Below are 57,671 nucleotides of genomic sequence, written 5' to 3'. Positions count from 1 at the left end.
TCCGGCTTCCGATTCAGAGCCGGGCGCCGTGATCTCCTCGGGAAGGTCGTAAAGTCCGATGTCGCGGCCGCGCGCCAGGACATGCAACCGCCCGATGAGGTTCTTCAGTTCGCGCACATTGCCCGGCCAACAATAGGCAAGCATGGCATCGAGCGCTTCGTGCGAGAATTCCAGCGGCTCCTCTCCTGCTGCAGCAGCGATCTGCCGGTTGAAATGTTCGGCCAGCAGCAGCACATCTTCGCCGCGCTCGCGCAGCGGTGGAACAGTGATCGAGACCGCGCCAATTCGATAGTAGAGATCTCGGCGAAAGCGGCCTGTTGCAATTTCCTGCTTGAGATCGCGATTGGTTGAGGCGACCAGGCGTACATCCACCGGGCGACCCCGGCTGTCGCCAATGCGGTGCACTACACGCTCTTCCAGCACACGCAGCAGGAACGGCTGGATCTCAAGGGGCAATTCGCCGATCTCGTCGAGACTGAGGACGCCACCATTGGCGAGCTCGAAAACGCCCGGTTTGCCTTCCCGCGAGGCGCCGGTAAAGGCGCCGGCGACATGGCCGAACAATTCGCTGCCGAACAGGTCTCTGGTAATCGCCCCGCAATTCATCGCAATGAACGGATCGTTTGCCGTGCGCCGGCTGCCGGCATGGACAAGCCGCGCAAACAGCTCCTTCCCGACCCCTGTTTCACCTTCGACCAACAGCGATGTTACGCTGCCCGACCGAGCGACGCGGCAGGCGACGTCGATGGCAGCCTGCAGAGCTTCGCTTTCGCCGACGATCATCGCGACAGCATCCTGAAGATGCTTGTTCACTTCCCGGTGGACGACCGTCACGCTGGAGACTGCCGGCACGGAGGGGAACACCAGTGCCGCGCCGCGGAGGTCGCCGTCGAGCTTGAGCGGCGTGATGTGGCAGGATCGCAGATGGGCCGGCAGCGCTATGGCAAGATCGGCTTCGGAGCCGGAGGACGGAAGGTTCATCAGCCAGCGGCCACGGCCTGGCTCCATCGGGCCGTCCATCATCTCGGTGGTCTCGCCGTCAGGCACATTGTTGCAGAAGATAGCGCGGCCGCGATGGTCGACGATTACCAGCCCGTCTTTTCGGCGGTAGCTGGGAGCCGATGAAATGAAAGCTTCGAGCAGGCGCGTGCGCTGTTCCTGCTGCTGTTCGGCCAATGCCTTTTCGATCTGCCGGGCTGTGGCGGCGACGAGCGCGGTGTTGTGCGGCCTGAAGATCGGCGAATAGCCTGACAGGTCGACGACACCGATGATCTTGCCGTCCAGCGGGTCGCGGATCGGCGCGCCGGCGCAGGTCCAGGATTTGATCCCGGCGCAGAAATGCTCGGCCGCATGCACGAAAGTCGGCTCACCGGTCCACAGCGCCGTACCGATGCCGTTCGTCCCGACGGCATCCTCGTTCCATTTGCCGCCGATGGCGAGGTGAATATCCATGCCGTCATGCAGCGTCTTCTTGTCGCCGATGGCGTCGATCAGCACGCCATCGCTGTCGGCCAAAACCAGCATCGCGCCGGTCCCGTCCAATAACTGGCCAAGGGAGGCGAACGACCGCCGCGCCGCCGAAAGTAGTTCTGCATTGGCCCGGGTCAGATATTCGATCTCGTCGCGATCACTGCTCAGTGGCGCTTCAATGCCTTGAGCGTTGATGCCGCCGGTGGCGCTGCGATACCAGGAATCGTGAATGAGGGAGCGGACGTGGCTTGGGTGGACCGGATCGCGGGCACTTTTGGGTTCGTCAGCCAGAAAATTTTCCCAGGCGCGCATGGTGGCACGCTCGTCATAGTCGATGTTGCTCAGAGCCATCTGGCCGGTGGCCAGCGAGGTACGCGCCGGAAGGGCATCGATCTTCATCTGATTGGGGCTATCTCGCGTTTCATTCAGTCATCACAGAACCTTTGAGGTATGCCATTTCTGTATGCGTCGCATTCGTATACTGCACGAGTTGGGCGCGAAGAAGGATGTCCGGGCGTGTGCCTGATCAGTTGATGCCGAGTTTCGCGCCGATGTCGAAGGCAAGCTGTTCTTCGGTATAGGTGGCAGCGAGGCGGGATCCGTCCATGTCGGCAAGCGCCTCGGCAACGATTTCGTCAACCGGCGAGAAGAAGCCATTCTGCTTTGTTGCCAGCACGAAGACCTGGTCGCCGCCGCGGTCGCGGATATCGCCGATGTGATGAAGTTGACGGCCGGTGTTCCGATCCTTCGAAATTACGCGGCCGTTCATGGTGACCTGGATGGACGGCTTGGCCTCGGCCACCGATGCCGCGCCGCCACCGACATGGATGATCAGGCCTTCCGCCTTGGGTTGCTGGCGTGGCTTTCGCGAAGCTGAATAGCCGCCACCGCTGATCTGGTCGGCAAGGCGGACGATGGTCGAGCGGTTCTGCTCGATCAGTCTTTTGACTTGTGCGTCCTCGCGCCGCGGGCCATCCCGCTTGGAGATAATCTCGACCATGAATCCTCCCAGATTCGATCCGCGTCGCCGTCGATACGGCTCATTCTTCTCTTGAAGCGAACCCTACACCGCCTCGGCAAAGTTCGCCATTGATATCACATAGCGCTAAAATTCAGGTCGCTGGTAGCAGGTGGCTGCTACACGGGATTTTCCGGTACTGGGCGCGTTTGAGCAATGCCCGCGGGCCAGGCTACCTTGCTCTTCAATTCCGCGGCTTCGCCGTCGAGTGGTCGCCTGTCGCGCATGTAGTGCGCAGCATGGAGGCAAAGTTCGGGATATGGCCGTTGATCTCCAGCGCTTCGTCGTAAAGCGTCGATAGGAACTTTGGCGCCGTCATCCCCTGTCCATGGGCGATCTCGTCCAACAGCGTCCAAAAAGTGGCCTCGAGCTGGATGCTCGTCGAATGGCCACCTATTCGAACTGAGCGATTGACTAGCCGATACCCCTCCGGATCCTGCCCGGCAAAGACCTTACACATGCGAAGTCCTCCCGTTTGATATGCTCTCGGCGAAAGCGGCTTCTGCGCCCATTCGCCGGGATGGTACCATCTAAAGCGCATTTTCCGAACCATTTGCAGTGACTGCAATCGGGCTTTGGTGCGTAAACCAGCCTTACGCCAATTTCTCGACGTGGTAACCGGCTGCCACCCCTTTTTGCAGCCAATGGGCCACGGTCGCCGGTATTTCGGAGACGACCGCAAACTGGAGGCTCCTTTGGCGAAAGCAATTCATTCGATGATCCGGGTGGTAGAAGAGAACCAGTCGGTGAGTTTCTACAAAAGCGCATTCGGACTCGATGTTGCGGACCGGTTGGATTTCGACACGTTCACATTGGACTATCTGCAATGCGGAAGGCCGATTTCGAGCTTGAATTGACGATCAACAAGGGCAGGGGTGAGCCCTACGCGCTTGGCGACGGCTATGGCCACATGGCTCTTTGCGTTGATGATCTCGAGGCAGAACACGAGCGCTTGGCGGTAGCAGGTTTCAATCCGCGGAAATTGTCGAGTTCAATCACCAAGGCGCGTTGCTTGCGCGTTTAGCGGCAAGCGGCATCGTCAAGAGTTGGCTAATATAGATGAGCCCGCTTCATCCAATCGATGGATGAAGCCCATATGGGCCGGTGCTAATTTGATGCATGGCGCGACTTACCCCTGCGCCACCTATGGCAAGGCCAAGGGCAAGAAGCCCGCTGGCTCTACGGGCTAAATATGAGCAAGACGACTCTCATTGCTATCGCTATCCTCGCGATCAGCGTCGGCTATGCCGAAGCCGCGGACCGTAAGGTCGAAACCGCACCCCTCGGGACGTACGCCAATTCGAAGAACCTGCCGGTTTGCACCGCGTCAAGCTCGCTCTTCGAAGTCCTCGGTGACAAGTGTTTTCTCGTCAAGGGTTCGATGATCTATGGCGACATCGCCGAGCTGTCCCAGATAATCACTTTGGGCTGGTAGCCGGAGCAACAACGGCGCTAGACGCCAATCTCCGCAGCCTTACGCCGACACCACTGCTATCGGCCGTGCCGTTGATCGAACTGCTGGAGACCGACAGCGGCACGATTGAGCTGGCCATGAATAGGATCGTCGCCCGCCAGCGAATTCCCCTCATGAAAAGTCTGATCGCGAGATTGATTTGATTTAAAGCCGCTTCTTTGCGCGTGAATCGCAAGAGCTTTCCCAGGGGCGGTGAGGGACGTGGCGATCTTGTCGTCGACATCTGCGACTTCCCCTGACTCAGCATCTGTAGCCCGGTATGTAGCCCAGCAGCGAGCATACGCCGATTGGCGTACCCTGCATCGATACCTAAGTGTTTGAAAATATTGGCTCCCCGAGCTGAATGGAACTGCGAACTTTGAGTCGCCGATCGCCCTCAAACCTACACCAGGGCCCACCAAGCGGATTCGCAAGCGCGATCGCGATCGTGCGGAGAGGATTAGATTGGCGGGTGGGCCCAGGCCAACGCTGAGGGAACGCGCGGTCGCGCTCGCCCTGGAGAAGGGCGAGGTTCGGGCGAAGGAACTGACCGACATCGGCGTTCCTCGCTGCTACCTAGCCCGCATGTGCGACGAGGGCTTGCTCATCAAAGTCGCTTATGGGCGCTATCGAGCGGCCCTTCCTAAGGCAGCTTGATTCCGGTCTTTCGGAATGAATGACGTAGCAAGGGGAGCGGGCGCGCAGTGGGTCCTGTGCCCGACGCTCTAGATCAGCTCGCACGCCCCATGCCGAAGAGGTGAGAGCCGCCCGCATTTTCAAGCCTCCATCAACCTGGAAGACAGGAATTCGATGAAGCGCTGCGTCTTGGCTGGAATAAGGCGAGTTTCGGTGACGGCGTAAATGCTGACCGACGACCCCTGCCATTAGGGCAGGATGCGTCGGAGCCGGCCAGAGGCCAAGTCTTCGGCGACGATCTTCTCGGCAAGCAGGGCGATGCCCTGGTGGTTGACCGCCAGGGCGCGGATCATCCCGACGCTGTTGAGCGTGAAGCGGCCGCGAACGCCGACATCGACCTTGTTCATCTCCTGGTGCAAAGTCCAGGTCGGGCTCCGCGGCATGCAGATGCATTCATGCTCCGCCAGGTCCGCCGGTGTGGCGGGCTCGCCCGACGCTTCGATATAGCCAGGAGACGCATAGAGGTAGCGCGAATGCCGCCCGATCAGGCGAGTGATCAGACTGGAATCTTCCAGTCTGCCGATGCGGATCGCCACATCGAACGGCTCGGCCACCAAATCGACGCGGCGTGGGGTCAGGTCGAATTCGAACGTGATGCCGGGATAGTGCCGATGATCGGCGTGAGGTAAAGCGTGGCGAGGTCGACCGGGAGCGAAACCCGTAGGACGCCGCGCCGAGCTGTTCGTGCGCCAGTCGCGCCTCGTCGACGATTCGCTTGCTCCGTTCAAAATAAAGCTGACCGGCCTCGGTGAGCTCGATCTTGCGCGTTGTGCGATGCAGGAGCCTCAAGCCGATCGCCTTCTCCAGCTCGCTGATACGTCGCGACAGCGTGGAGTTTGGCATGCCGAGAGCCTCCGCAGCCTTCCGAAAGCTCCTGGCTCTGGCCACCTCCACGAACAGCGCCATGTCGTTCAAATGGCTCAACTGATTGCTCCATAGATGGGAATATGATTTCAATTCTGCCAGGTTTATCCCGAGTTCGGAATGGTGGACAAGGACTCCGATGAATGGAGAACCCAATGAATCCACTGTTCACCCCGGCCCGCTCGCAGGCGACAGCCACCAGACGAACCGCTTCCTCGACGTGAACCTCTACGGCGGCGCGGACTACATTCGCAGCTACGCCGGCGCGGAGGATCTCGAACATCCCCATGTCTCTCCCCTGTTCGGAAACTTCGAGTTGGGCTGGACCCAGACGCTTCTGGCGACGGGAACACGCGACCTGCTTCTGTCCGATACGGTGCGCATGCACCGAGCCCTTCGGAATGCAGGAGCGTTGGCAGTTCACGCTGCGGGAGGTCGCCCGCCGGGCTGGCGTAAGCCACGCGGCACCCTACAAGCACTTCCCCGATAAGGCCGCGCTGCTTGCGGAGATCGCTATGATTGGGTTCGACCGGCTGCGCGAGTCCCTATCGGCAGCGAAGTCTGAAGCGCCGAAATCTCTGCGCGACGAAATTACTCCGATAGCTCGTGCCTACGTCGCGTTCGGAACGGACAACCCGGCTCTCTACCGCCTGATGTTTAGCGCGGAGGAGGGAAAAGCGGTGGGAATGCATCTCAATGAGCGGGCGCTGGCGGTATTCGATGTTCTCCTCGAAATCCTCCGGCGCGGCCAGGCCGCGGGGAGCATTCGCAAGCGGCCGATAGAAGGTCAGGCGGCAGCCGCCTGGGGACTCGTCCACGGCATGACCATGCTTGCGATCGATGGGCTCTTGGTGCCCGAGAAGGTGGGATCGGCGCCCTTGGATGCGGCCTTGAGCACGCTGGTGGAAGGGCTGGGGAACCCAGCAACATGACGTTCCGGACGGCTGTTGTGCAGACTCATGTGAGCGGCCGGGGACTTGTTTCCCGGACGTCGCGCAAAAGTGTGCAGCGGTTTTGCGATAGCGACATGCGTAAAAACAAAACCTAAAGCGCGTCGCATGAGGCCGGTCAAACGCGACGCGCTTTAGTCCCATTGGTACATCCTGGCGAGGGAGAGGACTTGAAATCCAACCTTCTCCACGGATCTGCGATCACCTTCGTAGTTGTCGGCTGATGCTGTTCAGTCGACCTGTTCAATCTGCGGGCCTGGGTCGACCGGCGGAGCCGGCGTGCAATCCTGCCCCTTGCATTCCTCGACAGGGTTATCGGCTGGTGGAAGGCAGTTTTGGCCTTCGCAATGAACTGCCGGCTCCGGCGCTTCTACATGGTTAGGCGGAACAAGCTGATCCTCAGCGCGAACGGCCGGCATTGCTACGCTGATCATGCCCGTGCACAAGAGCGCAATCCCAAGCAATTTCATTTTCGCCTCCCTGTCTGGCAGCGAGCTGTACCCTACACTTTCAAGCTGCGGCCGCATCCTCTAAGCCGCGAACGACGTTAACACCGGGTTTCAGTGCTGGCCGGAAGGGAGCGGGCCGAATGATCAGCCTGTCGCATGTCGGACGCAGGCCGGATAGGCGGCTGCGGTCGATGCGGTGGGTCGGGCGGATCAGCGGCACATCGGCGAGGGACACTTGGATTGGCCGGATCGGCCTACAGACTTTCGCCACGTACGAAAGCGGCTCTGGAGTGGAACCGCGTGTAAGCGGCGTTCGCAATTTTGATCTGAAGTGGCTCCCCGGGCTGAACGAAACTGCGAACTACGAACTGCCGATCCCCCTCGAAACTACGCAACAGCCCACTATCAAGATTCGGAAGCGCGACCGCGAGCGCGCCGAGCGCACCCGATTGGCCGGCGGGCCGAAGCCATCCCTCAGAGCGCGCGCTGTCGCACTCGTACGCGAAAAGGGTGAAGTGCGAACGTGCGATCTAACCGACATTGGAATTCCCCGCTGTTATCTGGCCCGCATGTGCGATGAGGGTCTGCTCGTCAAGGTCGGCTACGGCATTTATCGCGCCGCCGATCAGGAGGCAGCATGACCCGATCTTGGCCAATTCCCGGAGAACGGCAATGTCTGCAGCGGTTCGATCGCGCGAATAGAGGTTATGGCGGGAAATCGGCGACACGGCGCTGAAAATCCATGTCGAATAAAATGATGCGGCGGGTTCTGGGCATCCGTTTCATCCAGCACCGGAGTGTTATTTCACGACCCACACACCCAACAGGGTGCAGCGTATGTGTCGAGAGGCCTCGCCGAGTTCAGTTACGCGGGTTGCCATTGCCCCCAACAGGCGACTGGTGCCTTCGTGGCGCAGATCGTGGAAATTCAAATCATCGATATTCATTCCCGGAAGGCGCGTCGGAATGTGGTTCCAGATGATTTGCCATTATAGGGAAGGATGGACCTTCGTCCGCAGTGGCCAAACGCTGTTCTTCGATTATGTTCCTGCCAAACTTGATGACTTGCTCGCGATTGAGGTCGGCCAGGCAGGTTCTCGCCTACAACATGAAGCTGATGATCAACATCTTCGGCGTCAAACGACTCATGCAGACCATTGCCGCCTAATCAGAACCAGCCACCGGCCCGCATCCAAAACCTGCCTGCGAACCCGTCGTCCCGAACGATGTGCGCGCAGCCGCGTTTTCACACGGTCTCGGTCAAAGCGGTCATTCGCCAACGTCTGTTTCGCGCCCAAAAAATGCCTTCCATCGACGTTTGCATACGAATGGACCGGCCGCGCGGTTCGGGACCAACAAGACCTTTGCCGATAGCACTTCCCCAAAGAGCAATATCGTGACGACGAAACGTGAGGTAGAAATGGTCTGACGGCGGCTATGCTGAATCGGCAGAATCCGGGCACGAACCGGGAAGTCGACGCCGAGGCTATTGGCGCCATACGGGACAATGAATTTTGAGGACACTTACGCGGTTATTCCAGAGATTTCTCATCATCTGTCTGGGAGTAGTCAGCGTTTGGCTCATAGTCTTTATCGTTTTCGATACTGCGGACCGCAGACTTCCATGGGTCCTAGCCGTAGGTCTTACCTACGGGCTTGCTGCCTATGTCATTTTGCCAAACGTAGTCCGAATGGGCCTTAAGGTTCTGCACCGGAGACTCATTCCTAGATACTCAATCACCGGAGACGGCTTGCCCGGCGATCCAGTAAATCTAGTCCTGATCGGGACCCGTCAACAACTCTGCGATGCATTTGCAGCAGCGGGCTGGTCAACGGCTGATCGTTTGGGGGTTGCAAGCTCGTGGCGGATGGTACGAGCGTTCCTGCTCAACTCTTCGTATCCCACTGCCCCATTCAGCACGCTCTATCTCTTTGGACGAAGGCAGGACATGGGTTTTCAACAGCCCATCAACGACAGTCCGCGCAAGCGCCATCATATCCGCTTCTGGGCGCTGAGCCTCTCCCACTCGAGCGACGATATCACGGCAGCAAGCTTCTGGCTAAATACGGATAGACCGCCGAACGATCAGCGTGTCCTGTGGGTCGGGGCGGGCACCAGAGATACCGGATTATCGCTAACCAGGCTGACGCTCCAAGTGACACACGCTACCGATTCAGACACGAATGCTGAACGAGACTACATAGTCACCCAGCTGAAGACGAAGCGGGTGATCGGGGAGGTCGTATTGCACCAGTCCGGTTCACGTCTGCAGACCGGAATGGTCAACCATTACATTACCGATGGTGAGATCGCCTTCGCCAGCTTGATAGAGAATTGACAAAGGAAAAGCTAACCGTCGCCCCTCCATTGGATCCGAGGACACGTGCGCCGAGATCAACAAGTGGCCGACAGTTGAGCTCGAAACGGGATGTGGGGAGAAGGTCGATGAGAATTGCGCAACCAGCTACGTTCTGGATTGGGGTTTCCGCAGTCGCCTTGGTTGCGCTGGTGCTGTTGCGCGAAATTCTGCTGCCATTTGTCGTAGGCACATTGCTCGCCTATCTCCTCGTTCCGGCGGTCGACAGGTTGGAGCGGTTCGGGATCAATCGAACCCTTGCAGCACTAGCCGTCTTCTTGCCGCTGATCGTGGGCATTATCGGGGTAATGTTGGTCATGCTCCCGGTAATTATTGGCGAACTCAGATTTTTTGTTGAGGAGTTTCCCCGCTACATCACGCGTCTGCAGTCCCTTGCGACCAATGCAAGTGGCCCCTGGATGCGTAGTGTCATGGGTGAGAATCTTCACATCGAGCAATCGTCTGTCGATGTCGTGAGGACGGTGGGCAGCAAATGGCTCGACGGCGTCGTTACCTCGCTATGGTCGAGCGGAAGAGCCTTGATTTCTCTTCTTTCCCTGCTCGTCGTCACGCCAATCATCGCCATCTATCTGGCGATTGACTGGCATCGAATGATTGCAACGGTCGATGGCTGGTTTGCTCCGGAGTACCGCGACGATGTTCGGGCGCTGGGGCGCGAAATCCACGATACTGTTGCCGGCTTCGTGCGCGGTCAGGTCGTCATCTGCCTCGTTCTTGCCGTCATTTATGCCGCTGCTTTGAAGCTGACCGGACTCAATCATGCCATTTTGATCGGCATCACTGCAGGCCTCATCAGTTTCGTTCCCTATCTCGGGGCAGCCACCGGGATCTTGGTGTCCGTCTGCGTTGCGGTGGACCAGTTCTGGCCCGATTGGGCACCTGTCGCTGTTGTGGGGGGCATCTTCATCGTTGGTGAAATGCTTGCCGACTATGTGCTGTCGCCGCGCCTCATCGGTCGTCGCGTCAACCTCAATCCAGTCTGGATGATGTTTGCGCTGTTCGCCTTTGGGTGGCTGTTTGGCTTCATCGGTGTCTTGCTAGCGATACCAATCGCGGCTTCGCTAGGTGTTATCCTGCGCTTCGCGAGGCGGAAATCTCTAGCAAGCGCGGGTCACGACGTTTCAGCCGGTTCTAGCACGGATACGTGAGCGCGGTTCTCGCAAAGCTGAAGTCAAGCCGGTCGAGCCGACGTATTCCTTGAGAGCCGAAACTCCAGTTTGGAGGAAATTACCTGTGGCAGGTCAGTAACGTTCAGGATAGAGGTGGGCCCAATGTAATGTGTTGAGGAGCCGGTGACTTCACCCAGCCACCGCGACCCGCCCACAGCCGGGTCGTTGACGGGCGTGCGTATCCTCTTGGTTGAGGATTCCTGGCACCTCGCAAGAGCTATGACGAGGCTGCTTAGCGCGTTGGGGGCTGACTTGGCCGGGCCCGTTGCAACCGCAGCCGACGCCGAGCGCCTCATCTCCGAACGCCGCCCTGATGTAGCGCTCGTCGACTTTAGCCTCCGAGACGGCGAGCCCGCCCATGACCTGATCGACCGTCTGCAAGATCAAGGGATCAGTGTCATCGTCATTACCGGCTACGAGGTCGTTCCGCTAGCACCGGGCAAAGTTGAAGCTATCTTGCATAAACCCGTCAGCGCGGCACATCTTATTGCAACGGTGCGTCAAGTGACGTCGCGCTAGCTGCTGGATGGCCGGAAGTGGCTCCCTTTATGTCTGTCACGGTCACGGCCTTGACAGGAAACTCTATTCTGCAGCAAACGCCGTCGGATGCAAATACGAGGTCGACCGAACCGCCGAGCTCGTGAGGGATAAGATCACGAATGAGGCTGACGCCGTATCCGCATTGCGGCGAAGCCGCAATTGCGGGGCCGCCAATCTCACGCCATACGATCGACAGGTTTGTCGCATTCTCGCTAGGCCCGCGGTTACAGACCACCTCCACCCGCCCGTTTCTGGTCGACAGTGCGCCGTACTTCGCAGCGTTCGTTGCCAGCTCGTTGAGCACCATCGCCAACCCCTGTGTCTCCGCGACCGTGAGTGTGAAGTTGGAGCCACGGATCGTTGTGTTTGCGTCCGTCGCGTAGGGCGCAAGCTGATGGCGGACAAGGTCCATGAGGTCAACGCCGTGCCAACGATTCTGGCTGAGTAGCGAGTGGGCGGCGGCCATGGATTGAATGCGCCTATCGAGTGCTTGAATGTATTCGTCCAGCGAACCACTGCCCGGGCTCGTATCCGTGATGACGACGGAAACGCGTGCCAGCAAGTTCTTGACGCGATGATCCAGTTCGGCGACCAACAGGCGTTGGTGCTCCTCAGACCGCTTGCGTTCGGTGACGTCAACAGTGAGGCCCTTGAGGCATACAAGGCGCCCCATTGCATCGAACTCGGCCTTGGCCACTTCCTCTAGCCAGACTTCCCAACCGTCGCAGCGCTTGAAGCGGAATGTTACGGTATATGTGGGGCTTTCGGGGCGGACACCGCGGACGAGCGCTTTGAAGCGCCCGCGGTCGTCCGGATGGACTCTCGAGAGAAAGTTACCGGCGGTCAGCGTTTGCCGCGGCTCATAACCCAGGATCTGCGCGGCGTTTGCGCTGCGCAGCGACGAGCCCGTCCGGACATCCCAAACGAACGCCGTGGCCGCCCCTGCCGACAGCGCCTCTTGCAAGCGGGCTTCGCTCTCCATGAGCGCGTCCTCGTGCTGACGCCGCTCGGCGAACAGCGCAGCAAGGACGTATGCGCAGAGCGCAACCATCAGTGTGCCGGCTTGAGCGGCAAGGATGCGGTCCGCAACCGGAAGATCCGGGTCGCCGAAATGGCCAATTCCAAACGTCGTCGTCCACACTATTGCAACGGCAACAATGAACGCCGCTGCCGAAGCGAAGATCGGACGGCAACGGGCCGCTATCCACAAGAGTAACGGGAATAGTAGCGCGATCGGCACTACTGTTTTCCAAGGCTCCGCTGGCAGGGAAATGACGACGAGGCTCATCGCGGCTACCGCCGCCAGAGCCAAGAGACCTTCGATTGCCTCGCTTTGCGGCGGCGGCTCGCGTGCTGCTGAGGCGAGGCCGATCACCAGCGGCGCAGTCGTGACGATGCCAAGCGCGTCGGATAAGAACCAGTTTTGCCAAATGGCAAAAATCGATGTCGTCGCGCCATAGAATAAAGTGAACCCCAAGCTCCCGCCGATCCCGGATGCAGCGGCACCGACGATCGCCGCCCCTAACAGTCCCAGCACGTTGCGCAGGCGGTTGAGACTCACTCCGGAACCGAAGTAGCGCTCGATCAGACTAGCTGTAAGCAGGGCTTCCACCCCATTGCATACGGCGAAGACGGTGGCGCTCCCGAGGTCTCGGTCACCCAAGAGATTGGCCGCGATGGTGGCGATCATCGTCCCAACCACAACCCCCAATCGCGCTCTTGGCCCAAGGGCGATCAACGTGCCCGCGGCGATACCAGCGGCGGGCCAGAACACGGCAACGCCATCAGGAGTGAGTAGGGAAAGGCTTAACTGTGCCGCCAGGAAATACGCGATACCGACGACAACAGCGAGCCAAATTGAACTCGTCCACTGCCGCGTCTGGTCGGCGGCTTCGGAACCTTGAGCTTGGACTCGTAGATGCTGCAGCATGTCACCGCCTCAGTCACACTGTCATAAATAGCACAGGATGTGTGATGCGAGTCGATCTCTAGTCTCATGGTCATGGTGCAGCTGGAGGTGGGCTTGATCGCTGCTGTGTAGTTTTGGGATCGGAATGTCCGGATCGGCCAAATCTTCCGGTTCTCGTGTTGGAAGGTTCGCCGGCCGAATCCCTGGGACGGCTCGTTTCGGCGCAATCGCGCCGGGAGCATGTCTTTTCACGATGTCGCCGCCGAACTTACGATGAGGGCTTTGCGGACCTAGGCGAAGGCAAGGCGCCACGCTAACTTACCCTGACTTCGATAGGCATCTCTGCTGTTTACAACCATTTTAGCAGAAGCGAACCAAATTGAAGCGTAAGGAAACATCGCACACTGCGCGCAGGATCGCGCCGTATCGTAGAAAAGGCGGTGGCTCCCCGGGCCGGATTCGAACCAGCGACCAACCGGTTAACAGAGGGTTTCTAACGCGATTTTCTGCGTCGGCGTGCGACAGCACGAAGTTCTAAATGCCTTTTAATACCAATGCTTTAGCGCTTCATCTCGTCGCTAGCTGTCGCAGCCGGTATCGACAAGGCGCATAGTTTTGTGTAGATCATCCTGTAGATCACTCACGGAACCCTAGGCAAACCGGTTGTAGCCGGGTTGGTCGCTGGACAAATGCCGAAACTCGAACTCACCGACAAATTCTGCCAAACCGCGAAGGCCGGTTCCGGCCGAAAAGCCGACTATTTCGATACGACAGCCAAAGGTCTTGTACTGCGCGTCTCGGCGGGTGGGCAAAAGACCTGGTTCGCCGTTTACGGGCCGCCGAATAAGCGGCAATGGTTGAAGCTCGGCACCTATCCCGAAATACCCCTTGGCACCGACAAGGGCGCTCGCCAGAAGGCCAAGGACACGCGTGCCAGCGTACGAGACGGCGGCGACCCCGTGGCCGCCAAGAAGGCGCACGCCGCCTCGATGACCGTCTCTGATCTGGTGGAGAGCTATCTTCTTCGCCGAGCATCATCGCGGCGGTCTGTCGATGAGATCGCGCGCCGGCTGCGCAAGAATGTGTCCGGCTATGACGCTGACGGAAAAAAGATCGAGAAAGCATCGTCAGGCTGTATCGGCGACCTCAAGCTCGCGGAGCTGCATCGTCGCGACATCACCAAGGCGATCGATGCGGTGAAAGACCGGGGCGCGGCTGTCGAGGCAAACCGGGTGTTCGAGGATCTTCGCGCCATGATCCGATGGGGGCGCGGTCGTGGCGATCTGGACAGCAACTTGACCGAAGGCATGGCGAAGCCCACCGAAACGGTCGAGCGCGACCGTGTGCTGACGGCCGAGGAGATCAGGACGATGTGGGCGGCCCTGCCGGATGCCAACATGCGGGAGAGCACCCGCCGCATTCTGCGTCTTTGTCTCGTTACCGGCCAACGTGTTGGCGAGATCGCCGGCATGTTGCGCGGCGAACTGGACCTGACACGCGGCCTATGGACGATACCAGCCGGGCGCGCGAAGAACGGCCGCGACCATGTTGTCCCGCTGTGCAAAATGGCAATCAGGATCATCTGTGATCAAATCGCAGACGTGAACGCGCTGTCGGAGCGCAAGGGCAGGGCGGTTCCGCCTTTCGTCTTTCCTGGACCCGGCGCCAGCGCAGCCGTCACCGGCGCATCTGTTCCGAAGGCGGTGAAGCGAGAAGAAATCACCAAGCGCGGCGTGGCGACGATCCTAGGCATTGCGCCGTGGACGCCGCACGACCTGAGAAGATCGGCTGCGACCGGCATGGAAGAAATCGGCATTTCGCCATTTGTTATCGGGCACGTCCTCAACCACATCTCCGAGACCAAGGCGAGCATCACGTCGCGGGTCTACGCCAGATATTCCTACGACAGGGAGAAGCGCGAAGCGCTCGACCTATGGGCCGATCGACTCGTGGCCATCATCGACGGCGAGGGCAACGTCGAGCGACTGCGAGCGGGGGCGCTGGCATGAGCCGGTCGGCGCATTCTCCATTCGACCCCGAAACCTTCCTGAGCCATGCGAGGAAGGCTGCGCCGATTACCAGGGAAACGGAAGTGGCCATCAGCGGCCTTGTTGCGGAATCCATTGATCGCTACCTCGAAAATTTGGACGAATTCTTTGAGAGAGAGAGCAGCCGGCTCAGGAGAATTATCAAGGGGTTAAACACGGCACTTGCAGGGATCATTGCCAAGGAACTGACTATTGACTCGGACAGCGGCTTGGCGCCTTTCCATGACGAGGCCAGCGCGTTTGCGTGGTTATGCGCCGAGGGAGAGAAACCAATTTACATAGGCGGGCAGGGAGACTTTACCGTAGGCGGTCGCGAAGAGTTTTTCCAGCTTCAGCGCGACTGGGCTGTGCGCAATCTGTGGGACGTTCGAAAAGAGAAAGAAGCGCAATATTGGGACCTGCTCGCATGGCACGATTTTCGAGGAAAGGATCACTGGAACCGACCACCCGAGACACCCGCCAGACTGCCGGCTGATCTCCAGAGCCTCATGTATGACCTATGCCAAATCTGGCATGACCACGTTGACCCGCAACTTGGGCTACCAAGAAGAGATCCCGACCCGGACAATCCCCTACTCCGTTTCATAGACGCGGGTCTGACCACAGCCCTCGGCGACCAGAGGCCAGCGATGAAAACCCTGCTCGACTTCGTCTCGAAACATTGTCGTCCTTTGATCCGTAGAAAGGACGCAAAGAGGAGAGGCGCTGTTTGACGCTCAAACGCGCATAACAGCACCATCCGGATCTCTTGAAAGCCAGATGGGTGGCCTGACCCGGGCGCCAGCCTTACCCAAGGTGGACTTATCTCCAGCGAGAAAAGTCCACGATGACATAAGGCCGCAACGGGACGATCCTTCACGCGTCAACATGAATTCGCGCGAGGAAGGAAGATGCAGCCGACTGATCCCTTCGAAGAGATTGATGATCTGATTGATGAGGATGGCGCCTGCCGCACTATCGGCGGCAGAAACACGCCGATCCACCGCTCCACTCTGTGGCGGGGTATCAATGCCGGGCGTTACTCCAAGCCTTTGAAAGTTGGACCGAACACCAACCGCTGGCGGCGCCATGAGCTTATCGCGTGCCTCCAGAAGGCAGCAGCTGCACGAAACTGAAGTGCCGGATAACAGGAAGCCCCGCGATTCTGGAGAGCCAAACGGCTTTCGAGGGCGTGTATCGGACCTACTTGGTTCGACCCGGTCAAGCGCCGCTCGGCTCTCTCCAACAATGGGAGTAGACGTGATGCAATTGGGTTCTATCCAAACAGGAAACTGGCGTGAAGCACTGGCGGTGCATCCTGCAGCAGATTTGCTTCCACTGCTCGAGCCCGAACAACTCGCCGAACTTGCAAACGACATCCAAACCAACGGCCTTCTTCAGCCGATTGTCTTCTTCAAAGACACCGACGGCAACGAGGTTTTGGCTGACGGTCGAAACCGAATTGACGCGCTGCAACAGCTCGGGTTGGTCAGTATTGGGAATGGCGGCATTACAATCGAAGGCTACCCAGACGGCGCCTGGAAGCGCGAGGATGACCGCGCCGGGCTTGACCCATACGGATATGTGATCGGCGCGAACATCCGGCGCCGGCATTTGACCGCTGATCAGAAGCGCGAACTCATCGAGAAGCTGATCAAGGCCGATCCGGAGAAATCAAATCGCCAGATCGCGGCGATGACCGCCGTTTCGCATCCGACCGTCGCGGTGGTCCGGAGTGAACTCGAGGCGAGGGGAGACGTGGAAAAATCTTCCACGTCAGTTGACACGCGCGGCCGGCGGCAGCCGGCGCACAGGGTTGCGTCGAGGGCGACGCCTTCGCGCCGGCGGGCCAGCAATTCGCCTCGGTCGACGTCGAAGTCGCGCATTCCGAATTCGCATGCAGAGAAAATCCTGGGGATCATGGGCGCCATCCACTCCTTGGCCGGCAACTGCCTAGACGTGAAACCGCATGATCTTCTGTCCGGGTGTAGCAGCGAGGCGAAGCGCTCGACCTTACTTGGGTCGGCACGTCTAGCGCGCGACTGGCTCGATACTTTGCTCGTTGAGTCCAACCCCCCGCCATCATCTTCCTCATCAGAATGAAGAAGGAAACGAACAATGTTTTACGAAATCGGCGCCCGTTGCAGGGTGCAGCTCGCTTACGAGACTAGAAGTGGGACGCGCCGCGCCATTGGCGCCATCGTTGTTCGCAAGCGTTTTCGCAAGGGCCACGGCGACAGCGTCGCCCACTCCATCCACCATTTCGTCCTCCACAAATAGCGCCGGGGGTCTTGCATAGGAGCCCGCCAATGCTCGTTCCTGCTGTTGATCAAACGGCGCGCACAGCGGCGGAGGGCATCGATGGATGCGTATACGGGGTAAGCCCGATGTCAGACGAGCCCGAGCCTACTTCAATCCTCGCAGCCCTGGGGCGTATCCGACGCTCACAACTTGTTGACGAGGACGCCGGCCGGAACGAGCCTCCGCCAGAGACCGACCCTCCGGCGCCCAACACCACCCCAGCCGAACGCATTGAAGATACCGCAGCCTTTTCCGAGGCAGCCGTAGCGTTTCGCACTCAGCGCAGGCGGTCGGAGCAAAAGCTGCCATTGCCCTTACAAGGCGAACCATTGCCACCGCTCGCCTCGTCCAGCGCAGCGATCTATGCCGGTATCGCACCTCCGCCGCGCGCGTTCGTCGACGCGGCAAGCTTGATCCCCTGCCGCAACATTACGTTGCTTTCGGGCGACGGCTCGACCGGCAAAAGCCTACTGGCCATGCAGCTTGCCGTTGCCATCGCCGCTGAAACGACTTGGCTTGGGATCGCTGTCGCCTGCGGTCCGGTCCTATATATGTCAGCCGAGGAAGACCAGACGGAAATCCACAATCGGTTGCACGAGATTGCCGTCGCCGATGACATCGACCTCGCCGGCGCCGCCAACCTCGAGATCGTCTATATGGTAGGACAGGACGCGACGCTGGCTCATGAGGGCCCTGGCAAATTCGATGCTGAACTGAACCTCGACGGCAAAGCATTCCGGCCGGACGGCAAGACGGCCGCCACGCTCAATCCGCCGGCGTTCGGATTGGCCGGTGTAAACAATCACACATGGACCGGAGCCTGGGGCACGGTGAGCTACTGGAACGCTTATGTCGGCAATCTCGAGATGCACGGGAAAGGCGTGTTTTACGATCCGCGCCTTGATGACGCCGAGAAGTATCCGGTCGCAGCACGAACGAAGCAGGGCCACAAACAGGACAAGCAGGACCGGATTACAGCCAAGTTGCCGGCGCTCCATTTCTATCAGCTCTCGCTGCCGACACCGAAACCGCCGGAGGGCGCCTTCGACAGCGCGGCCGCAGAAAAAGGTGAGGCACTTTTCAACGATAAGGCCAAATGCGGCACTTGCCACGTGCCGCCGCTCTTCACGGAACCGGGCTGGAACCTGCATACGGCCGACGAGATAGGTATTGACGACTTCCAGGCGATGCGGTCCCCAGACGAGCGTTACCGGACGGCATCGCTGCGAGCCCTTTGGGACATCGAGAAGATCCACAAAGGCGGCTTTTACCACGACGGGCGGTTCGCCACGCTCAACGATGTTGTCGAACACTATGACGGCCATCTGGGCCTTGATCTGACCGATCAGGAAAAGAGTGAACTGATCGAGTACCTCAAATCGATCTGACCCGGCACTTGACGGCACCGGCGCTTCTTTGGGTTGCTAAGGGAGGAAAGATCATGAAAGACGATCGTGGTGCGGCAAACGGCGGGTCGGCACACGGTGAGCCAAGCCAAACGCTGTCTCGCCGGAAATTTCTGAAGGTGTCGATGACCGGCGCGGCGATTGCCGGTGCAGGTGGGCTTGCTTCCTGCATGACGGGCCAGCCTACGGCGCGAGGCGCGGGAACAACGCCAAAGCCTGTGGTGCTTTATCAGGATTCTCCAAACAAGGGTCGCCGGTGCGGCGGCTGCAAGCATTTCCTTGAGCCGAACGCATGCGAGATTGTCGCTGGTGAAATCAGTCCGGATGGCTGGTGCCGCTTTTATAAGGCGCGGCCGGCCTGATCGGTCGAGCCGAGCGGAGACTTCGTTGCGTGCGCTGCAGGGATGGTCTGCGGGCATCGTCGGTGTGAGCGACGACGATATCGCAGCACAATAGGCATTCGACCCGTCCGCAGTCAGAGCCCTGGATAGGAGATTCGGATATGGTCTCAAAAGCCGTTCTGCTCTTGAGCATCGCGCTTGTTCCCGCGTCAGCGTCGGCGCAGCAGGAAGGCGTGCTCCATAAGGTCGATACAAACGTCTTCAGGCCTGCGCATCAGCCCTTCAGCGAGGATATCGTGACGCGGCTGAAGGTGCCGGAAGGTTTTGAGGTAAGCGTCTTCGCCCGCGACCTCGGTAATGCCCGGATGATGCTTCCGGCCGGGGCTAAGGTTGACATCGCCTCTTCAACCCTAGGCAGATCGTCCCGTTGACTTAGAGCGAGGCGAGGCGGCTTGGCACACGGCGGAAGGTGCGCACGGGGTTTCGCAGAGTGCGCACACAGCAGGGGGAAGTCGACCCGCCGGAGGAAATCGCAACAGCGACGTCACGCAGGCTCGTCGACAAGGCGGGAAATGACTGGGCTGAACTTGCAGGAGTTTGAGACTTCGTGATCGCCTGCGGATATGCACCCTCGACATGCGGACGAAAGTGGTCGCCGCACTGTGCCAGTCAGGGGCGATTTTCAGCTGCGGCTGCCGGCGCATCAGGTTCAGTCCACCCAGCCGTGCGCAGGCCGACAATGAGGGGGTCGAGGATGCTGTCGAGCGGGTGGAAGCGGCGCCAGACGGCGGCGGGATCGCGGTTGAAAGCTGGTGCCTGCTTCGCCATCGTGTCCAGGGCTTCCTGCGCAGCGGCGCGGTCTCCCAGGGCGCCGTATGCGATGGCGAGCAACGCTACCCCTGTGGGATCCCCGGCCGCTGAGTGTTCTGCTGAGGCGAGCATCTCTCGATAGCGTCCCTCCAGGTAGAGGTTGACTGTAACTGGATCGTAGTACCAACCCGGTGGATTTATGGTCCTCGCGATTGCACGTTTTGCATATGCGATGCCCTCCTCCCAGCGGCCCCGATAGGAGAGCCGCCAGCCAAGCTGCGCCATCGTCTCGGGGTCGTTCGGGTTAAGTGCCAGCGCCCGGCGCTGAATGCGTTCGGACTCGCCGAAGTTGCCGAGGTGGTACTGGACTGCCGCAAGCGCCTTCAACGCAAGCATATTCCTCGGGTCTATCGCGACTGCCTTGGAGGCAAAATCGAGCGCATGTCCCATCTCGCGCGGAGCCTCGGCGTCCGGCACGAATGCGTAGCGTGCCGCGTCGAGGTGCAGCCAGCCGAGCAGAGCCCAGGGTTCGGCGTAGTCAGAATCGCGCGCGATCGCGGCCTCGAGGCACGCCAGGACCGGCTGACGAAGCTCGTCCCGGAAGGTGCGGCGGTAAGTGTATGCACGCAGCACGCAGGCATAACTAGCCATGCTCGGCTCGACGCCGCCTGATAGGCGGGCCTCCATGTCGTGGTTGAGGGCGCCGTAGGGCTGGCCCAATGCCGTCGCGATGCTCGCTGCCAGCTCGGCGTAGGCGCGGACCAGCGCGCCTGGCGTCGGTGTGCGGTCATAGGTTTCGCTCCAGACGACCCGTTCGGTCTGCGCGTTGAAGAGCTGCGCCCGGACCCGCACGATCGTTGTGTCGGAGCTGACGCTGCCCTTTACAACGTAGCCGACCCCGAGGTCGCGTCCCAGCGTTGCCGGGTCGGCACGCGCGTCCAAGCTGAAGCTCGCGCGTATCGAATAGAGCCTGAACGCCTCGAACCGCATCAGTTCGGTGATCAAATCCTGCGTGAGGCCGTCGGCGAGGTAGCTGTCCTCCTCACCGGTGCCGAACGTCTCAAAGGGCACAACTACAATGGCTGGACCGCGCACCTCCTCCGAGCTCGACGTTGGCGCGCCGTCGATCCAGAGCCACAGCCCGCCTGCCGCCGCGAAGAGCGCGACAAGCAGGCCGGCCAGGATGAGGAGCCCGCGTCGGCGCCCGTCAGCACCATCTGCCTCGCTGGCGGCGGGTGCTGCGCCCGTTGCACTAACAACCGTCGCTCCGCTGACGTCGGAGCGCGACGCCTCCGTGAGCGCCTGGTGCCAATTGAAATGCGGGACGTAGTGGCCTTTCGGAATAGTGATACGCACGGGGTCGCGGGCGCCAGCATCGACGTAGTAGCTGTCTAGGTCGCGCCGCAGGCGCCGGGCTTCGAGACGTACGACCGGGTCGGATTGGGACTCGAACTTTTCGTCGCGACCAAAGATCGCAAGTGCTAGTGAATACCCCTTGAGGCCGCCAGCGCGCCCAGCGAGCGTCTCTTCCACCAAATATCGAAGGAGCGCCCGCCGCCGCGGGCTTGCCTGGAGACTCGCACTGTTCAGGATACGTTCCAGCTGCGCCAGAATCTCAACCGCCGGCGGACTGCCTATTGCATCGCCGTAACCGGACGAGTTGAGTGTTGGGGTCATCGAATACCCTTCCACGCCCAGCTTTAAGGTAACGTGGCATGCCGCACAAGGCTGGTTGTCGCATGAAGCAAAGTGCGTGAGCAAAGCAGATTAGCACATCGAAAACGCCTGTGTGACATCCGTGGTGGGCCGGTTAGCTTGCCATTGGGGGTGGTGCACACCCTGTTCGTACCTGTTCGTACCTTCCCCCCAGCGGACTTCAGAGTGATGATCCTTCCGTTGCAACGACCTCGCTGACGGGGCGGAGCAAATGGACAATGTCGCAGCCGTCGTGACTAGGTTCCCAGAGCGCGAACTGGAAATTCGTCGACAGTACGCTCGCGACCCCAAGTTCGTGGAGGTTTGCGACGACTATTGCGGGGTGCTGGAAGCACTTCGACGTTGGCAAGGGGCCGGACCTTCCGGAGCAACGCAGGCTGAGGACTATCGCAGAATGCTTGACGAATTCGAGCTGGAGATACTCGGGATCCTCGGCGTTCCGAGAGGACGCCGTCCAGGCCTTGGCGACGTTTGAACGGGCCGGCGAGGAACGTAGGAAGAGACAACCGGCGTAGAAGATGACACATCAAAGAGGGATATGTGACATGAAAGTAGCAACAATACTAACCTGCATTACAACAATGACGGTTGGCGTTTCCCTGCTAAGCAGCCTTTCGATTGCCCGTGCCCAGGACGCGCAAAAGCCCAACATTCTGTTCATCGTCTCCGACGACACGGGCTATGGCGACCTTGGCCCATACGGCGGTGGCGAGGGGCGCGGCATGCCCACCCCGAACATTGACAAGCTCGCCGAGGACGGCATGACGTTCTTCTCGTTCTACGCTCAGCCGAGTTGCACGCCAGGCCGCGCCGCAATGCAGACCGGCCGGTTCCCTAACCGCAGCGGAATGACTACGGTGGCCTTGCAGGGCCAGGGCGGCGGGCTTCCGGCGGCTGAGTGGACGCTGGGCTCGGTGCTGAAGCAAGGCGGCTATCACACCTATTTCACCGGCAAATGGCATCTTGGTGAAGCCGACTATGCGCTGCCCAACGCTCAGGGCTATGACCAGATGAGGGCTGTGGGGCTCTATCATCTGAATGCCTACACCTATGCGGACCCCAAATGGTTCCCGGACATGCCAGATTCATTGCGCGAATTCTTCCAGAAAGCAACCAAGGGCGCCCTGTCCGGCAATGCCGGGCAACCCCCGAAGGAAGATTTCAAGATCAACGGCGAGTATGTCGATACTCCGGTGATCGACGGTAAGGAAGGCGTCGTCGGCATCCCATTTCTGGATAGTTACATCGAGAAGGCTGCACTTGAATTCCTCGACGAAGCTGCCAAGACACCGAACGAGCCTTTCTATATCAACGTGAACTTCATGAAAGTTCACCAGCCCAATATGCCGGCGCCAGAGTTCGAGCATAAGTCGCTGTCCAAGTCGAAATATGCGGACTCGGTCGTCGAACTCGACACCCGCATCGGCCGCATCATGGACAAGCTGCGCGAGACCGGCATGGATAAGAACACGCTGGTTTTCTACACGACCGACAACGGTGCCTGGCAGGACGTCTATCCTGACGCCGGTTACACACCATTCCGGGGTACCAAGGGCACTGTACGCGAGGGCGGCAATCGTGTTCCGGCGATCGCTGTATGGCCGGGTAAAACCAAGCCGCGTTCCAAGAACCATGAAGTTATCGGCGGCCTCGACATGATGGCGACGTTCGCCGCTGCGGCAGGCGTTAAGCTTCCGGAGAACGACCGGGAGGGTAAGCCGATCATCTTCGACAGCTATGACATGACGCCGGTGCTGAAGGGAGAAGGCAAGTCGCCGCGCACCACGTGGTTCTATTTCACCGAGAATGAACTTTCTCCCGGCGCAGTCCGCTATAACAACTACAAGTTTCTGTTCAACCTGCGTGGCGATGACGGAGCGTCGACCGGCGGTCTCGCAGTAGACTCCAATCTGGGATGGAAAGGTGCGGAAAAGTACGTCGCCACCGTACCGCAGGTGTTCGACCTGTGGGCCGATCCGCAGGAGCGATATGACCTCTTTATGAACAACTTCACCGAGCGCACCTGGATGGCCGTTCCCATGCAGGAAGAACTGAAGAAGGTCATGCTCACATTTGTGAAATATCCGCCCCGTAAGTTGCAGAGCTATGGCTACACCGGTCCGATCACGCTTTCAAACTATCAACGGTTCCAGTGGGTTCGTGATCAGCTTGAGAAGGAAGGCGTGAATATTGCGCTGCCGACTGGCAACTGATCGTCAAACGGCGGCCCCGGGCTGATACCGAGAGGGCCGCCTTTTTCAAGCACTTGGTTTCTATACCTCGACTCAGAACCCATTCTGTCTCCAGTCGGAGTGACAGATATACAACGCCGACCGTTATATAGTTGCTACAACTAGAAGTCGCTTGCTAGTGTACCAACCTCGTGCCGTCATAACTCAAGCGAGAGGCGCTTAAACGTGAACGCCGTGGTCGAGGGGATAGCAGTCATGAAATCTGCGCTCATTTTTGCATCGTTGACATTGGTTGGACTAGCGGGAACTGCGTTTGCACAGGAACACGATGCAGACGAACTGTCCAAGAAGTTGGCGAATCCGATCGCAAGCCTGATCAGCGTACCGTTTCAGAGCAATTTCGACTGGGGCGCTGGGCCGGACGGCGACGGTTTCTCCTATCTTATGAAAGTGCAACCTGTGATCCCGATCAAGATCAACGAAGACTGGAACCTCATATCGCGCACCATCCTGCCGATCGCCTATGCGGACTACCTTCCCGATGGCAGCAGCGAGTGGGGACTGGGCAACACCGAACAGAGTTTCTTCCTGTCTCCGTCGAAACCCGGCCCCGGCGGGCTGATCTGGGGTGTTGGGCCGGTCATCCAGCTGCCGACCCGTACCGAAGAGCTCCTCGGCTCCAACCACTGGGGCCTCGGACCGACCGGCGTCGCGCTGGTCCAGAAGGGGCACTGGACAGTCGGTATATTGGCCAACCAAATCTGGTCGCTTGGCGGCGATGACGATGACGCTGACGTCTTCAGCGCGACATATATGCAGCCATTCCTTAATTATGGGCTCGGCCATGGCGCGTCGCTCTACCTCGATACCGAAACAACCTACGACTGGGAGGCGGAGGAGTGGACGGTGCCGATCAATTTCGGCTTTCAACAGGTGTTGAAACTCGGTCATCAGCCCGTGCAACTCCAGTTCGGCGGACGGTACTACGCGGAAAAACCCGAAGGCGGGCCCGATTGGGGGTTGCGCGCGAGTTTTACTCTGCTTTTTCCGGAGAAGTAGCCGAGATTGAAAGCCAAGCTTGGCCTGGGCAACGATTCATGAAAGGGCAGTCAATGAAGCCCGTTTCAAAGCATCTCAAGTCCACCGCCTGCGCAACCGCCGTCGTTCTCTCGATGCTGACGGGAAGCGCGCAGGCGCAGCAATTCCCGATCCCACAGACCGCCGCTGATGTGCCAGGTCCCGCGGCGGGCAATATGATGACCGGGGAGTACGTCCAGATGGTCGGCCGGGTGGCCTACGTCTGGGGCTGGCCGCTTGTAGCCAACGCCAATCGCGCAGCAGCCTTCTCCAAGGCGCCCGAACCTGGACTGATCGGCGGCGTTGTGCCGATTGCCTATGGTGGGATTGCCATGCTGACCGACTATCTTACCGCGGACCAGCGCGTCGTCGCCTGCTCTAACCAAGACGTTGTCTATGGCCCCGGTTTCCTGCCGCTGGACAAGGAACCCTTTGTCTTCCAGGTGCCGGAGTTCGGCGATCGCTTCTGGGTGTTTGCACTCTACGACGCACGCACTGACGAGTTTTCCGAAATCGGCAAGGCGTACGGCACCAAGCCCGGTTTCTATATGGTGGTTGGACCGGACTGGAAGGGCGAAGCACCGGCTGGAATAGCGGCCGTTGTTCGTTCGTCCACGGCGTTGGCATTCGCAATTCCGCGCATCTTTATGGATGACACGGCGGAGGATCGTAAGGCAATTCAACCGGTGCTGAACCAGATCAACTTCTATCCGCTGTCGCAGTTCGACGGGAAGATGAAGATCAAGGATTGGACCAAGCTCCCGCACTACCCCGCTGAGCAGTCTTCGGGCTCGGGCGAGACCAAATGGGTTAACCCGGAGACCTTCTTTAACGAGTTGCCGGCGGTGATGAAGGCCGTGCCGCCACTGCCGGGCGAGGAGGCTCTGTACAATTGGATCTGGAGTGTGCTGGAGACAGCCGAAAAAGACCCGGCTGTGAAGCAAGCTTTAGTGGAAACCGCCATTGCCGCCGAGCAGGAACTCATCGACCCATTCCTTGAATGGCGTCACAACGGCCGCGCAGCCGGCAACGGCTGGAACTCGCCAGTGAACAACGCGAAGTGGGGAACTGACTACCTTAACCGCACCGCCACCGCAAAGTCGAACATATACGAGAACCGTCCGGAGGAGACGAAGTACATCTACACAGACAACGACAACCAGGGCCAGCAACTGGATGGCCACGGCCTCTATAGCGTTACTTTTGCCAAGGGACAGACCCCGCCGGTCAAGGGGTTCTGGTCAGTCACTTTGTACAACCAGATACATTTCTACAACGACAACCCGCTGAAGCGGTATTCGCTCGGAACCAAGAACAAGAACCTCGTCTACAATGCGGATGGTTCGCTGACACTGTACGCAGGCGCCAAGTCTCCAGGTTTGGACAAGGAAAACAACTGGCTGCCTGCACCTGAAGGAACCTTCTCACTGTATATCCGAGCCTACTGGCCGGAGAAGGCCATTCTCGATGGCACGTGGATGCCGCCAGTCGTCGACAAGGTGAACTGAACAAGCCGCCGCCGCAGAGAGGACACACGACGATGCGTTCCCCCTTCATGCACAGTCTCGTGGCGGCCGCATTCACACTGGCTTTCACCGCAGGTGCGCAGGCACAAGAAACCATGCCGCCGCTCGTGAAACAAATGTTCACTGGCGGCTGGCCGGACAAAGCAACTGTCGAGCAGTTGAACAACGACCGGCTCTACTATGACGCCATCGAAGCTTACAGGCTAACCCTGCCCGCCCTGAATACCATCGGCATGCGCGACGGCTCCGAGGCGAAGTTTGGCGAGGGCTACAACGTGCTTCCGATCTGGAAGGACCGGATGAATGGCAAGACCTGGGTGCCCACGCCAAACTGCGACGTGATCTATTCGATGAGCTACCTCGATCTCAAGGAGACCGGGCCGCTCGTCGTTCATGCCCCGCCGGATGTCATTGGCATGTTCACTGACTTCTTCCAACGGACCATCACCGACGTCGGGGCCATCGGGCCGGATCGCGCCCGCGGTGGACTCTATCTGCTGCTGCCACCGGACTACCAGGGGCATGTGCCGGCGGGCTACTTCGTCGTCAAATCCTCGACCTACAACGTCTTCCTCTTCTTTCGCACCGTCATGAAACCGGGCGCAAACGGGCCCGACCCCACGGATGCAGTGGCGCTTGCCGAGACGACACGCGTCTATCCACTCGACCTCGTCGAGAAAGAGCGCAAGCCGATGCAGTTTCCTAACGGCTCGAACGTCCCCGTGAACATGATGTATCCCACGGACTTCTCCTACTGGGAGAAACTGAAGGCGTTTGTGGACTATGAGCCGGTGGAGTCGATTGCGCCGGAAGTACGCGGCATCCTTGCGTCGATCGGCATCATCAAGGGCGTGCCCTTCAACCCGGATGCCGCTACGAAGGAAGCTCTGACCAAGGCCGTGGAAACCGCGCCGAAGATGATTTACGCGTGGCGTCTCGCTGGCCGGGCTGATGGCAGGGACCGCTACTACACTGACCGGCGTTACGTCAACGCATGGGCCGGTACCGACGCCGCTTGGTTCCAAAGCAGCTATCTCGACGTGAACCAGCGCGCGTCCTTCTTCCAGGTCGCCTATTCCTCTGCGCCGGCCATGGTGATGGACACGATCAACGCGGGCTCGAAATATCCCAGCACGATGTGGGACAAGGACGGCGACCTGCTCGATGGAAGCAAGTCCTACAAGCTGCATCTTCCGCCTGGCATTCCGGCGAAGGCTTTCTGGGCGGTAACGATCTATAATCCGGCCGACGGCACGATGCCGCAGACCAGCCAGCCGTTCCCGTCGCGCAACCAGATGGACAAGGTGCCGCCGAACGCGGACGGCTCGATTGACCTCTATTTCAGCCCGACCAAGATGGAAGGCGTGGACGAGAAGAACTGGATCCAGACGCTGAACGGTCGCGCCTTCCTCGTCACCATCCGTCTCTACGGGACCGGCACAGAGTTCTACGACCAAACGTGGAAGCCAGACGACGTAGTGAAGCTGAACTAAAACTCAGAAGGGATGTGGCATGGCAAATGATGTCACCATCACTCGCTTCGCCGGCGGCCTCGTACGCAGCGGGGTCGGATTATTCGTCGTCGGTTTGACGACCGGACTCGGTCTGGTCCTGCACTATTTCTACGTGACGCCATTCGACGTGTGTTCTGGGTCATTTGCGACCATGGCAATCACCGAGGTCTGGCCCTGGGCGCTGCCGCTGCTCGCCACAGAAGGATTTGGGTTGGCGCTTGCCGCGCTGGGGTTTGGTTTGATCCCGCTGGCCCGACATGGCGTGGGTTCCGTCGTTCTCTCTCATGACAGGAATGTGCCATGACGCAACTTGAAGTCGGCGGGCGGTTCATTCGTCAAGGATTTTGGCTGTTGCTATTCGGCTTCCTGATGAGTTTTGGCATGGTGCTTCATTATGTCGTAGGCGCTCGTTACGAAACCGGCCCGGAGTTCCTGAAAAATGTCACGCTCTGGTACGCGTGCCCGTGGACGCTGTCGACAGCCGTGGTAATCGGCGGTGCGCTTGGCATGATCGCTATCGGCACGGTGTACGCCATGCTCGGAAAGATGATTTCCGGTGCCCGCGTCGAGGGCTTGGAGACGACCGCGCTGACGCTGTGTACTCTCTCACTAATAGCCATCTTTCTCACCGGGTATGCTGGATACTTCGTGATCGATCGCGTTTGGCCGGCCTTCTACTATGCACCCGTCACAGACGGAAAGAACGTGTGGCTGTTGATGCAACTCGCCTGCATGGTGGCTTACGCGGTTGGGGTTTTTCTTGCATTCAACGGCATCCGACGCACGAGCCATGCGATGGCATAATCGAGGCACGCAATCGAAGGAGGGTGATGTTGGTTCAAAATTGTATGCTGACTTGGCACCGCCCCTGAGCGATCTGACAGGACTCAATGAGCCGAAAGCGCGTTTCCGCCGCCTGAATTTGAAAGTCCAGAAGCAGAGCGATCAGGAGCTCCTGCCTTGGTCAATGGCAGATTGGGGAGATCATGCTGAGCATCAGGTCTTTGGCGGTCTTGGCACTTGCCGTTTCGGCATGTGCCCGCCATCCAGAGGGCGTACTGGTGCCAGTGGCCGACACAGCACCTTCGACAAGCCGGGTCGAAATGCTGGTTGTCACGACGCGCCAGCGCTCGCAGAACCCCGGCGAGATGTTCTCCGGTGAGCGGGGCCAACTGGCGTTTGCCGACTTCACCGTCTCCATTCCTGAAAACCGCAAGGAGGGCGAGGTCAATTGGCCGAAGAGGTTGCCCCCCGATCCCGCTACGGATTTCGCGACTCTGAACGCGGAGGTGATTGACAGGGAAACGGTCATCCGTCGGCTGAACCAGGCCGCAATAAAAAGCCCGGATCGCAGCGTACTGGTATTCATCCATGGCTTTAACAATCGATTCGAGGATTCGGTCTATCGCTTTGCTCAACTCGTCCATGACTCCGACACGCACAGCGTGCCGATCCTGGTGACATGGCCGTCACGAGGACACCTTCTGGCCTATGGATATGATCGCGAGAGTACTAACTACACACGCAACGCGCTTGAGAACCTCTTTCAATTCCTGGCGCGCGACAAGGACGTCAAAGAAGTGTCGATCCTTGCCCATTCGATGGGCAACTGGCTGGCGTTGGAATCGCTGCGTCAGATGGCGATCCGCAATGATGGGCTGCCAGCCAAATTCAAGAACATCATGCTTGCTGCTCCCGATGTAGATGTCGATGTTTTCCAGTCGCAAATCGCGGACATGGGTCAGCCACACCCGCTATTTACGATGTTCGTGTCGCGCGACGATCGTGCGCTGGCGGTGTCGCGGCGCGTTTGGGGCGATATCCCGCGCCTAGGATCGATCGATCCGGAACAACCTCCCTACAATTTCGAGCTTACGGAAGACGAGATCACGGTGATCGATTTGACCAAAGTCAAGGCTGGAGACCGCCTGCACCATGACAAGTTCGCAACTTCCCCTGAGATCGTGCAACTTATCGGCGGTCGGATATCGGAGGGACAGATGCTGACCGACAACAGGGTGGGGCTTGGAGAGCACATCATCACCGGAACGGCTGGCGCTGCGGCTACTGTGGGTGGCGCAGCCGGAATTGTCGTTGCAACTCCCGTTGCCGCTGTTGACCAGGACACAAGAGCCCATCTTCACCACCATGTGCGCGCGCTCGGGAGACCCGGCCCCCGTTGGCCTGATATGAACTGCGTCGAACCTCGTACGACGGCGAACACATGCGCAGTGCAACGCAGCCGCGGCACGGTTTCTAGTCGCTAGCTATTTTGTTCAGGTATTGCTGGGGCGATCCGTCGTATTCCAGCTGACGGGGCGGCTAATTCGATCAGAACTGAAACTTGGCGCCTATGACTGGCCCCTGCATTGAGACGTCCCACACAAATCCATCGTCGTCATAGTCTACGGCAAGGTAGCGGTAGCCAGCCTCCAGCGCGAACGAGTCGTTGACCTTGTATTCAAGCGTGGCCTCAACCTGCCAATCGATGTCAGCACCGACGCCGAAGCCACCGACATCGGCCTCGGCGTGAAGCCCGAAGCCACTGCCGAGATCAAAGCTGCCAGCCAATCCAATCAGCGGATCGACCCAGGTCTTGCTGCCACTGGCCTCTCGCGTTTGGAACGGGCCAGTAACGGTCAAATCCGTATCCAAGTACCAGAGCCGTCCGCCTGCCAGAACATCCAAGGTCGCGGTACCATTGTCGACGACCCGATAGGAGCCGCCGAAGGTCCACAGTATCACGTCCAGATCTGCCTCTGCCGAAAACAGTCCGAACGGGCCTGTTCCTTCGGCCTTTAGTCCGAGGTAGATGAACTCGGTGAAAACAGCGTAACGGTCATAGCGTGCCTCGCCGTCAATCATGACAGGAGGCGGCCACCAATCGAGGTGGTCCCAAATCTGATCGAAATCGACGTCGACATTCGCCGGTCCAAGGCCGCGGACGCCGACACGGCCGTCGAGGCTTGCCGCCCAGAAAAACGGCTCTACCGTGAAGGTCCACTCAGGCGGGATTTCAGGAGCCGGCGTCTGGACATCCGCAGCGATCGTCGGTGTCGCAACCAGCACCGCCGCCAGTCCTGCCCATGCCGCTCGGACGATTCCCATATCATGTCCCCTCGAAATCTTGCTGCCAAGTGTACGGCCATCCCCGCAATTTCGCCATTGTAGCACGCCAGTTCCAGGGCTTCTTTGTCCGAACTGTTGCCCCGCGGCCACTATTCCCACAGGGTTGGGGGGAGAGGCGGCAGGGTCTACACATCACACCTCGAGTTCAAGACAGTCGAAGCTCAGTAGGGATCGGAGAAAGTGTCGCAATCCCCGAATTTTCCACCGTATAACCCTCGCCGGAGCCATCTGACCCGCTGGTCCGATGTGCCATGTGCAAAGGTCTCCGGTCCCATCTCGCCTAATTCCTTCAACTTCGACTGCAAGGCATCATCGCCGAGTCGCCGCGCCGCATTTTGCGCCTGTTCAAGAAACGTTTTTGGAAGGGGCTTATTGTAAGCCATGTAGTATCCCCACATGCCCGCGAAGCAGTCTGCCTGCAATTCAACCCGAACTGCGAACTTTCGGGCGCCTTCACGACCCACTTGCTCCCGCAGCTGCTTGAAGTCTGGCAGGATACCCATCTCATTTTGGACGTGATGGCTAACTTCGTGAGCAATCATAAATGCTGGGGCAAAACTTCGCGACGCACCCAGAAATTCGGAGAACCCCTTAAAGAAACCTGTGTCGATATAGAGCTTACGCTCACTTGCACAGTAGAACAAACCATGTGCAGTCGAGATTATACCGCACCAAGTATATACTTTGTTCCGGAACATACTCAAGATTGGTCGCTTGTAAGTCAAACCGTTCTCTTGGAATATTTTAGTCCAGAAACCTCCTAAATCCGCGAGCGTTGACACAATTAGCTGCTGTATTTGATCGTCATCCGAGACATCACCACGTCTTGCGTCAGCAACGGGTTCGACAATCCCAGCCGCCATTAACCCGGGAGATTTCAAGGCAATATATACCAAAGCAGGCAGGAGCAGGTTGAAGAACATCTTTAGCCTGTTTGTCGAGACAGCACCTATTTCGCGTTTTCTATTCAGCCTGACTTGGCGCTGCGGCGCTTATTTCCAACTATGGGCCCCCACGAGACGAACTTCCGGACTCCCCGATGTCGTCAGACGCGGTATTGTTAGAGGCACGTGCGCAGGTTATCCCGACAGCGCACATGAATCTACCATTGCCGAACCGAAGCAGGTCCAGACAACGGCGAGTCGACGACAGGAATCACCGGCTTGGCCCAGTCACCTATTGCGCCCATGAATGCGCTAAGAAGGATTTGGATGACACGATGAACGACCTTTCAGCTCCCAACCCGATTTTTGAAATTGTTCTCGGCACGTTGATCATGATTGTAATCACCTTCGTACACGGCCTCGGCCTTCGCGCAGTCAACCAGCGCTTCAGCAAGTCCTGGATCCATATGAACGAGACCACGCCGCATGGCGTCTGATCGGACCAATCATAGCGATGTTGGGCTTGTTTACATTCGGTTGGACAGGTAGCGTTCTGGTGACCATCATGAGCGAAGTCGGCAAGCTCGACAGAATGGTACGATGGACCGCGCGGAGCTCTGAGGCGGTCACTACCGAACCAAAAGTCAGCCTGGCAAATCCTGGTCAAAATGGACTATCAGTGCCGGCTACACGCGACGTGCGCGATCTTCGTGCCCTCCTCCCTGCTTCGTGCGATATCGCGCACGCGTCGCTCGAGCGCCCAGAATTGTTCCGCTTGCTTGCGGATTGTAGTCGGCCGAGGTGCTGAATTCTAAAAGTCCAAATCACGAGGCGCCAGCACGACCTCTATTTCGTCGCGTTCGATCTGCTGCATCTCAACGGCCACGACTTGCGCGACATGGTCCTAGAGGATCGGCGGGAAATACTGGCCGGCCTTATAGGGTCCGACAGCCGCATCCAGTTCAGTGAGACGATGCCGGGCGAGGCTGATGCGATCTATCATCTGATCGACACGGCCGGCCTGGAGGGGATGGTGTCAAAGCGTCGAGACAGCAAGTATCGCAGCGGCCCTTCGACCAACTGGCTGAAGACAAAATGCTACACCGTCGGGGAATTTGAACTGCTCGGCGTCGAGCGCGAGGCCGGCAAGCCTGCCTTTGCCCTGATGGCCGAGCGAGGCACCGGGCGCTATGTCGGCTCGGCCTTCATCACCTTAAACCGGGAAATGCGCGAACGGCTCTGGCAGCGCGTCCAGGAGCACGCAGGGACGGCGCCAAAAGGCATGAAGCGGCCGGCGACGCAGTGGGTCAAACCGGGGATTAAAGCCCGCGTGAAGCATTTAAGGGGCGAGGAAGATCTTCGGCACGCCTCACTACAGGATTTCTGGGATGAGGATTGAAGACGACGATGTTTGTCTCCCTCTATTCATGGCCCATACGCCACTCCATCCGGCCCCACGCATACCCACGGCTGCTGAACGCCTCCGATCTGGAGGTCCCCCTGGGTGTAGCACTCGGTCCGCGATCCTCGAATGTTATCCAGCACGAGGATGCAGACGATGAGAATGGCCGCGACGACTAGCGTCTTCATGTCGACGCCTCATCCAAAGAAGTAGTGCTCGCCGCCACCGAGGTCGAGGAGGCCAGCTGGACCCCACTTGTCGTCGCTCTTGGGGTCTGCTTGTCCATGAGGAGGCGGGCGTAGTCGGCTGGCTCGATGCCCGGTGGCAGGTCGATCATGGTGCCCCCGCTTGATGTGATAGAGCAAATTTTGATGCCGGCTATACCACAAAATGTTAGAAGCTGCTAATGTTCAGGTGCCCTGGATGGGGCCGCGGCGTAGTTCGAGGGTGGGTCAGCGAACGCCTCATGTCCGCTATGACGCCGGGCCAGATAGCCGGGCGGCATCGCTGAAGACTCGAGACGCTATCAGCGAGGCCGAGAAGCGAGGGTCGGCAAGCTTCCTCGCTCTCCAACCCGCTTGCCAGCGACATCAAATTTTAGGAATATAATCTCCATTGCGGCGAACCCCTTTTACGGAGATCGCCATGCCTCAAAAAACCCTCGCCGACACCCTGGCCGCCCGCGAAACCATCTATGTCAATTGTGCGCACCCGATGTGCTGCAAATCGACGAAGCTCGACATCCAGGCGCTGACTGACAGGCTCGGCCGTGACCACGGCTCGATGCATGACGACCTGGTCGGGCTCTTTATCTGCTAAATTGCAAGGCTGCCGGCGTGACCGCCGGCAGGTGTTCTTCACATGCATTCCTGACTACGAAGGCCAGCAGCGGGCGCGCAATCGCGACTGGAAGCCAACTTTCGAACGAAGGGGCTGAACGTGGCCGGCGCCTGTTTGGGGGGCGGGGGTAAGATCGCCTGACGGCGCCGGCCGGGCGGATTGGGATCCGCAGATGGAACCCTACCGAACTTGGCGATTCACGTAAATTCCGTGATCGCGGAAGACCCTACGCGCTGCCGTTTCCCGCGCCATTCCATGAGTCTGGAGCGGGCGATATTTTAGTCAAGAGATTGCTAATATGCGTGGCCGCTTCATCCAATCGATGGACGAAAACCATCAAGGGCCGGTGCTAATTTGATGCATGTCACGACCTTACTTGCGCCCGAGCCACCTCGCTATCGCTATCCTCGCGATCAGCGTCAGCTATGCCGAAGCCGCGGACCGTAAGGTCGAAACCGCGACTCTCGGTACGTACGACAATTCGAAGAACCTGCCGGCTTGCACCGCGTCAAACTCACTCTTCGAAGTGCTAAATAATTGGAATCGTCGCCCATGAGACTCGCGACCCTAGACCTTGAAACTGCGAGATACGGTGACGTTTATCGCGCCGTAAGGCTCACGCGGCTAAGGCAGCAAGTGATCCGGCACATCAAGCGCACTGACGCCTCGGCTCAAAAAGTCGAGCAAGCGCTGGCTAGGTTGGCCGAAGCAAACGCCCCCATGGACCAGCTCGCGCGGCATCAGTAGGGCCACGCTCATGCACCCCTCCGCATCGGCACGATGTGCGGCGGGTTGTTCGATTGCTGCATGTGGCATTCCTCCACATTCGTTTCGCGTCGCATGCGGTCGGCGTGCTTGAGGGTGTAGGCCACTGCTGCGACGCTCCCTACATCTCGTTGTTTTCGATGATCCCGGCTTCGCCGTCGGGCAGGTGAGAAGCTTATTTCCCAAGACGGCTCAGAACTATAGCAAGGTAGCCTTTGTCTCGATCCTTCCGATCTTGCAATTCTGCGAGGTCGGAACGTAGCGCTTCCTCACCCTCGATATCGGTGATGCCATAGTCTTGTTGCGCATCGAGCCACCATTGAGTTTGCTTAATGAGCTTTTCAGTACCCTTAATTCGCTCTTGTAGCGATTCAGCATACCTTTCGAGCCCCTCGGTCAACGCCCCCTCCTGAATAAATGAGTCTGCCAGCAAATCACCATCGCGGCGCCAGCACAAGCGCCCGCCAGGACTCGCGAGCCGCTTCCCTGCTGTAGGACGGCCGCCAGCCGAAACGCTCGCTGGAGAGGCTCTGTACTGCGCTGCACTGAGGACGGAGTACTTCAGGCTAGATTTGTCCAGAAAAGTATCGCCTGACACGCGAAGCCCACACAGGCCGATATGCCGCCAGCGGCGTTCCACCGGCCGGCGCGCTGCAGTTCTCCGATGAAAGTGTTAAGATTATTGGGGACGCGGATCGATGCCGCAACAAGCCAAAAAGCTGCAGCGAGGCCGGTCGAGAAAAGTCCGATCAGATTAATCCACAACGTCATGATCTTCTCAGCCTCACCCCGGCGCCGCCGCCATTCTCGGCGATGAACTCTACGCCGGCGGATTCGAGGGCGCGCTCGATCGCCGCCAATGTGCTCACCCGCGGGTCAGTTACCCCACGCTCGACGTTCTTCGGCGCGATTAACGTTCTCTGCGATTTCCAAAAACTGAGTGTCGATCGCGTCTTTAGTAGCCGCCACCGCCAGTACCGCCGGCACTGCCACTACTGCCCCCGCTCGATGTAGACGCGGTTGCCGGTGCGGGTGGAGCCTCGCCGCGTGGTGCTGTCATGCAGGCAGTCAAAAGTAATACCGAAAACAGGATGAAGAGGCGCATATCGATAACCTCCTTTGGTAGGGTGTTCCCTATCGACAACGTCTCAGGTCCATCATTATTCCGCGAAGTTTGATCGGAATGCCCGCTGCCTCACGGTGGCGGGCTTTTTCTCTGGTTCACTTAGAGCCGGTGCGAAGTACAGTGTATGACGAGGTTGTCACCGCGCCGGAACCATTACCACGCGTGACGCGCACTGTAGCAGGTCCGCTCTTTGCAGGGGCGGCGGTCGCGGTCGAGGCTACTGTCTCGATCACGTCCGTCGCCCTGGCGTAGAATAGCTCGCCATTCGGCGAGACGCCCCATCCTGCGATATCATCCTCATCTCTGATCGCCTGGCAACGTCCAACCGTTTTTTGACCAGCGTGCGGAGGAACTCTCGATATCTGATCAGCCAGCGCTTCTTCGCATTTGGACGTGGTCGAAAAGATCGTGGGCTTTGAGGCAGGCGCTCGGCATAGCATCAAATCGGGACTGCACGACAACAGCACCATAATGGCAGACGTTACCGTATCCATCGCCCTTCGCCTCCGCGATGTAATATAGCTTCAATGCTGAGACTGCGGAATGGTCAAACGTTCGAGCCCGCTGCCTCACGGTGGCGGGCTTTTTGCTGGGGCGGACAGTCCGGCGCGATTAAGGTTCTCTGCGATTTTCCAAAACTGAGTCGATCGCGTCTTTAGTAGCCGCCACCGCCAGAACCGCCGGCACTGCCACTGCTCCCGCTCGATGAAGACGCGGTTGGCCGTGCGGGTGGAGCCTCGCCGCGTGGGGCTGTCATGCAGGCAGTCAAAAGTAATACCGAAAACAGGATGAAAAGGCGCATATCGATTCTCCCTATGGTAGGTAGAGTGTTCTCTATCGACAACGTCTCAGGTCCATCATTACTCCTCGAAGTTTGATCGGAAGACCCGCCGGTTGCTGGCTCCGCTAGCACAGCGTTTCGCACCGGGTCCCGTCGCCATCGCGATCCAGCTTGGAAATGTGCGGAACCGTACGAAGCGGATTGCACGCAACCAACGCGGTGGCCGGGCATTAATTTAGCAAAGCATCAAATAGGAAAGCATCGGGAGGAAGACCATGCTGCACCTTAACATGCCCGGCGAATTTGAGGTCGGCGATGAGGTTGCGCTAGCAGGTACCGTCATCACCATTCTCCCTAGCGGCCGAGCCAGAGTGAGCATTCCATCCTATGACCATCCTTACACGCTAGAGCCGCCACCCAAAGCCCGGGCCGGCGACCGAGTAGTTCTTGTTGGGGACGTCACCCGCATCGATCGCGGAGCGGAGAAACTCACCGTGCGGATTGACTGCGGCGGCGTGATTACGGTCGACAGGTCGGCAATCACTCGGCTGAGAAAGCATCGCCGGGCTTCAGCCGGTTGAACGCTACGGCAACACCACGGCTGCGCTCGTCGGGCATACGGTGACGTTGCTCTTCCTCGCCGTAGGCGTGCCCCATGGCCCAAGGTTTTTACCTGCCGGCCAGCTAAGTCGTTGAAACCCTTGGTACGCCCAAGGGGAATCGAACCCCTGTTCCCGCCGTGAGAGGGCGCTGGGCGATACTGAAATTCGTCCAAAGCCATCCTGTCACGCCAATCGCGGCAATCATCAGATCAGGCCAATAGCGAAACCCGATTCTGTAGATATGCTGTAGATCAGCCGTTATCCGGAGATTTTCAGGATGGGGTAAGTCATTGAAAATGTTGGCTCCCCGGGCCGGATTCGAACCAGCGACCAACCGGTTAACAGCCGGTTGCTCTACCACTGAGCTACCGGGGAACAGAGGCTCTCATGTGAGTGGCGCAGCCTATAGCAAACCCGTTTCGGCTTTGCAAAGCAGCATTTCGTATTTTTCGACGCTTTTTCCCGCCACGATTTCTCGCAATCATGTGCGCGCGTCCTCATATGAGCCGTCTGGCGGGGTGCGCGGAACCGAAAACGCGGTTGCGGCTTTCGTCAGCTGGTGCTTTTACTTTGCACGAACGGATCACCGACCAGACATGAGCGCAGCGAGCCACAACCATCCACCGGCACGGAAAATATTGGTCTTCGGCCGTCAGTTCACCATGCCGCGTTCGCGCGGCCTCAGGATTGCGATCGGCGTCGTGCTGATCTTCGGCGGCATTCTCGGCTTCCTGCCGATCCTGGGGTTCTGGATGATTCCGATCGGATTGCTGGTGCTCTCCTACGAGTTTGCCTTGGTGCGCCGCCACCGGCGCCGGCTTGTCGTGTGGTGGGAGCGGCGGCGGCGGCCGAACTGACGGGTTTGTACCGCAGGGGCAAGCTTCTGTGAGGGGGCGTCTTTCCGGCTCGACTAAATCTGGCCAATGCCCGGAGCGCTTTTCCGGCCCTCGCAGCTCTCCTTCAGAATGGCGGACCTTCTGCTTACGCTACGTAAAGTCCAGGTCCCGGGCTTCCCTTTGCGATACTCCGTACTTAACAATTAACTAATATCTTAATTGCAGGATGCGTATCGACGATTCGATGCGTGGCATCATGGCCAAGGGGAAACCGTCCGGAATGCACCATGGCCGCTTGACGGCATTTTCGCCGCAACCTATTGGAACCGGGTGGAACGCCGGGAGCAATGAGGCCTCGTGGCGGAGTGGTTACGCAGAGGACTGCAAATCCTTGCACCCCGGTTCGATTCCGGGCGAGGCCTCCAAATGCCCAAGCTCCCGCGCACCAGCGCCAGGGGGCTTGAATTCCGGTCGAATGAGCCGCGGTCTTGGCGCGGCAAGCAGATTGGTTTTGGGCGGATTGGTTGGAACATGAGCGCTGATTTTGCCGAACGTCGGGTGAAAATGGTCGATGGCCAGATCCGCACCACCGACGTGACCAGCGCGCCGCTGCTCGAGGCGATGCTTGTCGTGCCGCGCGAGGCCTTTGTCGCCCCCGGCCAGCGCGATCTGGCCTATATCGACGAGGACATCCGCATCGCCAATGCAGCGGACGGCCCACGCTATCTCATGGAGCCTTCGCCGCTGGCCAAGCTGATGCAACTGGCCGAGATCGGCCCTGGCGATTCGGCGCTCGATGTCGGCTGCGGCACCGGCTATGCGGCGGCGATCCTGTCGCGGCTGGCAAAGTCGGTCGTCGCCCTGGAAAGCGATCCGGCATTGGTCGAGACCGCCATGTCGACGCTTTCGGCGCTGGGCTGCGACAATGTCAGCGTGGTCAAGGGGTCGCTGCCGGAAGGCCATGCCGCGGGAGCACCCTACGACGTCATTTTCATCGGCGGCAGTGTGGAGAAGGTGCCGGAATCGCTGCTCGACCAGCTTGCGGAAGGCGGCCGGCTCGTCGCCGTCGAAGGGCAGGGGAATTCGGGTGTGGCCCGATTGTTTTTGAAAACAAGGGGGGTTGTAACCGGAAGAGGCGCATTTAATGCGGCAATTAAGCCACTACCGGGATTTGAACGTGCTCATGCGTTTGAATTCTGAGCAATTTTGGCTTGCGGCAAAGGCGTTGTCATGTTCGCTTGCGCTTGAACAATCGTTGCTGATCCGCATAACCGGGGTGTTCTTTTGGGGGCTGACAGCAGGGGACCTGAAACACACCGCGCCGGCTGCTCGAATGGGAGAAGCCGGCGCGGTGTGGTTCCCATGCAAAACGAATGAGGGAATAACGTGCCGTCTTTACGCAAGAGCCTTTTTGCCGCCGTCCTCTTCTCGGCGACCGCGCTTTCTCCGCTGGCCGCCTCGGCGGAAACCATTCTCGGTGCACTTTCAAAAGCCTACCAGAACAATTCCGAGCTCAATTCGGCTCGTGCCGGCGTCCGCGTCACCGATGAGAGCGTTGCCATCGCCAAGTCCGGCTGGCGCCCGACCATCACCGGTTCTGCCGACATCGACTACTCCAGCGAAAATTTCAATGCCCGCGGCAATGTACCCGGCGCGAACCGAAGCACGCGTTTGACCACCGGCAACTTCGGCGTCCAGATCGACCAGACCCTGTTCGACGGCTTTCAGACCAGGAACAACGTCGCTGCAGCCGAATCCCAGGTCCGCGCCTCGTTCGAGAGCCTGCGCAACACCGAAGAGAACACTCTGTTCAACGCGGCAAGCGCCTACATGGACGTGATTCGCGACCGCCAAGTGGCGGTGCTGACGGAGCAGAACCTGCAGTTCCTGACCGAGCAGGCGCGCGCCGCGCGCTCGCGCTTCGAAGTCGGCGAGGGCACCCGCACCGACGTAGCACAGGCCGATGCCGAGCGCTCCTCCGCTGTGGCGGAACTGGCCGCCGCCCGCGCGCAGGCGCTGGCAAGCGCTGCGACCTATCGCCAGATCGTCGGCGATGAGCCAGGCAGGCTCAGGGCCGCTTCGCCGCTGTCGAAGCTGTTGCCGTCGAACCTCGATGCGGCGATCGCGATTGCAGCCAGCGAGCACCCGGCCATCCTCTCCACCCAGCATCTGGTCGACGCGGCGGCGTTTTCGGTGAAATCGGCCGAAGGCGCGCTGCTGCCGCAGCTTTCGGCTTCCGCCGGCGTTTCCAGCGCCTATCGCAGGGAGAGTCCGGGCGTCGATCTCGGGACGGGGCAGGATGGCACAACCAATTCGGCCAGCATTGGTGCCACCTTGACTATACCGATCTATTCGGGCGGGCGGACGTCGGCGATAGTGCGCCAGAACAAGGAATCGCTCAGCCAGGCCCGGATCGAGGTCGATGTAAGCCGCGACACCGTGCGGCAAGCCGTGACCTCGGCGTGGACGCAATATATCGCCGCCCAGCAAACCGTGGTGGCCAACAGGCAGGTGATCGCCGCCGCGCAGCTTGCCTTGAGCGGGGTCATCGAGGAGCGCAATGTCGGCCAGCGCACCACGCTCGACGTTCTCAACGCCCAGGCCACCCTCATCACCGCCAAGATCAACCAGGCCAGTTCCGAACGCGATTTGGTGGTGGCGAGCTATGCCATCCTCTCGGCGATCGGTCGTCTATCGGTCGAGCGTCTCGCCCTTCAGGTGACGAAATACAGACCCGAAGAGCATTACAATGCGGTTAAGGACAAGTGGATCGGCCTGCGCACCCCGGACGGCCGCTGATCGCGCCAGCAGTTTCAAATCCCGTCCAGTTTCAAGGCATTAGAGCCCGCGCGTTCGAAGGAATGCGCGGGCTCTAATCTGTTGAAATCCAATACACCCTCAGATTGGGGATTCTCGTAAGGCGATCCGTCGGTTACGCTATTGCCATGATTCGAATCCGGCTTTGGCCGGACAGGGAATCTACAACGAGTCACAAGGGCGGCGGATGTGACGATGGCGACGGCAAGCAGCGTACAGCGCGAACCTTCCATGGAAGAGATACTGGCTTCCATCAGGAGGATCATCGAGGACAACGATACCGGCCGCAAGCAGCCGGACGAAGCGGACGACCTGCTGCAGGATTTGACGTCGGTTGCAGTGCCGGCACCGGCGGCAGGGGGGGCGCCACCGGCGGCAGGCGGGGCGCCGGCGGCGGCAGGCGGAGCGCCGCCGGAGGCAGGCGGAGCGCCGCCGGAGGCAGGCGGAGCGCCGCCGGAGGTGAGCGCGTTTCGCGCCGAATTGCGTTCAGGATTGGATGCCAGGGGGCCGGTCACGCTGACCGAGGTGCAGGCGCAACCGTCGGCCGTCGAGCCCGTCATCGCACGCATGGAGCCGCCGGTGCGTTCCGATCCGGCTCCGGTCAAAGCGCTCGTGACGCTTGCTGGTGCCAGGGTCGCTGCCGAGCCGGCCCCGGCCGCCAAGCCTGAGCCGGATGCGCCTGCGACGGCAAGGGTTGCGGAGACGACCGACAGCATCGTTGCCGATTGGCGGCGTGAGATCGCCGCCGTCGGCGAAGCGAAGACCGCGGCCAAGCCGGACAGGGCCCCAGACAGGGCTGAGGTACGACGGACGCCGGACGCGGAATCGAAGCCCGAGGTTTTCGAGGACGCGGCCGAACCTGCTTTCGAGCCGGCCCCGCCGCGAAGCGGGTTGACGCGCCCGGCGACAAGCGAGGCACCGTCTAATCGTCCGGCGATCCTTTCCGAACATACAGGCCGGCAGGTCGCCGCCGCCTTCGGCGAGCTTTCCGATGCGTTCGCCAGCCGCAGCAAGAAAACCTTCGACGAGATTGCCGAGGAGATGCTGAGGCCGATGCTGCAGGACTGGCTGGACAACAATCTGCCGACGCTGGTCGAGCGGCTGGTGCGCGAGGAAATCGAACGCGTGGCGCGCGGCGCGCAGTAATAATTCCGACGGTCGACGGATGAACCCCGCCGCTGCGGGCGGTGTCTTCGTTGATGCGCGATGCAATGCCTACGGCCTCGGCAGTGGCATTGCCTGTGATCTTGCCCGATCTATCTGTATGGCAGGCGAGCCCGCTCGCCTGCCGCTTCGCGGTTGACTTGGCCAAAACCTTCCGATTTACACCGGACCAGCAAAAACCCGACAGCTCGGACCATTTCCCTATGCTCGAAAAAACCTACGACGCCAAAATCGTCGAGCCGAAGATCGCCAAAATCTGGGAGGAAGCCGACGCGTTTCGTGCCGGCGCAGGCGCCGAGGAGGGGGCGGAAGCCTTCACCATCGTTATCCCGCCGCCGAACGTCACCGGTTCGCTGCATATGGGCCATGCGCTCAACAACACGCTGCAGGACATTCTGGTGCGCTTCGAGCGCATGCGCGGCAAGAACGTGCTGTGGCAGCCCGGCATGGACCATGCCGGCATAGCCACGCAAATGGTGGTCGAGCGTCAGCTCATGGAGAAGCAGATCCACCGCCGCGACCTGACGCGCGATGAGTTCATCGAGAAAGTCTGGGAGTGGAAAACCGAATCCGGCGGCGCGATCCTCAACCAGTTGAAGCGGCTGGGAGCCTCCGCCGACTGGAGCCGGGAGCGTTTCACCATGGACGAGGGCCTGTCCAAGGCGGTGCTCGAAGTGTTCGTCACGCTCTACAAGGAAGGCCTGATCTACAAGGACAAGCGCCTTGTGAACTGGGACCCGAAGCTCTTGACAGCGATTTCCGACCTCGAGGTCGAACAGCAGGAGGTCAACGGCAATCTCTGGCATTTCCGCTATCCCGTCGAGAGCGAGGTCTTCGATCCGGAAAATCCAAAAACCTTCATCACCGTAGCGACGACGCGTCCCGAAACGATGCTGGGCGATACGGCGGTGGCGGTGCATCCCGACGACGAGCGTTTCCGGCATCTGGTCGGCAAGAACCTCGTCCTGCCGATCGTCGGCCGCAAGATCCCGGTGGTGGCGGACCAATATTCCGATCCGGAAAAGGGCAGCGGCGCGGTCAAGATCACGCCGGCCCATGACTTCAACGACTTCGAGGTCGGCAGGCGCCACAAGCTGCCGGCGATCAATATCCTCACCGTCGAGGCGGCGGTCGCCCTCACGGACAATGACGACTTTCTCGCCGGACTGGAGGTGACGCCCGAACGCCAGGCCGTCTGGGATGAGCTCGACGGCCTCGATCGTTTCGTCGCGCGCAAAAAGATCGTCGAGCTGATGGAAGCGGGCGGTTTCCTCGAAAAGGTCGAGCCGCATCGCCATGCCGTGCCGCATGGCGATCGCGGCGGCGTGCCGATCGAACCGTTCCTGACCGAACAATGGTATGCGAACGCGGCGGAGCTCGCCAAACCGGCTATTCGTGCGGTGCGCGAGGGCCGTACCAATTTCGTGCCGAAAAACTGGGAAAAGACCTATTTCGACTGGATGGAGAACATCCAGCCCTGGTGCATTTCGCGCCAGCTCTGGTGGGGTCACCAGATCCCGGCCTGGTACGGGCCGGACGGACGCGTCTTCGTCGAGAAGACCGAGGAGGAGGCGCTCGCAGCCGCCGTCGAATATTATCTGGCGCTGGAAGGGCCATGGAAGGCCTGGGTCGAGGACAAGCTCGAAAACTTCAAGCCGGGCGAGATCCTGACCCGCGACGAGGATGTGCTCGACACATGGTTCTCGTCGGCGCTGTGGCCGTTCTCGACGCTTGGCTGGCCGGACCAGACGCCGGAGCTGAAGACCTACTACCAGACCGACGTGCTGGTGACCGGTTTCGACATCATCTTCTTCTGGGTCGCTCGCATGATGATGATGGGCCTGCATTTCATGGACGAGGAGCCGTTCCACACCGTCTATGTCCATGCGCTGGTGCGCGACAAGAACGGGCAAAAGATGTCGAAGTCGAAAGGCAACGTCATCGACCCGCTCGAACTCATCGACGAATACGGCGCCGATGCGCTGCGCTTCACGCTGACGGTGATGGCCGCGCAAGGGCGCGACGTGAAGCTCGATCCGGCCCGCATCGCCGGTTACCGCAACTTCGGCACCAAGCTGTGGAACGCGACGCGTTTTGCCGAGATGAACGACGTCGCGAGGAACGATGAGTTCTGGCTGAACGACGCCAAGCTGGCGGTCAACCGCTGGATCCTGACCGAACTGACGCGCGCCGCGCGCGAAATCACCGATGGCATCACCTCATACCGGTTCAACGAGGCGGCAGGTGCGGCCTACCGCTTCGTCTGGAACCTGTTCTGCGACTGGTACCTGGAACTGCTGAAGCCGGTGTTCACAGGCACGGACGAGGCTGCCAAGGCCGAAAGCCGGGCTTGTGTCGCCTTCGTGCTCGACGAGATCTATAAGCTGCTGCATCCGATGATGCCATTCATGACCGAAGAGCTGTGGGCCGAGACATCAGGCGAGGGCAAGGAACGGCCGTCGCTGCTTTGCCATGCCGCGTGGCCGTCGCCAGACTTCGAGGATGAGGCAGCGGCCGCCGACATCAACTGGCTGGTCGATCTCGTCTCCGGCATCCGCTCCGTACGCTCGGAAATGAACGTGCCGCCGGCTGCGATCGCGCCGCTGATGGTGATCGGCGCCAATACCGCAACCCACGAAAGGCTTGAGCGCCAGGCGTCGGCCATCAAGCGGCTGGCGCGGGTCGGCGACATCTCGCTGGTCGACGCGGCGCCCAAAGGCTCCGCCCAGATCGTGCTCAACGAGGCGACCATCTGCTTGCCGCTCGGCAGTCTGATCGACCTTACCGCCGAGGCGGCGCGGCTGCAGAAGGAGCTGGTCAAGGTGACCGAAGAGATCGCCCGCCTGCACAAGAAGCTGTCCAACGAGAAATTCGTCGCCAACGCGCCGGAAGATGTCGTGGAAGCCGAGCGCGAAAAACTCGCCGAATATCGCGAGGCGCAAGAAAAGCTTTCGGTGGCGCTGACGCGGGTGCGTGAAGCCGGTTGACCTATCTCTGGTGTTTGAGAATCAGATTTTCTGAGCATCGGATTGTCCCAAAACCGGGCGCCGCTTTGGGTCCGATGCTCTAGGTTCGCGAGTCTCCGAACCTGCTTTTCGGACGGGGTCCCTGCCACGAAAATAGGCATTCCGCAGCGTAAATCTTGACGTAAACGGAATGTTTTAGCCCTATTGTTGCCATAATGTAACAATGGGGTTCGTTCCCGCAAAACGGGCCGTTTTTGCGCCGTTCCATGCGAGTTTTCCGAGTTTTTTTCTCAATTTGCAGCCAAATGAGCCGTTTTCCCGCTCTGCGGTGAAGCTGCCACTTTGTCTAAAATGCGGTCGGCGAAGGCGTATATGTACGCGTCGAGAATTCGTTGTTGCGACGTTAACCTGAATTGGTTCTAGCTTCGTCCATTCGTATTCGGGGAGGAGAGTCATGAACAATTTGCGTCTGAAAGCGCTGCTGGGGGCGGGGTGCTTTTCGCTGTTGATTTCGGGCGTTGCGAACGCAGGCGGTTTCGACCGGGGCGGTGTCAACATCGATCAGTTGTTTGATGCCGCGCCATATTCGTTCGATGCCGGCGTCACCTATGTTTCGCCACAGCGCACACTGAAGAATGTGCAGCGCCTGGATGGCTCGGGAATGTCGTCTTCGTCAGTGGATGTCGACGGCGACTATGCGGTGCCGCGCATCGGTATCAAGGCCAACATTTTTGAACCAGTGGATTGCCTTGCGAGCTATACGGAACCGTATGGTGCGGAGGCAGACTTCGGAATGAACAACGCCTATTCGCCAACCGCGGTCGAATACTACGTCAAAACAAATGATTTCGGCCTTACCTGCTCCTACAAGATAAACGTCGGCAAGGGCTCCCTGCGGTTCATCGGCGGCGTCTCCTACCAGGAGGTCGATGCGTTTCTGTCGCGCCAGACCTTGCTGGCCTTCGGCAATACCGGCCTCGGAAAATTCAAGCTTTCCGACGAGGCATGGGGTTGGCGCGTGGGCGCCGCTTATGAAATTCCCGAAATCGCCTTGCGCGCAAGCTTGATGTACTCTTCGAGCTACAAATATGACGGACTGTCGGGAACCGTCGACACGACCGGATTTGCAGGTGGGCCGCTAGGAAATGTTACCGGAGTGTTCCCTGTCTCCGCCTCGGCCGAGATACCCCAGGCCGTGGAATTCAAGCTGCAGAGCGGTATAGCGCCTGGCTGGTTGGCCTTTGGCTCGGTTCGCTGGCAGGAGTGGAGCAAGCTTGGCATTATTCCAATTAACGGCGTGATTAACCCGGTTTTCGGTACACCCTCGCCCGTTTCTTTCGATCTGCTTTATCGCGATGGCTGGACGGTTTCGGGCGGCATAGCTCACAAGTTCACCGACCAATTGTCTGGCGCGGTTTCGCTGACCTGGGACCGTGGAACCTCGACGACCTCCGGCTATCAGTCGGACACCTGGTCCGTGGCCAGCGGCATTTCTTATTCGCCGAACGATAAGATCGAGGTCAGACTTGGTGGTTCGATCGGTGTTCTGACCAGTGGGTCGTCGACCTTCACCGGTGTTGGCGACACGGCAAATGCCATCACCTACACGTACGACGACGATCTGCTCCTTGCCGGCTCAGCTTCGGTTAAGGTCAAGTTCTAAATACAAGTTTTCAATAGTAAAAAGCCGGGTCATGCCCGGCTTTTTTACTTGAGGGGGCTTCCCGGCAACCAAGCGGTGTTGCAACGACGCCGCTTCCCTCTGCCTCCCGCGATCGTGATGTTTTGGCAACAGTTTCTGAACAACCCTCGCGCCACAAGGGCGCCTGCCGACATTGCCTACTTCCCGCCATAAACCCGGCGCACCTCGAATTTGTCCCAGGGCATGTGCCAAAAGGCTCGGCAACGGGGCAGGTCGCACCGCTCGCGGCAAGGGAAGAGTATGAACGCCAGAGTCATCTCCAAGGCCAAGCTGCCCAGCCGCTATGTGACCGTCGGTCCGGCACGCGCGCCGCACCGCTCCTATCTCTATGCGATGGGATTGTCGGCGGCCGAGATCGCGCAGCCGCTGGTCGGTGTCGCGAGCTGCTGGAACGAGGCGGCACCGTGCAACATCTCGCTGATGCGTCAGGCGCAGGTGGTCAAAAAGGGCGTCGCCGCGGCTAACGGCACGCCCCGCGAATTCTGCACCATCACCGTCACGGACGGCATCGCCATGGGCCACCAAGGCATGAAATCGTCACTGGTGTCGCGCGAGGTCATTGCCGATTCGGTCGAACTCACCATGCGCGGCCATTGCTACGATGCGCTGGTCGGCCTTGCCGGTTGCGACAAGTCGCTGCCCGGCATGATGATGGCCATGGTGCGGCTCAACGTGCCGTCGATCTTCATCTATGGCGGCTCGATCCTGCCCGGTTCCTACAAGGGCCGCCAGATCACCGTGCAGGATGTGTTCGAGGCCGTCGGCCAGCACTCGGTCGGCACGATCGGCGACGCCGAACTCCTCGAAATCGAACAAGCCGCTTGTCCGTCGGCCGGCTCTTGCGGCGCCCAGTTCACCGCCAACACCATGGCCACCGTCGCCGAGGCCATCGGTCTGGCGCTGCCCTATTCCTGCGGGGCGCCGGCGCCCTATGAAATGCGCGACCGCTTCAATTTCGCCTCCGGCGAAAAGATCATGGAGCTGATCGCAAACAATATCCGCCCGCGCGACATCGTCACGCTGAAGGCGTTGGAGAATGCGGCGACCGTGGTTTCGGCCACCGGCGGCTCGACCAACGCAGCGCTGCATTTGCCGGCGATCGCGCATGAGGCGGGGATAAAGTTCGACCTCTTCGACGTCGCCAGGATCTTCGAGAAGACGCCCTACATCGCCGACCTGAAGCCGGGCGGCAAATATGTCGCCAAGGACATGTTCGAGGCCGGCGGCATTCCGCTTTTGATGAAGACGTTGCTCGACCACGGCTATCTGCATGGCGACTGCCTGACGGTGACCGGCCGCACTTTAGCCGAAAATATGGAGCACGTTGCGTGGAATGATAGCCAGGATGTGGTCCGTCCCGCCAACCGACCAATCACCCAAACGGGTGGCGTCGTGGGCTTGAAGGGAAACCTTGCCCCCGAAGGCGCGATCGTGAAGGTCGCGGGCATGTCGGAGCTGAAATTCTCTGGTCCGGCGCGCTGTTTCGATTCGGAAGAGGAATGTTTCCAGGCGGTTACGGATCGCAGCTACAGCGAAGGCGAGGTCCTCGTCATCCGCTACGAGGGACCGCGCGGCGGTCCGGGCATGCGCGAAATGCTTTCGACGACGGCTGCTCTCTACGGCCAGGGTATGGGCGGCAAGGTGGCTCTCATCACCGACGGACGTTTTTCGGGCGCGACACGCGGCTTCTGCATCGGCCATGTCGGGCCGGAAGCCGCCGTGGGTGGTCCGATCGGGCTGCTCAGGGATGGCGATTTGATCTCGATCGACGCGGTGGGCGGCACGATCGAGGTGGCGCTGTCCGACGCCGAACTGGCGGCCAGGGCGAAGGCATGGAAGGCGCGCGCGACCGACTATCAGTCGGGCGCGATCTGGAAGTATGCGCAAACGGTAGGGCCTGCCCGCGACGGCGCGGTCACCCATCCCGGTGGTGCGAAAGAAACACATTGTTATGCGGATATCTGAGTTGCTGAGGTTGTCTGTCTTTTCGGCACTGGTCGCGATCGCCACTTTTGGCGCGACCTTGGGCGCCGCGGGCCAGGCCATGGCCTTCGACGACAAGGTGTTCGACGACAAGACCGGCGTGAAGCCGCAGTCCAGCCCGTGGGCGGTGTTTCAGTTCGGCTTCTCCGCCTATAAGAACGGCCGCAAGGAGCAGGCCGCGGAGGCTTATAAGTACGCGGCCGAAAACGGCCAGATCGGCGCCACCTGGAAGCTTGCGCGTATGTATGCCGAGGGTGACGGCGTGGAGCGCGACGATTATGCGGCGTTCAAGTTCTTCAGCGAGATCGTCGACCAGGACGTCGAGCCCGGTTCGCCGGAAGAGAGCTATGTGTCGGACGCGCTCGTGGCGCTCGGCGATTATCTGAGGAAGGGCATCCCCGGCAGCCCCATCACAGAGAACGAGGTGGCGGCCCAGGAATATTACATGCGCGCCGCCGCCAATTACCGCAACCCGAATGCCCAGTTCGAGATGGGCCAGATCTTTCTGAATGGCAAGGGCGGCGTCAAGGCTAGCCTCAAGCAGGCCGGGCGGTGGTTCCAACTCGCTGCGGAAAAAGGGCATGCCGGCGCGCAGGCGACGCTCGGCCACCTGCTTTTCCAGAGCGGCAAGATCGTTCGGGGGCTGGCGATGATGACCGCGGCACTCGAGCGGGCCTCGCCTTCCGACCAGCCATGGATACGCGGCATGCAGGAAGAGGCGTTTGCCGCCGCGGGCGAGGCCGACCGCCGCACCGCGATTTCGCTGGCCGACGACATCCTCACAAAGGGCGGCGGCGACCGGTAGTCGCGAAGCCAGTCACAAAGCCAATAGTCAGGAAGAATGGGTATCTCGAAGTCGGACAGCCGAGATCAATTCTCGGTCGGTTTCGTCGGAACGAGGCCGGACTCCGGCGTTGAAATCGGCGTGGCCGACGGCGCCAGCGTGGTTCCCGGACAATCGTCCCGAATCTTTGTCCATGACGTGTTGTTGAGCACCATGTCGCAGCGGGCGAGATGGCTCCGGCCGGAAAGCGTCAGGCAGGCGACCTGGCCGATCTGGAATGACTTTCCGTTGGCCAGGCATTCAGGATCGGCAAAAGCCGGCGTCGCCGCGAGGGCGAGCGCGGCGGCACATAGGCAAATCGCAAACCTGATCGTCATTCTGAACCCCGGCCGAACCCGGACTGCAGCGGAGCCCCCGATTGTGGCGATATGACGGTCCATCAACCGGGAATCCGGCGGTCCGGACCTCGAAATGATCAGATCGGCGCAAAAGCCAGTTCGACGGCCACCGGCACATGGTCGGAGGGTTTTTCCCAGGCGCGCACGTGCTTTTCGATCGAGACCGAGGAAAAGCGGTTGGCGGCCTCGGGCGAGAGCAGCAAGTGATCGATGCGGATGCCGTTGTTCTTCTGCCAGGCGCCGGCCTGGTAGTCCCAGAAAGTAAAAATGTCCGGCGAGTCGGTGACCGCGCGCACGGCTTCGGTGAAGCCGAGGTTCTTCAGCCGGCGAAACGCCTGCCTGGTCTGCGGCTGGAACAGCGCATCGCTGAGCCAGTTCTCCGGGAATTTCGCATCGATGTATTCGGGGATGACATTGTAGTCGCCGGCCAACACCAGGGCCTCTTCGAGCGAGAGCCTTTCCTCGGCCCAGCGCTCCAGCCGCGCCATCCAGGACAGCTTGTAGGAGAACTTCTTCTCGTCATCGATCGGGTTGCCGTTCGGCAAGTAGAGCGAGGCAACGCGCAACGCGCCCTTGTCGGTCGAGAACACGCCCTCGATGAAACGCGCCTGATCGTCGGCATCGTCGCCCGGCAGGCCTCTGATAACCTCGTCGAAGCGCAGTTTCGACAGGATGGCGACGCCATTAAAACCCTTTTGGCCATAGATTTCGACGTTGTAGCCAAGCGCCTCGATCTCGGCGCGCGGAAACTGCTCGTCGACTGTCTTGATCTCCTGCAGGCAGGCGATATCAGGCGCGCTTTCCGTCAGCCAATGGGTCAAATTGCCAATGCGGGCCCGAACGCCGTTGATGTTCCAAGTGACGATTTTCATGATGGCCTCATTGCTGTTCCGGCGGAAGACGTTCGACGAGGCCGATCGTATTGCCTGCCGGGTCCTTTAGGAAGGCCATCCATTCGCTTTCCCCCGCCGGCCCGAACAGGCCTTCGGTATCGCGATGGACGAGCATCGGCGGCGCAGTGAAGGGGACACCGGCGGCTTTTGCCGAGGCGTGGAAATCGTCGAGGCCCGATATGTCGAGATAGACGGTGCCGGCCGGCAGGCCATCGGTGAACAGCAGCCGCACGTCGCCGGCCATGATGAAGGCGATGCCGGGCGGATCAAAGCGTGCGTGCACCGTCATGCCGAGCACATCATGCCAAAACACCAGCGTTGCATCGAGATCGCGCCCGGCTGAAAGCGCGACCTGACGGACCGCGCCGACCGGGCGCATGCTCATTCACTCCCGAAAGGTTGGGGTTCGGCATTTTCCGCGAGTATTTTCTCTATCATCCATCGCAGGTGCGATGCCTGCTCGCGCGTTGCATTCTCGTCCATCCAATCACAGCCGTTGGAAAGGTCTCCAAGCCAGTGCGGAAAATCATATTTGTCCTCAATCGGCGACACCATACGGCAGACCTGAAAGGGTTCCAGTTCGCCGTCAAGGTAAGTCCGAATGCGTCGAAGGAACAGCTTACGTGCTATTTCCTTGGCTTCATCGGACTTGTCGTTGAAATCGGGAAAACACCGCGTGATCAGCGACTTCAAATGGCCATGAGCTTTCGCAAGGTTAACGGCATCCCGCGGATTGCACCGCACGAGCTGCACATAGTCAGCGTCGTCTTCGTAGACCCGAGCTGCCTTGTGACGGTTGGCCCAACCAACGATATCGACATCGGAAATTGCTTCTATCTCGCGGGCGACAAGGACCGTCATCGGATCCTCAAGGCCCTCGAGGAGCGGCTTCATATTTTCAAATACTGAAGCTGGTGCCGCAGCCGCACGAAGCGACCGCATTCGGGTTCCTGATCTGGAACGACTGGCCCATCAAGTCGTCGACAAAATCGATCACCGACCCACCCATATAGACCAGCGAGAGGTCGTCGATCAGCACGGTGGCGCCGTCCTTCTCGATGGCGACGTCGTCATCGTTGCGGGTGTCGACAAGGTCGAACTTGTAGGAAAAACCGGAGCAGCCGCCGCCCTCGACCGAAACGCGCAGCGCCTTCTTGCCGGCTTCGCCAGATATAATCTTGGCGATCCGCCTAGCGGCGGCGTCGGTCATCTCGACTTTCATGGCAGTCTTGGCATCAGCGCCCATGGGCGTCACCTTGCTTTCGGTTTCACATGATAGGTATGAAGCGCGAGAGGGCAAGTCAACTGCGGCAGCGGCGATGACAAATGAGTTGGGCGACATCGGATTCGGCTATCGGCCGCGCGCAGCCTATGCTTGCGATCCGGCAAAGTCGCGCGGGCGCCTGTTCGACGAGGTGGAGAGCCCGACCCGCACGCCGTTCCAGCGCGACCGCGACCGCATCATCCATTCGACGGCATTCCGCCGGCTGAAGCACAAGACGCAGGTGTTCGTCGCGCACGAGGGCGACCATTACCGCACCCGGCTGACGCATTCGATCGAGGTGGCGCAGATAGCGCGCGCCCTGGCGCGGGCGCTGCGCGGCGACGAGGATCTGGCCGAGGCGGTGGCGCTGGTGCACGATTTCGGTCACACGCCCTTCGGCCATACCGGCGAGGATGCGCTGAACAACAAGATGGCTGTCTGGGGCGGTTTCGACCACAACGCGCAATCGCTGCGCGTGGTGACGCGGCTGGAGAGCCGCTATGCCGAATTCGACGGGCTGAACCTCACCTGGGAAACGCTGGAGGGGCTGGTCAAGCACAACGGCCCGCTGACCGACGCCAGGGGAAACGGCCTGAAGGGGCCGGTGCCGCAAGCGATCCGAGACTATTCGGAGCTGCACGATCTCGAGCTCGACCGCTTCGCCGGCATCGAGGCGCAGTGCGCGGCAATCGCCGATGACATCGCCTACAACACCCATGACATCGACGACGGCCTGAGGTCAGGCATCCTGAAGCTGGACATGCTGGAAAAGATCTCGCTGCCCGGCTCGATCCTTGAAGGCGTGCGCCGGCGCTATCCGGCGCTCGACGATGTGAGGACAGGGCACGAACTGATGCGCCGGCAGATCACGATGATGGTCGAGGATGTCATCGTTTCCACCACCGCCAATCTGGCCCGCATCAAGCCGGACAGCGCCGACGCGGTAAGGGCGGCAGGCGAGACGATGGTGACCTTTTCAGCCGAAATGGCCGCGTTCGAAAAGGAATTGAAGGCCTTTCTCTACAAGCATCTCTACCGGCACAGCGAGGTCATGCGCGTGCGCAACGAGGCCGAGCAGATCGTCAACGACCTGTTCGAGGTCTATTTCGCCGATCCGCGCGCCATGCCCGATGGCTGGCGCGAAGGGCTCGACCGGGCCGACGATCGCATCAAGGCGCGCAGCGTCGCCGATTTCCTGGCGGGCATGACGGATACCTACGCATTGAAAGAACACCGCCGTTTGTTTGACCATACGCCGGAATTAAGCTAGGCCGAGCTCGATTTTGCCGGCCAATGAGCCGGATCCCTGCAAAGCCGCCAGAGCCACACCCCAGAGCCACACCAATGAACATCTTCGCCGATTTCAACGCGCGAATCACCAGAGCTGTCGAAGCGCTTGATTTGAAAGACAAGGACGGCGGTTCGCTGGACCTGTCGCGCATCGCCGTCGAGCCGCCGCGCGACCCCAGCCATGGCGACCTGGCGACCAATGCCGCGATGGTGCTGGCCAAGCCGACCGGCCAGTCCCCACGCGCACTGGCTGAAAAGCTGGCGCAGGCGCTCCGTGCCGACATCGACATCGCCGCCGCAGACGTCGCCGGTCCGGGCTTCGTCAATCTCAGGCTCAGGGACGCATTCTGGCAGGTGCACCTGACTGCGCTGCTCGGCGAAGGCCGCAATTACGGCCGCTCGGCCGTCGGCGGCGGCAAGAAGGCAAACGTCGAATATGTCTCGGCCAACCCGACCGGGCCGATGCATGTCGGCCATTGCCGTGGCGCCGTGGTGGGTGATGCGCTCGCCAATCTGATGGCCTTCGCCGGTTATGACGTGACCAAGGAATATGTCATCAACGACGCTGGTTCGCAGATCGACGTGCTCGGCCGCTCTGCCATGCTGCGTTACCGCGAGGCGCTCGGCGATGATATCGGCGAGATTCCTGCCGGGCTTTATCCTGGCGATTATCTGATCCCGGTCGGCCAGGGGTTGGCCAGCGAATTCGGCCGCTCCTTGCTGCAGATGGCCGACGAGGAAGCGCTTGCCATCGTCAAGGACAGGACGATCGATGCGATGATGGCGATGATCCGCGAGGATCTGGCGCTGCTCAATGTGCATCACGACGTCTTTTTCTCGGAGCGTACCCTGCACGCCGACAACGCCCGGAAAATCCGCTCGGCGATCAACGACCTGACGCTCAAGGGCCACATTTACAAGGGCAAGCTGCCGCCGCCCAAGGGCGAGAAGCCGGACGACTGGGAGGATCGCGAGCAGACGCTGTTCCGCTCGACGGCGGTCGGCGACGACATGGACCGGGCGCTGGTCAAGTCGGACGGCACCTTCACCTATTTCGCCGCGGACGTCGCCTATTTGAAGGACAAGGTCGATCGCGGTTTCGTCGAGCTGATCTATGTGCTTGGCGCCGATCATGGCGGCTATGTGAAGCGCCTGGAAGCGCTTGCCCGGGCGATTTCCGGCGACGAGGTGAAGCTTACCGTGCTGCTTTGCCAGTTGGTGAGGCTTTTTCGCGAGGGCGAACCGGTGCGCATGTCGAAGCGGTCGGGCGATTTCGTGACGCTGCGCGAAGTGGTGGAGGAGGTCGGCCGCGATCCGATCCGCTTCATGATGCTGTACCGCAAGAACGATGCGCCGCTCGATTTCGACTTCGCCAAGGTGACGGAGCAGTCGAAGGACAATCCGGTGTTCTACGTGCAGTACGCCTCGGCGCGCTGCCATTCGGTGTTCCGGCAGGCGAGCGAACAGTTGGGCGAGGCCAATTTTGACCGCAGTCGGCTGGCCGCCGCCACCGCTTCGCTGACCGACGAAGGCGAGATCGGCCTGATCAGGAAGCTTGCCGAATATCCGCGGCTGATTGAATCCGCGGCCCTTGCGCTCGAGCCGCATCGGCTGGCATTCTACCTCTACGATCTCGCCTCCAGCTTCCACGGACATTGGAACCGCGGCACCGAGAATCCGGACTTACGTTTTGTTAAGGTTAACGACCGACAATTGACGCATGCCAGACTAGGGCTGGTGCAGGCTGTTTCGGACGTTTTGACGTCCGGCCTGACGCTGATCGGAGCCGATGCGCCCACCGAAATGCGTTAGGTTTGACTAAAAAACCTGTCACCTTTTGCCCACATTGCGCTGGTAAGGGCCAACCCTACGCGACGTCCATGGCGTCCGAATGAGTGCGAGTTCGGGAACAATAATGGCAGACAGAACCCAGCTGAGAGCAGCCGCCCAAAACGATATCGCCGACGATGATCCGTTCGCGGAACTGACCAGGATCATGGGGTTCGACCCGCGCCAGCCGGTCAAGCCGCAGGCCCAGCCGAAGGCGGCTCCCGCCAGCCAGCCGGTGGACGACGGCGACTTCGACATCGACCTCGAGAAGGAGTTGATGGGCGAATTCGGCGCCGACGACAATGACCGCGCAACCGAGGTTCGCGAGCCGGCTTTCGAAGCGGCTGCCATTGACCCAATTGACGACGGGCTTGGGGACGGCGAGCTTGCCGCGTCGCTCGAACGGGATTTCCTGCTCGACGCCGATGCGGCGGACGAAGCTGGCCATGCCGTTGCTGCCGACGACGCGCGCGCTGGTGTTGCCGAAAGATCCGCGCCGGCTGTTGAAGCTGCGTTCGATGACGATTTCGACGATGCGCTTGCCAGTTCGCTCGAAGACGTGTCGCCTTTCGAAGACGATTTGCCAGTGACTGATAAGCTTGGGAACGACGAGCTTGCCGCGTCGCTCGAACAGGATTTCCTGCTGGACGACGATGCGACGGACGAGACCGCCTATGCCGTTGCTGCCGATGACGTTCGTTCTGACGTTGCCGAAGCATCCGCATCGGCTGCTGAAGCTGCCTTCGATGACGATTTCAACGATGGGCTCGCCAGTTCGCTCGAAGACGTGTCGCCATTCGAAGACGATTTACCGGTGAACGACAAGCTTGGGAACGACGAGCTTGCCGCGTCGCTCGAACAGGATTTACTGCTCGACGACGATGCGACGGACGAGGCCGAACAGAATACTGCCGCCGCCGTGTCCGCTCTGGCCGCCGAACCCGCCTTCGACGATGAATTCGACAACGCAGTCGCAAGCTCGCTCGAAGACGATTTGATGCTCGACGAACACGTGCCGATGGCGCAGGCTGCCGAAGCCGAAATCTCCGCACCGGCCGCCGAACCCGCCTTCGACGATGAATTCGACAACGCGGTCGCAGGCTCGCTCGAAGACGAGCTGATGCTCGACGAACACGTGCCGATGGCGCACGCCGCCGCTGCCGAACCCGCTGAAATCGCCGCGCCGGCCGCCGAACCCGTCTTCGACGACGAATTCGACAATGCCGTCGCAAGCTCGCTCGAAGACGAGTTGATACTCGACGAACACGTGCCGATGGAGCAGCCCGCTGTTGAAGCTCCTGCTGCGCCTGATCGGGCCGTTTCGGAAGAGTCCGGTGAGGATTTTGCCGGCCATTACGACGCCATGGCCGATGTCGACATGGATTTCGAGGTTCGCACGGCTGAACCGGTCGAAATTGACGAGCCAGAAATTGACGAACCGGAGGCTATCGCGGCCAAGGATGGCCCTTCCGCCGCGACCCCGGAAGATGCGTTCGACGACGATTTTGACTTGAGCTTCGACGACGCGCTTGCCGAGGAAGCCGAAGAGCCGGTTGCGCCGGCCCCCGGCGTTGCAGCCCAACCGACGGCGCCGGCCGCCGTAGTCCAGCCGGCGGCGCTTGCCCCCGTCGCTGACGAGCGGAGCCTCGAAGACGAGTTGAACGCGCTGTTGGGCATCATGCGCACACGGGCCGCTCCGGTGGTTGCGTCCGCGGCCAATGAACCCGCCTTGGTTCAGCAGCCTGTGGCCGCGGCTGGAAAAGCCGCCGACAAACCAGTGGATACCATCGACGAACTGGACTGGAGCCTCGACGAGCAAGACCTTTCGGAGCCATCGGATGGCGCGGTTCAGGCGGCCGAGGCCGATCTCGACTCCGTTCTCCTCGATGACCTCGAGGGTCAGGATTTCGGCGCTGAAGATGCCGCCGGGCCGGCCGATGTCGATTTCGACGATGATGCATTGCATACCGCCTTCGCCAAGGACATCGGTCTGGATCATGGCGACGGCGAGAACGTTGCGGCCGCCGCTTCCCAGGACGACGCGCTCAACTGGATGGCCGCACGCTCCGCCCCGCCGGCGCCGGCCCATTCGTGGAGCCGCGTAACGCCGGTCGCGCAGTCGCAACCTGCCTTTGCAGCCCAGCCGACGGCTTCGGCGAGGACCACGGAAGCGCCGCCGCCGATGGCTGCGGTACCATCCTATCAGGATGAGCCGGCGCAAGACGATGCCGCCAATGCTGCATCTGCGCCGGCGCAAAGCGAACAGTCTTCGGCGTATGACGAGATGCCTGATGTCGAGACGGTCGATGTGCCCGAGCGCGTCGTGGCGCTGGCGGACGACCTCGATATTCCGGAACTCGACTTCAATGACGACGAACCGGCGGCGCCTGCCTATGACGATCTCGACAC

The 57,671-nt window shown here is 60.1% G+C and carries 48 protein-coding genes, 2 tRNA genes and 4 pseudogenes (2 of these 54 cut by a window edge); 39 read left to right on the top strand and 15 right to left on the bottom strand.

Translation table 11 applies throughout. The features are described 5' to 3' along the window. From AC0L3I_RS16740 to AC0L3I_RS16730, 3 genes are all read right to left on the bottom strand, one after another. A protein-coding gene (locus tag AC0L3I_RS16740; protein WP_473527599.1) for a sigma-54-dependent Fis family transcriptional regulator crosses the window boundary here: on the bottom strand, positions 1–1,869 show its 5' portion. Its footprint begins 186 nt before the window's first position; 1,869 of the gene's 2,055 nt are visible here — the first part of the coding sequence; the start codon lies at positions 1,867–1,869; its stop codon lies off the left edge, out of view. A 127-nt stretch (positions 1,870–1,996) separates the two neighbouring features. Next, the gene (locus tag AC0L3I_RS16735) at positions 1,997–2,470 is read right to left on the bottom strand and encodes a hypothetical protein (protein ID WP_473527598.1); all 474 of its coding nucleotides are present in this window, start codon (positions 2,468–2,470) and stop codon (positions 1,997–1,999) included. 202 nt (positions 2,471–2,672) lie between these two features. Continuing rightward, on the bottom strand, positions 2,673–2,948 hold the full coding sequence (locus tag AC0L3I_RS16730) for a ribbon-helix-helix domain-containing protein (RefSeq protein ID WP_473527597.1): 276 nt from the start codon (positions 2,946–2,948) through the stop codon (positions 2,673–2,675). A 235-nt stretch (positions 2,949–3,183) separates the two neighbouring features. Between AC0L3I_RS16730 and AC0L3I_RS16725 the strand changes: the two are divergent. Both AC0L3I_RS16725 and AC0L3I_RS16720 read left to right on the top strand, forming a co-directional pair. Continuing rightward, a pseudogene (locus AC0L3I_RS16725) lies at positions 3,184–3,508 on the top strand (VOC family protein); the annotation flags it as partial. Positions 3,509–3,680: 172 nt separating this feature from the next. Then, positions 3,681–3,923 carry a hypothetical protein gene (locus AC0L3I_RS16720; RefSeq protein WP_258116479.1) on the top strand — a complete coding sequence of 81 codons (243 nt, stop codon included), beginning with the start codon at positions 3,681–3,683 and terminating at the stop codon, positions 3,921–3,923. Between the two features lie 794 nt (positions 3,924–4,717). Here the strand turns inward: AC0L3I_RS16720 and AC0L3I_RS16715 are convergent. Continuing rightward, a pseudogene (locus tag AC0L3I_RS16715) lies at positions 4,718–5,561 on the bottom strand (LysR family transcriptional regulator). A 79-nt stretch (positions 5,562–5,640) separates the two neighbouring features. Between AC0L3I_RS16715 and AC0L3I_RS16710 the strand changes: the two are divergent. The 6 genes and pseudogenes from AC0L3I_RS16710 to AC0L3I_RS16685 all read left to right on the top strand — a co-directional run bounded on the left by AC0L3I_RS16710 (position 5,641) and on the right by AC0L3I_RS16685 (position 10,966). Next, positions 5,641–5,991, top strand: a complete 351-nt coding sequence (locus AC0L3I_RS16710; protein ID WP_473527596.1) for an alpha/beta hydrolase fold domain-containing protein — start codon at positions 5,641–5,643, stop codon at positions 5,989–5,991. After that, positions 5,906–6,433, top strand: a pseudogene (locus tag AC0L3I_RS16705) (TetR/AcrR family transcriptional regulator); the annotation flags it as partial. The gene AC0L3I_RS16710 and the pseudogene AC0L3I_RS16705, both read left to right, overlap by 86 nt. A gap of 607 nt (positions 6,434–7,040) precedes the next feature. Then, positions 7,041–7,541, top strand: coding sequence for a type IV toxin-antitoxin system AbiEi family antitoxin domain-containing protein (locus AC0L3I_RS16700; protein ID WP_473489499.1), 501 nt, complete (start codon positions 7,041–7,043; stop codon positions 7,539–7,541). 873 nt (positions 7,542–8,414) lie between these two features. Next, on the top strand, positions 8,415–9,239 hold the full coding sequence (locus AC0L3I_RS16695) for an LssY C-terminal domain-containing protein (protein ID WP_473527595.1): 825 nt from the start codon (positions 8,415–8,417) through the stop codon (positions 9,237–9,239). 107 nt (positions 9,240–9,346) lie between these two features. Beyond that, positions 9,347–10,426: an AI-2E family transporter gene (locus tag AC0L3I_RS16690; protein ID WP_473489501.1), complete on the top strand. Its 1,080-nt coding sequence runs from the start codon at positions 9,347–9,349 to the stop codon at positions 10,424–10,426. Between the two features lie 240 nt (positions 10,427–10,666). Further along, positions 10,667–10,966, top strand: a complete 300-nt coding sequence (locus AC0L3I_RS16685; RefSeq protein ID WP_473527594.1) for a hypothetical protein — start codon at positions 10,667–10,669, stop codon at positions 10,964–10,966. Here AC0L3I_RS16685 and AC0L3I_RS16680 read toward each other — a convergent pair. Further along, on the bottom strand, positions 10,932–12,917 hold the full coding sequence (locus AC0L3I_RS16680) for an MASE1 domain-containing protein (protein WP_473527593.1): 1,986 nt from the start codon (positions 12,915–12,917) through the stop codon (positions 10,932–10,934). The two genes, AC0L3I_RS16685 and AC0L3I_RS16680, sit on opposite strands and share 35 nt — an antisense overlap. 668 nt (positions 12,918–13,585) lie before the next feature. Here AC0L3I_RS16680 and AC0L3I_RS16675 point away from each other — a divergent pair. The 8 genes from AC0L3I_RS16675 to AC0L3I_RS16640 all read left to right on the top strand — a co-directional run bounded on the left by AC0L3I_RS16675 (position 13,586) and on the right by AC0L3I_RS16640 (position 19,402). Next, positions 13,586–14,905: a tyrosine-type recombinase/integrase gene (locus AC0L3I_RS16675; RefSeq protein ID WP_473527592.1), complete on the top strand. Its 1,320-nt coding sequence runs from the start codon at positions 13,586–13,588 to the stop codon at positions 14,903–14,905. Then, entirely contained in the window at positions 14,902–15,657 is a 756-nt protein-coding gene (locus AC0L3I_RS16670; RefSeq protein WP_473527591.1) for a hypothetical protein, read from the top strand. The genes AC0L3I_RS16675 and AC0L3I_RS16670 overlap by 4 nt, the downstream gene beginning before the upstream one ends. A gap of 177 nt (positions 15,658–15,834) precedes the next feature. Next, positions 15,835–16,059 carry a helix-turn-helix transcriptional regulator gene (locus AC0L3I_RS16665; RefSeq protein ID WP_473527590.1) on the top strand — a complete coding sequence of 75 codons (225 nt, stop codon included), beginning with the start codon at positions 15,835–15,837 and terminating at the stop codon, positions 16,057–16,059. A gap of 127 nt (positions 16,060–16,186) precedes the next feature. Then, positions 16,187–17,026, top strand: a complete 840-nt coding sequence (locus tag AC0L3I_RS16660; RefSeq protein ID WP_473527589.1) for a ParB N-terminal domain-containing protein — start codon at positions 16,187–16,189, stop codon at positions 17,024–17,026. 15 nt (positions 17,027–17,041) lie between these two features. Continuing rightward, positions 17,042–17,203 carry a hypothetical protein gene (locus tag AC0L3I_RS16655; protein ID WP_473527588.1) on the top strand — a complete coding sequence of 54 codons (162 nt, stop codon included), beginning with the start codon at positions 17,042–17,044 and terminating at the stop codon, positions 17,201–17,203. Positions 17,204–17,553: 350 nt separating this feature from the next. Continuing rightward, on the top strand, positions 17,554–18,612 hold the full coding sequence (locus tag AC0L3I_RS16650) for an AAA family ATPase (RefSeq protein WP_473527587.1): 1,059 nt from the start codon (positions 17,554–17,556) through the stop codon (positions 18,610–18,612). Positions 18,613–18,620: 8 nt separating this feature from the next. After that, entirely contained in the window at positions 18,621–18,992 is a 372-nt protein-coding gene (locus AC0L3I_RS16645; protein WP_473527586.1) for a twin-arginine translocation signal domain-containing protein, read from the top strand. 140 nt (positions 18,993–19,132) lie between these two features. Next, entirely contained in the window at positions 19,133–19,402 is a 270-nt protein-coding gene (locus tag AC0L3I_RS16640) for a hypothetical protein (protein ID WP_473527585.1), read from the top strand. Between the two features lie 238 nt (positions 19,403–19,640). Here the strand turns inward: AC0L3I_RS16640 and AC0L3I_RS16635 are convergent, their stop codons facing one another. Further along, positions 19,641–21,458 carry a tetratricopeptide repeat protein gene (locus AC0L3I_RS16635; protein WP_473527584.1) on the bottom strand — a complete coding sequence of 606 codons (1,818 nt, stop codon included), beginning with the start codon at positions 21,456–21,458 and terminating at the stop codon, positions 19,641–19,643. 620 nt (positions 21,459–22,078) lie between these two features. Here AC0L3I_RS16635 and AC0L3I_RS16630 point away from each other — a divergent pair. The 7 genes from AC0L3I_RS16630 to AC0L3I_RS16600 all read left to right on the top strand — a co-directional run bounded on the left by AC0L3I_RS16630 (position 22,079) and on the right by AC0L3I_RS16600 (position 30,073). Further along, positions 22,079–23,710 (top strand): arylsulfatase, encoded by a 1,632-nt coding sequence (locus AC0L3I_RS16630; protein ID WP_473527662.1) that lies wholly within the window; start codon positions 22,079–22,081, stop codon positions 23,708–23,710. Positions 23,711–23,914: 204 nt separating this feature from the next. Continuing rightward, positions 23,915–24,748: a transporter gene (locus AC0L3I_RS16625; RefSeq protein WP_473527583.1), complete on the top strand. Its 834-nt coding sequence runs from the start codon at positions 23,915–23,917 to the stop codon at positions 24,746–24,748. A gap of 38 nt (positions 24,749–24,786) precedes the next feature. Next, positions 24,787–26,274, top strand: coding sequence for a DUF1254 domain-containing protein (locus AC0L3I_RS16620; protein ID WP_473527582.1), 1,488 nt, complete (start codon positions 24,787–24,789; stop codon positions 26,272–26,274). Between the two features lie 47 nt (positions 26,275–26,321). Then, positions 26,322–27,785: a DUF1254 domain-containing protein gene (locus AC0L3I_RS16615; protein ID WP_473527661.1), complete on the top strand. Its 1,464-nt coding sequence runs from the start codon at positions 26,322–26,324 to the stop codon at positions 27,783–27,785. Between the two features lie 19 nt (positions 27,786–27,804). Beyond that, positions 27,805–28,110 (top strand): hypothetical protein, encoded by a 306-nt coding sequence (locus tag AC0L3I_RS16610; protein WP_473527581.1) that lies wholly within the window; start codon positions 27,805–27,807, stop codon positions 28,108–28,110. After that, complete coding sequence (locus tag AC0L3I_RS16605; protein ID WP_473527580.1) at positions 28,107–28,610, top strand: hypothetical protein; 504 nt, start codon at positions 28,107–28,109, stop codon at positions 28,608–28,610. The genes AC0L3I_RS16610 and AC0L3I_RS16605 overlap by 4 nt, the downstream gene beginning before the upstream one ends. A gap of 182 nt (positions 28,611–28,792) precedes the next feature. Beyond that, complete coding sequence (locus tag AC0L3I_RS16600; RefSeq protein WP_473527579.1) at positions 28,793–30,073, top strand: alpha/beta hydrolase; 1,281 nt, start codon at positions 28,793–28,795, stop codon at positions 30,071–30,073. 64 nt (positions 30,074–30,137) lie between these two features. Here the strand turns inward: AC0L3I_RS16600 and AC0L3I_RS16595 are convergent, their stop codons facing one another. Continuing rightward, on the bottom strand, positions 30,138–30,914 hold the full coding sequence (locus AC0L3I_RS16595; RefSeq protein ID WP_473527578.1) for a porin family protein: 777 nt from the start codon (positions 30,912–30,914) through the stop codon (positions 30,138–30,140). A gap of 182 nt (positions 30,915–31,096) precedes the next feature. Then, positions 31,097–31,858, bottom strand: a complete 762-nt coding sequence (locus AC0L3I_RS16590) for a neutral zinc metallopeptidase (RefSeq protein WP_473527577.1) — start codon at positions 31,856–31,858, stop codon at positions 31,097–31,099. Positions 31,859–32,154: 296 nt separating this feature from the next. Between AC0L3I_RS16590 and AC0L3I_RS16585 the strand changes: the two genes are divergently transcribed. The 3 genes and pseudogenes from AC0L3I_RS16585 (at position 32,155) to AC0L3I_RS16575 (ending at position 34,040) form a co-directional block, all read left to right on the top strand. After that, positions 32,155–32,316 (top strand): hypothetical protein, encoded by a 162-nt coding sequence (locus AC0L3I_RS16585; protein WP_473527576.1) that lies wholly within the window; start codon positions 32,155–32,157, stop codon positions 32,314–32,316. Positions 32,317–32,630: 314 nt separating this feature from the next. Then, positions 32,631–33,218 (top strand): annotated as a pseudogene (locus tag AC0L3I_RS16580) (ATP-dependent DNA ligase); the annotation flags it as partial. Between the two features lie 648 nt (positions 33,219–33,866). Beyond that, positions 33,867–34,040 carry a hypothetical protein gene (locus tag AC0L3I_RS16575; protein ID WP_473527575.1) on the top strand — a complete coding sequence of 58 codons (174 nt, stop codon included), beginning with the start codon at positions 33,867–33,869 and terminating at the stop codon, positions 34,038–34,040. 961 nt (positions 34,041–35,001) lie between these two features. Here the strand turns inward: AC0L3I_RS16575 and AC0L3I_RS16570 are convergent. Beyond that, positions 35,002–35,226, bottom strand: a complete 225-nt coding sequence (locus tag AC0L3I_RS16570; protein WP_473527574.1) for a hypothetical protein — start codon at positions 35,224–35,226, stop codon at positions 35,002–35,004. Between the two features lie 1,782 nt (positions 35,227–37,008). On the opposite strand from AC0L3I_RS16570, the gene AC0L3I_RS16565 reads away from it, so the two are divergent. Continuing rightward, the gene (locus AC0L3I_RS16565; RefSeq protein ID WP_473527573.1) at positions 37,009–37,314 is read left to right on the top strand and encodes a hypothetical protein; all 306 of its coding nucleotides are present in this window, start codon (positions 37,009–37,011) and stop codon (positions 37,312–37,314) included. A gap of 321 nt (positions 37,315–37,635) precedes the next feature. On the opposite strand, the gene AC0L3I_RS16560 is transcribed toward AC0L3I_RS16565, so the two are convergent. Continuing rightward, positions 37,636–37,710, bottom strand: a tRNA-Asn gene (locus tag AC0L3I_RS16560). Between the two features lie 221 nt (positions 37,711–37,931). Here AC0L3I_RS16560 and AC0L3I_RS16555 point away from each other — a divergent pair. The 9 genes from AC0L3I_RS16555 to AC0L3I_RS16515 all read left to right on the top strand — a co-directional run bounded on the left by AC0L3I_RS16555 (position 37,932) and on the right by AC0L3I_RS16515 (position 49,608). Beyond that, positions 37,932–38,192, top strand: coding sequence for a hypothetical protein (locus tag AC0L3I_RS16555; protein WP_473527572.1), 261 nt, complete (start codon positions 37,932–37,934; stop codon positions 38,190–38,192). Between the two features lie 330 nt (positions 38,193–38,522). Next, positions 38,523–38,596, top strand: a tRNA-Cys gene (locus AC0L3I_RS16550). 106 nt (positions 38,597–38,702) lie between these two features. After that, a complete protein-coding gene (locus tag AC0L3I_RS16545; protein WP_473527571.1) occupies positions 38,703–39,371 on the top strand; it encodes a protein-L-isoaspartate O-methyltransferase family protein in 669 nt (222 codons plus the stop codon). Positions 39,372–39,557: 186 nt separating this feature from the next. Then, a complete protein-coding gene (locus AC0L3I_RS16540; RefSeq protein ID WP_473489505.1) occupies positions 39,558–40,970 on the top strand; it encodes a TolC family outer membrane protein in 1,413 nt (470 codons plus the stop codon). Positions 40,971–41,183: 213 nt separating this feature from the next. Then, positions 41,184–42,134, top strand: coding sequence for a PopZ family protein (locus tag AC0L3I_RS16535; protein ID WP_473527570.1), 951 nt, complete (start codon positions 41,184–41,186; stop codon positions 42,132–42,134). Between the two features lie 221 nt (positions 42,135–42,355). Next, complete coding sequence (locus AC0L3I_RS16530) at positions 42,356–45,139, top strand: valine--tRNA ligase (protein WP_473527569.1); 2,784 nt, start codon at positions 42,356–42,358, stop codon at positions 45,137–45,139. A 433-nt stretch (positions 45,140–45,572) separates the two neighbouring features. After that, positions 45,573–46,781, top strand: coding sequence for an OmpP1/FadL family transporter (locus AC0L3I_RS16525; RefSeq protein ID WP_473489508.1), 1,209 nt, complete (start codon positions 45,573–45,575; stop codon positions 46,779–46,781). 279 nt (positions 46,782–47,060) lie between these two features. Next, a complete protein-coding gene (gene ilvD, locus AC0L3I_RS16520; protein ID WP_473527568.1) occupies positions 47,061–48,785 on the top strand; it encodes a dihydroxy-acid dehydratase in 1,725 nt (574 codons plus the stop codon). Beyond that, complete coding sequence (locus AC0L3I_RS16515) at positions 48,772–49,608, top strand: tetratricopeptide repeat protein (protein WP_123150641.1); 837 nt, start codon at positions 48,772–48,774, stop codon at positions 49,606–49,608. Before ilvD ends, AC0L3I_RS16515 begins: the two co-directional genes overlap by 14 nt. 65 nt (positions 49,609–49,673) lie before the next feature. Here the strand turns inward: AC0L3I_RS16515 and AC0L3I_RS16510 are convergent, their stop codons facing one another. The 5 genes from AC0L3I_RS16510 to erpA form a co-directional block, all read right to left on the bottom strand. Beyond that, on the bottom strand, positions 49,674–49,964 hold the full coding sequence (locus AC0L3I_RS16510; RefSeq protein WP_473527567.1) for a hypothetical protein: 291 nt from the start codon (positions 49,962–49,964) through the stop codon (positions 49,674–49,676). Positions 49,965–50,062: 98 nt separating this feature from the next. Next, a complete protein-coding gene (xth, locus tag AC0L3I_RS16505) occupies positions 50,063–50,857 on the bottom strand; it encodes an exodeoxyribonuclease III (RefSeq protein WP_123150642.1) in 795 nt (264 codons plus the stop codon). Positions 50,858–50,864: 7 nt separating this feature from the next. Beyond that, positions 50,865–51,257 carry a VOC family protein gene (locus AC0L3I_RS16500; RefSeq protein WP_473527660.1) on the bottom strand — a complete coding sequence of 131 codons (393 nt, stop codon included), beginning with the start codon at positions 51,255–51,257 and terminating at the stop codon, positions 50,865–50,867. Positions 51,258–51,259: 2 nt separating this feature from the next. Next, positions 51,260–51,820, bottom strand: coding sequence for a hypothetical protein (locus tag AC0L3I_RS16495; RefSeq protein WP_473527566.1), 561 nt, complete (start codon positions 51,818–51,820; stop codon positions 51,260–51,262). Then, complete coding sequence (gene erpA / locus AC0L3I_RS16490) at positions 51,777–52,124, bottom strand: iron-sulfur cluster insertion protein ErpA (RefSeq protein ID WP_095493771.1); 348 nt, start codon at positions 52,122–52,124, stop codon at positions 51,777–51,779. The genes AC0L3I_RS16495 and erpA overlap by 44 nt, the downstream gene beginning before the upstream one ends. Before the next feature lie 73 nt (positions 52,125–52,197). Here erpA and AC0L3I_RS16485 point away from each other — a divergent pair, with 73 nt between their 5' ends. From AC0L3I_RS16485 to AC0L3I_RS16475, 3 genes are all read left to right on the top strand, one after another. Continuing rightward, positions 52,198–53,412: a deoxyguanosinetriphosphate triphosphohydrolase gene (locus AC0L3I_RS16485; protein WP_473489514.1), complete on the top strand. Its 1,215-nt coding sequence runs from the start codon at positions 52,198–52,200 to the stop codon at positions 53,410–53,412. A 74-nt stretch (positions 53,413–53,486) separates the two neighbouring features. Beyond that, the gene (gene argS / locus AC0L3I_RS16480; RefSeq protein WP_473489515.1) at positions 53,487–55,244 is read left to right on the top strand and encodes an arginine--tRNA ligase; all 1,758 of its coding nucleotides are present in this window, start codon (positions 53,487–53,489) and stop codon (positions 55,242–55,244) included. A gap of 103 nt (positions 55,245–55,347) precedes the next feature. Beyond that, a protein-coding gene (locus AC0L3I_RS16475) for an SPOR domain-containing protein (RefSeq protein ID WP_473527565.1) crosses the window boundary here: on the top strand, positions 55,348–57,671 show its 5' portion. It continues 1,648 nt past the right edge of the window; 2,324 of the gene's 3,972 nt are visible here — the first part of the coding sequence; its start codon is at positions 55,348–55,350; the stop codon falls past the right edge of the window.

This window comes from Mesorhizobium sp. WSM4840 (assembly GCF_055811755.1).
Note: the sequence above shows the minus strand (reverse complement) of the source record. Positions and strands in the feature narration are given on the sequence as shown.

What these genes read in the sequence shown, in the direction of transcription:
- AC0L3I_RS16615 (WP_473527661.1), top strand. Translation starts at nt 26,322, where the DNA reads ATGCACAGTCTCGTGGCGGCCGCATTCACACTGGCTTTCACCGCAGGT.
- AC0L3I_RS16545 (WP_473527571.1), top strand. Translation starts at nt 38,703, where the DNA reads ATGAGCGCTGATTTTGCCGAACGTCGGGTGAAAATGGTCGATGGCCAG.
- AC0L3I_RS16710 (WP_473527596.1), top strand. Translation starts at nt 5,641, where the DNA reads ATGAATGGAGAACCCAATGAATCCACTGTTCACCCCGGCCCGCTCGCA.
- AC0L3I_RS16485 (WP_473489514.1), top strand. Translation starts at nt 52,198, where the DNA reads ATGACAAATGAGTTGGGCGACATCGGATTCGGCTATCGGCCGCGCGCA.
- argS (WP_473489515.1), top strand. Translation starts at nt 53,487, where the DNA reads ATGAACATCTTCGCCGATTTCAACGCGCGAATCACCAGAGCTGTCGAA.
- AC0L3I_RS16700 (WP_473489499.1), top strand. Translation starts at nt 7,041, where the DNA reads ATGATCAGCCTGTCGCATGTCGGACGCAGGCCGGATAGGCGGCTGCGG.
- ilvD (WP_473527568.1), top strand. Translation starts at nt 47,061, where the DNA reads ATGAACGCCAGAGTCATCTCCAAGGCCAAGCTGCCCAGCCGCTATGTG.
- AC0L3I_RS16515 (WP_123150641.1), top strand. Translation starts at nt 48,772, where the DNA reads ATGCGGATATCTGAGTTGCTGAGGTTGTCTGTCTTTTCGGCACTGGTC.
- AC0L3I_RS16595 (WP_473527578.1), bottom strand. Translation starts at nt 30,914, where the DNA reads ATGGGAATCGTCCGAGCGGCATGGGCAGGACTGGCGGCGGTGCTGGTT.
- AC0L3I_RS16530 (WP_473527569.1), top strand. Translation starts at nt 42,356, where the DNA reads ATGCTCGAAAAAACCTACGACGCCAAAATCGTCGAGCCGAAGATCGCC.
- AC0L3I_RS16640 (WP_473527585.1), top strand. Translation starts at nt 19,133, where the DNA reads ATGGTCTCAAAAGCCGTTCTGCTCTTGAGCATCGCGCTTGTTCCCGCG.
- AC0L3I_RS16655 (WP_473527588.1), top strand. Translation starts at nt 17,042, where the DNA reads ATGTTTTACGAAATCGGCGCCCGTTGCAGGGTGCAGCTCGCTTACGAG.
- AC0L3I_RS16690 (WP_473489501.1), top strand. Translation starts at nt 9,347, where the DNA reads ATGAGAATTGCGCAACCAGCTACGTTCTGGATTGGGGTTTCCGCAGTC.
- AC0L3I_RS16555 (WP_473527572.1), top strand. Translation starts at nt 37,932, where the DNA reads ATGAGCGCAGCGAGCCACAACCATCCACCGGCACGGAAAATATTGGTC.
- AC0L3I_RS16635 (WP_473527584.1), bottom strand. Translation starts at nt 21,458, where the DNA reads ATGACCCCAACACTCAACTCGTCCGGTTACGGCGATGCAATAGGCAGT.
- AC0L3I_RS16600 (WP_473527579.1), top strand. Translation starts at nt 28,793, where the DNA reads ATGCTGAGCATCAGGTCTTTGGCGGTCTTGGCACTTGCCGTTTCGGCA.
- AC0L3I_RS16575 (WP_473527575.1), top strand. Translation starts at nt 33,867, where the DNA reads ATGCCTCAAAAAACCCTCGCCGACACCCTGGCCGCCCGCGAAACCATC.
- AC0L3I_RS16735 (WP_473527598.1), bottom strand. Translation starts at nt 2,470, where the DNA reads ATGGTCGAGATTATCTCCAAGCGGGATGGCCCGCGGCGCGAGGACGCA.
- AC0L3I_RS16730 (WP_473527597.1), bottom strand. Translation starts at nt 2,948, where the DNA reads ATGTGTAAGGTCTTTGCCGGGCAGGATCCGGAGGGGTATCGGCTAGTC.
- AC0L3I_RS16620 (WP_473527582.1), top strand. Translation starts at nt 24,787, where the DNA reads ATGAAAGGGCAGTCAATGAAGCCCGTTTCAAAGCATCTCAAGTCCACC.
- AC0L3I_RS16525 (WP_473489508.1), top strand. Translation starts at nt 45,573, where the DNA reads ATGAACAATTTGCGTCTGAAAGCGCTGCTGGGGGCGGGGTGCTTTTCG.
- AC0L3I_RS16500 (WP_473527660.1), bottom strand. Translation starts at nt 51,257, where the DNA reads ATGCGCCCGGTCGGCGCGGTCCGTCAGGTCGCGCTTTCAGCCGGGCGC.
- AC0L3I_RS16660 (WP_473527589.1), top strand. Translation starts at nt 16,187, where the DNA reads ATGCAATTGGGTTCTATCCAAACAGGAAACTGGCGTGAAGCACTGGCG.
- erpA (WP_095493771.1), bottom strand. Translation starts at nt 52,124, where the DNA reads ATGGGCGCTGATGCCAAGACTGCCATGAAAGTCGAGATGACCGACGCC.
- AC0L3I_RS16665 (WP_473527590.1), top strand. Translation starts at nt 15,835, where the DNA reads ATGCAGCCGACTGATCCCTTCGAAGAGATTGATGATCTGATTGATGAG.
- AC0L3I_RS16630 (WP_473527662.1), top strand. Translation starts at nt 22,079, where the DNA reads ATGACGGTTGGCGTTTCCCTGCTAAGCAGCCTTTCGATTGCCCGTGCC.
- AC0L3I_RS16685 (WP_473527594.1), top strand. Translation starts at nt 10,667, where the DNA reads ATGACGAGGCTGCTTAGCGCGTTGGGGGCTGACTTGGCCGGGCCCGTT.
- AC0L3I_RS16510 (WP_473527567.1), bottom strand. Translation starts at nt 49,964, where the DNA reads ATGACGATCAGGTTTGCGATTTGCCTATGTGCCGCCGCGCTCGCCCTC.
- xth (WP_123150642.1), bottom strand. Translation starts at nt 50,857, where the DNA reads ATGAAAATCGTCACTTGGAACATCAACGGCGTTCGGGCCCGCATTGGC.
- AC0L3I_RS16675 (WP_473527592.1), top strand. Translation starts at nt 13,586, where the DNA reads ATGCCGAAACTCGAACTCACCGACAAATTCTGCCAAACCGCGAAGGCC.
- AC0L3I_RS16535 (WP_473527570.1), top strand. Translation starts at nt 41,184, where the DNA reads ATGGCGACGGCAAGCAGCGTACAGCGCGAACCTTCCATGGAAGAGATA.
- AC0L3I_RS16590 (WP_473527577.1), bottom strand. Translation starts at nt 31,858, where the DNA reads ATGTTCTTCAACCTGCTCCTGCCTGCTTTGGTATATATTGCCTTGAAA.
- AC0L3I_RS16565 (WP_473527573.1), top strand. Translation starts at nt 37,009, where the DNA reads ATGCTGCACCTTAACATGCCCGGCGAATTTGAGGTCGGCGATGAGGTT.
- AC0L3I_RS16670 (WP_473527591.1), top strand. Translation starts at nt 14,902, where the DNA reads ATGAGCCGGTCGGCGCATTCTCCATTCGACCCCGAAACCTTCCTGAGC.
- AC0L3I_RS16680 (WP_473527593.1), bottom strand. Translation starts at nt 12,917, where the DNA reads ATGCTGCAGCATCTACGAGTCCAAGCTCAAGGTTCCGAAGCCGCCGAC.
- AC0L3I_RS16605 (WP_473527580.1), top strand. Translation starts at nt 28,107, where the DNA reads ATGACGCAACTTGAAGTCGGCGGGCGGTTCATTCGTCAAGGATTTTGG.
- AC0L3I_RS16585 (WP_473527576.1), top strand. Translation starts at nt 32,155, where the DNA reads ATGAACGACCTTTCAGCTCCCAACCCGATTTTTGAAATTGTTCTCGGC.
- AC0L3I_RS16495 (WP_473527566.1), bottom strand. Translation starts at nt 51,820, where the DNA reads ATGCGGTCGCTTCGTGCGGCTGCGGCACCAGCTTCAGTATTTGAAAAT.
- AC0L3I_RS16720 (WP_258116479.1), top strand. Translation starts at nt 3,681, where the DNA reads ATGAGCAAGACGACTCTCATTGCTATCGCTATCCTCGCGATCAGCGTC.
- AC0L3I_RS16610 (WP_473527581.1), top strand. Translation starts at nt 27,805, where the DNA reads ATGGCAAATGATGTCACCATCACTCGCTTCGCCGGCGGCCTCGTACGC.